This window comes from uncultured Tenacibaculum sp. (assembly GCF_947495995.1).
GTDB lineage: Bacteria > Bacteroidota > Bacteroidia > Flavobacteriales > Flavobacteriaceae > Polaribacter.
On the sequence record NZ_CANMAX010000003.1, the window covers coordinates 403,701 to 461,371 of the forward strand.

The window sequence follows — 57,671 nt, forward strand, 5'->3', positions numbered from 1 at the left end:
AACAAGGAATTGGTCTTGCTGAAGGATTAGATCTATTTAATGAAGCGTTAAAAAAGACAAAGTTTGTTGTTGGTCAGAATGTAGGATTCGATGTAAATATTATGGGATGTGAATTCCATCGATTAGGTGTTGAAAATAATTTAACTGAATTACCTGTTTTAGATACCTGTACCGAGTTAACAGCTTCAATGTGTCAAATCCCCGGAGGTAGAGGAGGTAAATTTAAACTACCAACCTTAACAGAGTTACATCAACATTTATTTGGTGTCGGATTTAACGAAGCGCATAATGCAACGGCCGATGTTGAGGCAACAACACGTTGTTTCTTAGAGTTATTACGTTTAAAACATTATCCACTTGAAGTATTAGATGTTCCAAAAGATTACTACGCAAAGTATTCTGAAACAAATCCAATGCCGATTCAGCTTATTGGTTTAAAGCATTTAAACCTAAAGGCAGAAAGTGATAAGATTAGAAAGCGTTTAGCTGCTGAATTTGATCAAGGAAATGCACAGTCAACTTCAGAAGGTTTAGCGCAATTAGAAGGAGTTCAATTTGCACATTTACATAATCACTCTCAATTCTCGGTATTACAATCTACCATTCAAATTAATGGATTAGTTGCTGCGGCTGCAAAAGATAACATGAGTGCAGTTGCTTTAACAGATACAGGAAATATGATGGCGGCATTCCATTTTACGTCTGCAGTTGCCAATCATAATAAATCTGCTGAAACACCTTTAAAACCTATCGTGGGTTGTGAGTTCTTTATTTGTGAAGATCATAAAGACAAAACCAGAAAAGATAATGGTTATCAGGTTGTTTTATTAGCGAAAAATAAACGAGGGTATCATAACTTAGCTAAAATGTCGTCAACGGCTTTCGTAGATGGATTTTATTATGTGCCTAGAATTGATAAAGAGATTGTAAAACAATACAAAGAAGATGTTATTGTTTTGACAGGAAACTTATATGGTGAAGTTCCTAATAAGATTTTAAATGTTGGTGAAAAGCAAGCTGAAGAAGCTTTGTTATGGTGGAAAGAAGAGTTTGGAGATGATCTCTACATAGAGTTAATGCGACACGGACAAGAAGATGAAGATGCCGTGAACAGAACATTATTGGAGTTTGCTAAAAAACACGAGGTTAAACTTGTAGCGACCAATAACACCTATTATTTAGGAAAAGAAGAAGCGAATGCACACGATATTTTATTGTGTGTAAAAGACGGAGAGAAACAAGCAACTCCAAAAGGTAGAGGTAGAGGTTATCGTTATGGTTTACCTAACGATGAGTACTATTTCAAATCTACTGAAGAAATGAAAAAACTTTTTGCTGATATTCCTGAAGCAATTAGTAACATTCAAGAAATTGTAGACAAAGTAGAAGCGTTCACCTTAGCACGTGATGTATTATTACCAGCCTTCGAAATTGGTGAAGAATTTCAAGATGCACAAGATGAAGTCGATGGTGGTAAACGAGGAGAGAATAATTATCTACGTCATTTAACTTATGAAGGAGCTAAAATCCGTTATGGTGAACTTACAGAAAAGATTACAGAGCGATTAGATTTTGAGTTAGATGTAATTGCAAAAACAGGATATCCGGGATATTTCTTAATTGTAGAAGATTTTATTCGCGCAGCACGTGAAATGGGTGTTTCCGTAGGACCAGGTCGTGGATCGGCTGCAGGTTCCGTAGTGGCATATTGTTTATGGATTACCAATATCGATCCGATTAAGTACGATTTACTTTTTGAGCGTTTCTTAAATCCTGAACGTGTATCCATGCCCGATATCGATATTGACTTTGATGATGAAGGTCGTGGTCGTGTAATGGATTATGTAATCGAAAAATATGGAGCCAATCAGGTAGCACAAATTATTACTTATGGTACCATGGCAGCGAAATCTTCGTTACGTGATACAGCCAGAGTATTAGATTTACCATTATTTGAAGCGGATAGAATTGCAAAACTTGTTCCTGGAATTAAGCTGAAAAACATTTTCGGTGAAGATGAAAAGAGTAAAGGAAAAGTAGCTGGTTTACGTGCAGAAGAAAAAGATAATGTAAATGAATTAAGATCTATAGCACAAGGATCAGGATTAGAAGCCAATACAATTAATCAAGCCGTTGTATTAGAAGGTTCGGTCCGTAATACAGGTATTCACGCCTGTGGGGTAATTATTACTCCAGATGATATTACGAAATTCGTTCCGGTATCTTTAGCTAAAGATTCTGATATGTACGTAACACAGTTCGATAACTCGGTTGTGGAAAGTGCAGGATTACTAAAAATGGATTTCTTAGGGTTAAAAACATTAACCCTAATTAAAGATACAGTTAAGATTGTAAAAGCACGTCATGGAGTAGAACTCGATCCCGAGAATTTCCCTATTGATGACGAAGAAACATATGCATTATTCCAAAGAGGAGAAACCGTTGGTATTTTCCAGTACGAATCTCCTGGGATGCAAAAATACATGCGTGAATTAAAACCTACAGTATTTGCCGATCTTATTGCCATGAACGCATTATATCGTCCGGGTCCATTAGAATATATCCCTTCTTTTATCCGAAGAAAACATGGAGACGAAGAAATCGAATATGATCTTCCTGCGATGGAAGAATATTTAGCAGAGACTTACGGAATTACGGTATATCAGGAGCAAGTAATGCTACTGTCTCAAAAACTAGCAGACTTTACCAAAGGTGAGGCCGATGTACTTCGTAAGGCTATGGGTAAAAAGCAGGCGGCAGTTCTAGCAAAAATGAAACCGAAATTTGTAGATCAGGCAAAAGCAAATGGACATGATGAAAAAGCTTTAGAGAAGATTTGGAAAGACTGGGAAGCATTTGCATCGTATGCCTTCAACAAATCGCACTCTACATGTTATGCTTGGATTGCCTATCAAACTGCATACTTAAAAGCACATTATCCGGCAGAATATATGGCAGCGGTACTTTCCAACAACATGAATGATATTAAAACAGTATCGTTCTTTATGGAAGAGTGTAAGCGTATGGGATTAGAAGTATTAGGTCCAGATGTAAATGAATCGTATTCTAAGTTCTCCGTAAATAATCAAGGAGCAGTTCGTTTTGGTATGGCTGCTATTAAAGGAGTAGGAGCTTCTGCGGTAAAAGCAATTATCGATGAACGAAAAGAAAATGGAAATTATAATTCAATCTTCGATGTTGCGAAGCGTGTAGATTTACGTGTAGCGAATAAAAAAGCATTCGAAGGATTGGTGTTAGCTGGTGGGTTTGATTCCTTTACTAATGCACACAGAGCGCAATATTATGTTAGAGATGAAAAGGAACAAACGTTTTTAGAAAAAGCGATTCGTTTTGGAAATAAATATCAAGAAAATCAGAATTCTTCTCAGGTATCTTTATTCGGAGAAGCAAGTGAAGTAGATTTACCAGAGCCAATTATTCCTGAGTGCGATACTTGGGGAACAATGGAATTGCTTGCTAAAGAAAAAGAAGTTGTAGGAATGTATATTTCTGCACATCCATTAGATGATTTTAAAAACGAATTAAAGTTCTGTAATGGTAATGTGAGTTATTTTAAAGATTTAGCGAAATATGAAGGTATGGCGATAACCTTTGCAGGAATTCTTACAGATGTTCAACACCGTGTTTCTAAAGCAGGAAAAGGATGGGCTTCATTTATTGTTGAAGATTATAACGATAGTTTTGAGTTTCGAATCTTTGGAGAAGAATATCTACGTTTCAAACACTTTTTAGTGCCAAATTCATTCTTATATGTAAAGACGATGGTAAAGCCAGGTTGGGTGAATAAAGAAGGAGTAAAAGGTGATCCTAGAGTCGGATTTACAGAATTTTTACTCTTACACGATATCATGGAAAAGATGTGCAAGAAATTAACCATAAAGCTCGCACTAAAAGATGTTAAAGAAGATTTTATAAAAGATTTCCAACATCTTTGTGTATTAAATTCTGGTTCACATTCGTTACGTTTTGTGATTTACGATGTAGAAGAAAAATTAGAAATAGATATACCTAGTAGAACTACGAAGATTAATATCACTAGCGAGTTTTTAGCAAAGCTAGATGAAGAGCATATCAATTATAAGTTGAATTAAATGTCTCAAAATTATCAAGATAGTATTACTTTATTAACTGAAGTTGTAGATAATAAGTTATACGAAAAATTGATAAATCAATTAAACAAAGACTTTCAACTTGTTAGTTTAGATGTAGTTTTTCATAAAGAAAGTTCACCTTTAGTATTAAAAACTAAATTACAAGAGGTTGTAAAGTCCTTATTATTGAATGATTCCGATGGGTATTACAATTTGCTATACCGTATCGATGTTTCTGAAATTTCTTTAAAAAATATAAACACATCAGAAATTGATTCTTATTCAGAAGAAGTTACTTTTTTAATTCTAAAAAGAGTTTGGAAAAAAGTTTACTTTAAAAATAAGTTTTTTAACTACAAATAGTAAGACAGCCCGCCAACCTGAATTGATTTCAAGTTCTCATAAAGAATAGCTTGATGAGACTCCGAAACAAGTTCGGAATGACGTTTTTTCGTTTGTTAGCGTCATTGCGATTAAAGCAAAGTGAAAGGAAGCAATCTTTTATTAAAACACAAAGCATTAAATCAATAGTATCATAGAAAATACAAATTATAAATAGTGTTTATCTCTTTTGTTTTACAATAATTTTGCTTCAGTAAAATAAAAACATTGTATTTTTGTTTAATATTTTTAAATATTCATGAAACAAAATAAAAACGGAGTTTGGGTTAGTTGGAATGAAAACTTAAAGTACAACTACAAATCTTTATACACGATTAAAACAGAAGAGGAATTACAAGAGGTTATTGCTAAAAGTGAAAAGATACGTTTTTTTGGAAGTAAGCAATCTTCTGCGGATATCGCAGCAGGAACAGAGACCTTAATTGATATTACTGCCTACAACAAGATATTAGAATTTAATGATGCAGATAAAACTATCACAATACAATCTGGAGTATTATTAAAAGATTTGTTAGAAGCTGTTGAAGCAAAAGGTTGGTGTATTCCTTGTTTACCTGATATTAATACCGTAACTGTTGGTGGAGCTTTAGCTACGGGAACACATGGTACAAGCGGAAAATTATTAAGTGAATATGTTACGCAATGTAGATTAATATTAGCTGATGGTTCTGTAAAAGATATTTACGAAGGAGAAGAATTAATGGATGCTGTTCGTGTTTCATTAGGAGTTTTGGGAGTGTTTTCTACGATAACTTTTTCTTGTGAAGAAATTTACACGCTTCATGTAAAAGAACATCCAGAAAGTGATTCAGAGTGGTTGCCAAAAATTAAAGAACGTTTAAAACAACACGATTTTTTAAGAGTATTATGGTTACCACACACAGATAAAGGTTACGTGATTACTGGAGATAAAATAGGTCCAGATACAGAAGTAAAAGAAGACTTAGGTCCAGAATATTTAAAGCACAGAAGAAAAGCTTCTAAAATTTTATATAAGTACACGCATCTTTTCCCATGGTTTACTGCTGTGGCAAATAAACTGTTGTATAGAGGTTTTTTCAGAGCGACAAAAGAACATAAAGGATCGTTGTATCAAGCAACAGTTACCAAATCTAGAGGTTCTACTTTAGAGTTAGCAGAATGGACAATCAGTTTAGATGTCTTTCCAAAGGTATTCGAAGAATTAAAAAGAGAAATCAATAAATGGTCAAACAAATCGTTTATTCATATTCCTATGGATGTTCGTTTTGTATATAAAGACAAATCTTGGTTGAGTTACGCTTACGGACAAGATACGGTTACTATGGGTTGTGTTTCTAGAAATGCTGCCACTGCAGATTCTTACGAGGCGTTTAGAAGTGTAGAAAGAATTTTCCTAAAATATGGAGGAAGACCACATTGGGGAAAACGTTTTAAAGCAAAAGATACAGAACTTTCTCAAGTATATGAAAGATGGGATGATTTCAAAGCATTACGTAAATCATTCGATCCAACTAATAAATTTTTAAATCCGTATTTAACAGATTTATTTAACGAAAAAGAAGTTGAACATGCCTACGCCTAAAGGAGTTTTATTTGATTTTGATGGAGTAGTGGTAGACAGTTTTGAAAGCCATTATTCAGCTTGGTCATCAGCGTTTAGAGAATTGTTTAATGAAGAAATAGCTCCATATCCGAAGAGTCATGTTGGTAAGTCTCCAAGAAAAATAGCGAGATATTTTTGTGATCAGATTGGCAAAGGAGATCAGTTTGAAGATTTATTTTTTCTGAAGGATAAACATTTAGAATTGTATTTTAAAGTTCCGAATTTATTACCAGGAGTTACTGAGTTCACTGATTATTTATCTACAAACAAAGTACCTTATGGAATCGCAAGTAATGCTACAAAATTATTCTTGAGACAATCGATAAAACACCTGAATTTAAATTTTCCTGTAGTTTTTGGAGTAGAAGATTATAAAAAACCAAAACCAGCACCAGAGGCTTATATAACTTTAGCTAGAGCTTTAGAGTTTACTGAAGAAGAATTTAAAGATTTGTGGGTTTTTGAAGATAGTTTAACAGGAATATCAGCAGCAAAATCTGCAGGAATGCAACCTATTGGAATACTTTCTAAATATTCAGCAGAAGAAATGAAAGCAGCAGGAAGTACTCAAGTTTTTCAAAATTTGAAAGAAGCTTTTGATATATTAATTTTAAAAGAATAAAAAATACAATAGAAAACGTTAGTTTTCTATTGTATTTTTTTAGGTATTTTATCCTTGAGGAACGTACCAAAGTATTAATCTTTTCACTTTATCAGAAGAGTCTCCTCCGTAAACGGTAATTAAAGACTTTCTTTCAATAATAGTTTTATTTTCTTTTTTAAACATTTCAATAGTTTTTTTCATTTTCTAATAATTTTTAAATTACCTACTCTTTTCTGGTTTTTCGGTTTACACCATTTTCTTTAATTTATTTCGTCAATTCTCTAAATAGAGTCTCCAAATTTTTATTTTCTGAATTCATCTCTAAGATTTTTAATCCGTATTCTTGAGCAAAATCAAATAATTTCGGACGCATGTCTTCTTCAGTTTCAAACGTAAGTGTCCAAGAATTATCGTAATTATTTTTAATCGTAGTAATATTTGCTAAACGTTGTAAAAATTGTTCTTCAATCTTATAATCGAATCCGACTTTAATAGTTTGTTTTTTGTCTTCTTTTAAGTCAACTAATTTTTTGTCAATTACAATTTCTCCATTATTAATAATAATAACACGATCGCAAACAGCTTCTACTTCTTGCATAATATGCGTAGAAAGTAATACGGTTTTATCTTTACCTAATTCTTTAATTAAAGCTCTAATTTCAATTAACTGATTCGGATCTAAACCTGTAGTTGGTTCATCTAAAATCAATACAGACGGATTATGTAAAATGGCAGCAGCTAATCCCACACGTTGACGATAGCCTTTAGATAATTGACCTATTTTCTTATGAGATTCTTTATCTAATCCAACTTTTGTAATACAATCAGGAATAGCATCTTTTGAAATGTTATGAATATCAGCATGAAACTGTAAGTATTCTTTTACATACATATCCAAATACAACGGATTATGCTCTGGTAAATAACCTACTTTTTTTTGAGCTTCAATCGGATTTTTAATCACATCAATATCGTCAACCAAAACAGTTCCTTCATCTGGTTGTAAGAAACCAGTTAATACTTTCATAGTAGTAGATTTTCCGGCTCCATTCGGACCTAAAAACCCAACAATTTCTCCTTTTTTAGCTGAAAATGAAATATTGTTTACTGCTTTTTGAGTACCGTATGTTTTCGTTATTGATGAAAGTTGAATTGACATAATTAACGTTTTAATTGAATTTTAATAGCTTTTAATCCTGAAGCGTCTAAAGTAATATCTTCAAAGAAAGTAAAACCTAATTTTTTGTAAAAACCTACTGGAGATTTATAGGTAGTTCCGTCTGCTTTTTTATAGTCATTGTCACAAACTACCCAGCCATTTAAAATAGTGTATTCTTGTTTCGCTTTTTCGATAAGTTGTTTTCCAATTCCTTTACCTTGATGTTTATGATTAAGAATCATTAAAAACCATTGTTCATTATCTCTTGAAAAGCAAGCAAACCATCCTGAAATGTTATTGTTTTCTAACACTAAAGTATGATTAACTTCTGATAAAGAATTTAAATAACGATCAAAATCGTCAATGGTTTTATGTTGAATAATCCTTGGATATTCAGCATTCCATAAATTCTTTAAAGCCTCTTTTTGAGATAAGTTTAGTGAATTGGTTTTAAAAAAATGCATTATCGTCTTTCGTAAGAAACGAAACTATAATCATGTTTATTTTTCTCATCGGCTTTAAAATCCTCACGAGAAACTTCTTTCCAAACTTCTGTATCTATCTTAGGGAAGAAAACATCAGCTTCAAAATTTTCATGAACAAGCGTAATATCTAAACAATCAGCTAAGTTGTTTGCCAATGCTTGTTCGTAAACTTGAGCTCCACCGATAATAAACGCGTCTTTTCCTTCAGTAAGTTCAATCGCTTTTTCTATACTATTAGCAATTAAGCAACCATCTTTAAAATAATCGTTGTTTCTAGTAATAATAACACTAGTTCTATTTGGAAGCGGTTTACCAATACTTTCAAAAGTATTTCGTCCCATAAGAATATGATGACCAGTAGTTACTTTCTTAAAACGTTTTAAATCTGCTGGTAAATGCCAAATAAGATCGTTGTTTTTTCCTAATTCGTTGTTTAGGCCTATAGCCGCAATAATAGTAATCATAAATGTGTTAAAATATTACATGTCTTTAACCCATTCCTTAATATAACCAACTAAATCTCTTTTATCGGTTACATCGCTATCTATAGTATTTGAGTGTATATTCTGTATTATGGTTTTAATAGCTAATAACACATTCTCATCATCTATTTCAGCAACTATATCATAGATATCTTCTTTTATGGTATCAATTTCTGCTATCATTTTATTAAAACTTAAGTAGGTTTAGGTTACTAATTTAATCAGATTTTGGAAATCTGAAAGTGTTAAAATAAATAAAAGAACGTTAAAAATAAAACTATACAGCCACGGTACCTTTGATATGTGGATGTGGGTTATAATTTAACAGTTCAAAATCTTCAAATGTGAAATCTTCGATATTCGTAATTGAAGGGTTTAATTTCATTGTAGGTAGTGGTCTAGGATCTCTACTTAACTGTAATTCTAATTGTTCTTTATGATTGTTGTAAATGTGAGCATCACCAAAAGTGTGAATAAATTCACCAGCTTCGTAACCACAAACTTGAGCAATCATCATTGTAAATAAAGCATAACTAGCAATATTGAAAGGAACGCCTAAGAAAATGTCGGCACTTCTTTGATATAACTGACACGAAAGCTTTCCATCAGCTACATAAAATTGGAAAAATGCATGACAAGGAGGTAAAGCAGCTTTACCATTCGCAACATTTTCTGAAAAAGAAACTGAAGTATCTGGCATTACACTCGGATTCCAAGCAGAAACTAACATTCGTCTACTATTAGGATTCTTCTTTAATGTTTCAATAACTTCTTTTAACTGATCTATTTCTTCACTGTTCCAGTTACGCCATTGATGTCCATAAACAGGACCTAAGTCTCCATTTTCATCAGCCCATTCATTCCAAATTCGAACACCATTTTCTTGTAAGTATTTTACATTAGTGTCTCCTTTAATAAACCACAGTAATTCATAAATAATAGATTTAAGGTGTAACTTTTTAGTAGTTACCATAGGAAAACCTTCACTTAAATCGAAACGCATCTGATATCCAAAAACACTCTTAGTTCCTGTTCCTGTTCTATCTCCCTTTTCATTTCCGTTTTCTAAAACGTGCTTAACTAAATCTAAATATTGTTGCATTTATTTATCAAATTATGATTGCAAAAATAAAAAAGCCTAGATTAATTGAATTAAAAGCTTTAGAATTGTTATCATGAAGTTATTAACTAAAAAAAGCATCAACAAATGTTGATGCCTTTCTACTTTTTTTATTTTTTTGGTTTCTTATGCCCAAATGCATCCTCCACGAACACAGTAACCGTAATCGCAGAATTCGAATCCATTTACCATAACACAACATTGTCTGTTTCCTTTACAATAAGGTCGATTGAAGTTAGCTCCATGAATTTCGCTTAATTCTTCTTTAGAAAGTACTTTAAGTCCAGTTAAATTTTTTAGTTTTTTCATAAGATTGATGTTTAAAGAAATCTATAACCTTATAGTTATAAGGCTATAGATTTGAAGGTTAAAAAATTATTTAGTGATTGAAAAAGATTAGAATTCTAGATTAATAAAAAACGCATCCATAAATAGAGCAACGACCTGGTTCACAGTATTCCATTCCGTTAATTATAAAACAACATCTGTTTCTGCCTTTGCAATAAGTTCTAACAGATCCTTTAACTTGCTTTAATTGTTCTTTGTTTAAAATTTGAACACCTTCTAGTTTGAGTAAGTTTTTCATTATTTAATAGGTTTTGGTTAATATTTACGCTTGGCGTAACCTCAAAAACTAAAACTCATATTTAAAAAGAAATAAGGGAAATTATTGAGAGATTAAAATGATAATAGTGGATTAATAACATTAAGGAAATGTAGGACGTATTAATTTGTAATATCACGAAATCTTGATGTTTACATAAGGATGTAAGTTTTCTTTTTATTATTTGTTTTACTAAGAGGTTGTGTGTAAATATAATAAAAAAACCTATTATTTTTTATTTTTTTAACATCACATGTGTTTTTTTGTTGAAGTAAATTCAAAAACCTGAGCTAAATAAACTTCTAGCTCCTCTCATACCACATTTCTGATATTTATGGTAAGCTTTAGCTGCACTTTCTTTTATTTGAAGAGAAGAAGATTGGTTTAACCATGTTGTAATTGACGCATCTAAAGTATAGGCTTCAGGAGCCATTAAATTTGTTGTCCATAACAAAGGATTAGCATTTGCTTGTTTAATTTCTTTAGAAAAATAATGTTTACTAAAACAAGCAAGTATAATTACATCTTTCTTTTTCTCTTTACACTTTTGATAATCTATGTTTACATCGAATTCCATTAATCCATCATGACCAACATAAGCTATTAGATTTGAAGCTCCACCGAATTTAAGTTTGATTGAATCAGTAATTATATTTTCTTCGTTTTGATGATTCGAAGCTTTTAAAAAGTCTTCAGTGCAAGTCTTGATTTTTTTACCATTATAAGCATCTGCTAATAAATAAACATCTCTAGTTTTATGTTTAAAGAGTACACGTTCTAAAATATCTGAAGAGTTAGTTTTTAGAGTAGAAATCATTTTCCAATCTTTTGCTTTGTATTTAAAGAAAGATTTTACACCATACAAAGCTCCCCAATACAAATTGTTTTTTGGATCTTGACCGTTTCCTAATTTTTTAGGAACAGGAACAATATCTTGATTTTTATTATCACATAAGGCTACAAATACATGTATTGTTTTTGTTTGTGAAAACGATTTTACAGCAATAAATGAGATAAGGAATAATACTATTGTCTTTTTCATATAGCATTTAACGAGTTAAGACCGAAAATAGTATTGAATTTAAGAGAAGAAATATAAAGCTATTGCTCCAATGATAACTGCTAAAAAGCCCATGTATAAAATTAATGAAGGGGTGATCTTCAAATCTTCTAAATCTTCTTTTTTGATGTTTGCATTTAATTTTTTGGCGATTAATAAACCTATCGTGGTATCAAAAACGCCAATCATAAAAGCTGAAACTAACCCCAAGTAAAGGTTAGTAGCTTTAGTAATAAATATTGTGAAAATACCGTAGATAATAAAAGAGCCAAAAGCAAACCATACATACTCAACGTTTAAACGTTTAGAAAGTATAGAACATAAAGCGTCGTATATAGCAACAGCGGTAAATCCAATCAAAATTATGATTAGTGATTCCAAAATAAATTTTAATATTGAGGTTTTATCCTATTATCATTCCAGCAATTGTGGCAGACATCAAAGAAGCAATTGTTCCTCCGATTAAAGCTTTTATACCAAATTCAGAAAGTGTTTTTCTCTGACCTGGAGCTAAAGAACCAATTCCTCCAATTTGTATACCAATTGAGGCAAAATTCGCAAATCCACATAACATGTAAGTAGCCATTATTACAGACTTATTATATGTTAAGTGAGTTGCATTAGCAACATTTTTTAATTCAGCTAATTGAATGTATCCAACAAATTCACTAGCCGCTAATTTTATACCTAATAACTGTCCCATTAATGCAGTGTCTTCACTAGCAACACCAATTAACCACATTAAAGGAGCAAAAATATATCCTAAAACAGCTTCTATAGATAAACTTGAATATGCTGTGTTAGCAGCCATCCAAGTATTTAGATTTGTTACATCTCCAACCCAACCTAAAATACCATTAATCATAGCGATAAAAGCAACAAAAACTAAAAGCATAGCACCTACATTCATGGCTAATTGTAATCCTTCAGTAGTACCATTCGCAATTGCATCTAATACATTAGAACCTATCTTTTCTGAAGATACCTGTACATCTGTATTGATGTCTTCAGTTTGAGGATATAAAATTTTAGAAATCACTATAGCACCAGGAGCTGCCATAACAGATGCTGCAAGTAAATGCTTAGCAAATTGTAATCTTAAAGCAGGATCATCGCCACCTAAGAAACCAATATATGCAGCTAAAACTGCACCAGCTACAGTAGCCATTCCACCAATCATTACTAATAGAATTTCAGATCGGTTCATTTTTTCTAAATAAGCTTTTATTAATAAAGGAGCTTCTGTTTGACCTAAAAATATATTACCAGCGACAGATAAACTTTCAGCACCAGATATTTTTAGAATCTTAGATAAAGTCCATGCCATTATTTTAACTACTTTTTGAATAACGCCTAGATAAAATAGGAGAGAAGTAAGAGCAGAGAAAAATATAATGGTAGGTAATACTTGGAAAGCAAATATGAAACCAAAAGTATCCATATCTACAACTAATCCTTCAAATAAAAACTTACTACCAGCTCTTGTAAAATCTAACACGCTTACAAAAAGTTGACCAATAGCATCAAACATTTTTTGAATTAAAGGGATTTTTAAAACACCTACAGCAATAAAAAGTTGGAATATTAATCCAAGTCCTACTGTTTTCCAGTCAATCGCTTTTTTGTTATTACTAAATAAAAAAGCAATTAATAACAATACAAACATTCCAAGAATACCTCTCCATAAGCTATTTACAGAAAAACCTTGGCTAGCTATAATTCCTGTGTTGTCTTCTTTAGTAAGAGTTTTTACGTTAGAGGCTACAGCTTCTTGTTTGGTCGGTTTTGTAGAAAATTTATAAAGAACATCTTTTTCAGAAATGGTAAGTATAGAATCATTAAGAGTTACAATATTGTAATATCTAACTGTATCTTTTGGTTCTTTATAATTGAATATTAATAAATTATTCTGGTGTATATAACTTCCTTTTGCAGTTAAACTATCTTTTGCAACTAAAGAATAAGAGAATTCACCATTTTTTAAGCTAAATATATCATTAGCATCAATCTCTATTAAAGATTCACCAGAGTTATTTTCAATGGTATTAAATTTCCATGTTTTATCTATGTTTTGCGAGAATACCGCAAAAGAGAAAACACACATTAAAAGTGTGATAAATTTTTTCATTCAAAAAAGTATTTTACGAACGTTTGCTAATTTCGTCTCTAATTTTAGCTGCCAACTCATAGTCTTCGTTGTTAACTGCTTCAGCTAATTGTTCTTCTAATTCATTTAAAGAAAGGTCAGAAAAATCGGTTACACTAGTAAATTCAATTTCTGATTCTATTTCCAACTCTGTACTTTCATGTTCTTCAGGAACCCCAAGTTCGTCTTCAGTTTTTAAGTAAATACCAGCTTTGTCGAGTATGTTTTCGTAAGTAAAAATTGGGGCTTGAAAACGTACTGCTAATGCAATAGCATCTGAAGTTCTTGTGTCTATTATTTCTTCAGTTCCATCTTTTTCACAAATTAGGCTAGAGAAAAACACTCCATCTACTAATTTATGAATTATGATTTGCTTTACAGAAATAGTAAAACGCTCTGCAAAAGATTTAAATAAATCATGTGTGAGAGGTCTTGGTGGTCGAATTTCTTTCTCTAACGCTATAGCGATAGACTGAGCTTCAAAAGCTCCGATAATAATTGGTAAAGTTCTAGTTCCTTCCATTTCGCTAAGCACTAAAGCATATGCTCCGCTTTGTGTTTGGCTATATGAAATTCCTTTAATAGTTAGTCTTACTAGGCTCATGTATCTATCTTCATACAAAAAAAGCGGTCTTTTATTAGACAGCCTTTAGGGTGCCACAATTTAATAAAAAATATGACTACGAAAAGATTTATTTTAAAAAATAAAAACTCTAGAAAATCATTTGATTTCTAGAGTTTTTACAACTATTGTTTATGTTCTTTATGCTTGTTTAAAAGCTTTTAATTTTTCAATTAATTGCGGAACAACTTCAAAAGCATCACCTACGATACCATAATCAGCAGCTTTAAAGAAAGGAGCTTCAGGATCGTTATTAATAACAACTTTTACTTTAGAAGCATTAACTCCAGCTAAATGCTGAATTGCTCCAGAGATACCAATAGCGATATATAAATTAGAAGCAACAGGCTTTCCTGTTTGTCCTACGTGCTCACTATGTGGTCTCCAACCTAAATCAGAAACTGGTTTAGAACAAGCAGTTGCAGCACCTAAAACATCAGCTAAATCTTCTACCATTCCCCAGTTTTCAGGTCCTTTTAATCCACGTCCAGCAGAAACAACAACATCAGCATCAGCAATTGTTACTTTACCAGTTGCTTTATCAATAGAAACTGAAGAAACGCCTAATTCTGGTAATGAAGCATCAAAAGCCTCAGCAGTACCAGAAGCAGCATTTTCGTGAGCACCATAAGAATTCTTAGCTACTCCGATTACTTTCTTAGCTGTTAAGATTTCAGTATTGTTAAATCCTTTGTTAGAAAAAGCTTTACGCTTTACAACAAAAGAACCTGAAGTATCTGGTAAAGCTACAGCATTAGAAGCATAACCAGCTTCTAAACCTACAGCGACTAATGGGGCTAATGTTAATCCATCTACACTAGAATCGATAACAACTACATCAGATCCTTGAACTTCTGCTACTTGTTTTACAATTGCAGCATATCCTTTAGCATTAAAAGAACTCAAGTCGTTTTTTACTTCAACAACTTTTTCTGCACCGTATGTATATAATTCACTTGCATCTCCACCGTTAATAGTAAGAGTTACAAGATTTGTTCCTAATTGCTCAGCTACTTTTTTTCCGTATGATACAACTTCAAAAGCTGTTTTTTTAAATTTTCCTTCCGTAGAATCGGCAAAAACTAATACAGACATAATTTTTAATTTTTTGAGTTTTTAATGGGTGTATGTTACTACACCCACTAAAAAGATTTGATTTTAAATTTAAATTGCTTTAGCCTCGTTGTGTAAAAGATTAATTAAATCATCTACATTATCAACTAATTTAACCTCTCCTTTTGGAGCAGGCTTCTCGAAATTCTTAGTGCTTGTAGAGGCAGTGTTTCCTGTTGGTTCAACAACACTTAAAGGCTTTTTACGAGCCATCATAATACCTCTCATATTTGGTATTCTTAAGTCTTTTTCCTCAACAATACCTTTTTGTCCAGCTACAACTAGAGGTAAACTAGTAGTAACTTTCTCTTCTCCACCATCGATCTCTCTATCTAAAGTAGCATTGCTACCCTCTACTTCTAAACCAACACATCCGTTAACGAAGTTAAAATCTAATAAAGATGCTAACATTCCAGGAACCATTTGTCCATTATAATCAGCAGATTCTTTTCCTGCTAAAACTAAATCATAACCTCCAGATTTTACAACTTCAGCTAATTCTTTTGCAACTAATAAACCGTCAGTTGGTTCTACATTAACGCGAATAGCGTCATCTGCTCCAATAGCTAAAGCCTTACGTAAAGTAGGCTCAGTAGCAGCTCCTCCAACATTTACTACAGTAACAGATGCACCTTGCTTTTCTTTAAACCACATAGCACGAGTTAAACTAAACTCATCGTACGGATTTATAACAAATTGAACTCCATTAGTGTCAAACTTAGTATCGTTATCAGTAAAGTTAATTTTTGAAGTGGTATCAGGTACGTGACTGATACAAACTAATATTTTCATATAGGGTTGTTTTTGTACGCTTAATTTGTGCTACGAATTTACATATTTTTTTTGATTTATTATGCGTGCATAATAAATTTGTTAGTAAAAAGTGTACATTTTAACATTGTATTAATTTCTTTAGTGAAGAATTTCATACTTTTGCAAATCAATAAACAACAACTACTTAATAAGACATATGAAAACAGTTCAATTTAGAGAAGCTATCTGTGAAGCAATGAGTGAAGAGATGCGTCGTGATGAGAGCATTTATTTAATGGGGGAGGAAGTTGCAGAATACAATGGTGCTTACAAGGCAAGTAAAGGAATGTTAGATGAATTCGGAGCAAAGAGAGTTATTGATACTCCTATTGCTGAATTAGGTTTTGGAGGTATTGCAGTAGGATCTGCAATGAACGGAAATAGACCTATTGTTGAATATATGACATTCAATTTCTCTTTAGTTGGAATTGATCAGATTATTAATAATGCTGCGAAAATTCGTCAAATGAGTGGAGGTCAATTTAATTGTCCAATCGTATTTAGAGGACCAACAGCTTCTGCTGGTCAATTAGCTGCGACGCACTCACAAGCTTTTGAAAGCTGGTATGCAAATTGTCCAGGTTTAAAAGTTATAGTTCCATCTAATCCTTATGATGCTAAAGGATTATTAAAAGCTGCTATTAGAGATGACGATCCAGTTATTTTTATGGAGTCAGAGCAGATGTATGGAGATAAAATGGAAATTCCAGAAGGAGAATACGTATTACCTATTGGAGTTGCAGAAATAAAAAGAGAGGGAACAGATGTAACTGTGGTTTCATTTGGTAAGATTATAAAGGAAGCTTATAAAGCAGCCGATCAATTAGCAGAAGAAGGAATTTCTGTTGAGGTTATAGATTTAAGAACTGTTCGTCCTATGGATCATAAAACAATTCTTGAGTCTGTTAAAAAGACAAATAGATTAGTGATTTTAGAAGAAGCATGGCCATTTGGTAGTGTATCTTCAGAGATTACTTTCAGAGTACAAGATGAAGCATTTGATTATTTAGATGCTCCAATTAAGAGAATTACAACAGCAGATACACCTGCACCGTATTCTCCAGTATTATTAGAAAAATGGTTGCCTAACTCGGGGGACGTTATACAGGCAGTCAAAGAAGTTATGTATATAAAATAATAATAAACTAGATTACAGTTATTTAAATCCTTTCAGCAGACAACGTTGAAAGGATTTTGATGTGTAAAAGAGCCTATGAGATTAAAATTTTTGATGCTATCGGTGCTGTTCGGGATGGTCGCAAATGCACAGCTGATAGTGAAAGGGAAAGTGGTGGATGAATTTGACAATCCAATGCCATTCGTGAATGTGTACATTCAGGGAACAACTAATGGTACCACAACAGATGATGATGGACGATTTGCTTTTCAAATGAAAAAGAGAAGAGGGGTTTTGGAAGTTTCTTTTGTTGGTTTCCAAACTCAAACAATCACAATAACTCCAAAAACAAAATTTCTGAATATTGTTCTTAAAGAAGGAACTGATGTTTTAGAAGAAGTAATTGTTGTTACTAAACCTAAAAAAAGATTAAAGAAAAAAGAAAATCCAGCGTACAAGATTTTAAAAGAAGTCTGGAAACGTAAAAGAAAAAATGGAATTGATTTAGTTGATCATTACCAATATAAAAAACACACTGCTATCGAAATTGGGTTGAATAATCTGGATACTGCTTTTATCAAGCAGATGTTCAAGAAAGATTATAATAATACCATTAATGAAATCGAATACGATAGTGATGGAATAAATTATTACATACCTATATATATTAATGAGCAAATTGCTAAAGTATATGGTAATAATAAGATTAATGAAGAAAGAGAAGATATTGAAGCTGAAAAATCTGAAGGTTTAGGAGCGCAAGGTTTTGTTTTTGACCGTATGTCAAGAACTTTTCAGAATATAGATGTCTTTAGAAATAATATCACTTTACTAAGAAAATCATTTGTAAGTCCTTTGTCAACAGATGGTTTTGCAACCTACGATTATGTTTTATACGATAGTGTTGTTAAAAACAATACTAAATTATATAACATTTATTTCTTCCCGATTAGAGATCAAGATTTAGCATTTAAAGGAAACTTCTGGATTGCAGATAAAGCATATACCTTAAAGAAGTTACGAATGGAAGTTGTTAAAGGAGCAAACTTGAACTTTGTTAGAGGCTTAACTTTTGAAAAAGAATTTGATGTTAGAAATGATAGTATCTACATTCCAACTAAGAATGCTTACGAAGGAGATTTTACTTTTTTAGATAAAAATGAAGCGAATAAAGGTCTAACTATAAAAAAGACAATCAATTATAGTGATTACGTTTTAGAGAAACCTTTATCTGATGATTTTTATAAAGGTCAAATTCAAAAGATAAGACCAGATCAGTATTTCAGATCAGAAGAATATTGGTCTAAACAAGATATAGAAGATAATCAAGATAAATATAAATTAATCAGTTCTGTAAAGGAGAAGAAACAGATAAAACGATTAACTGGTTTTATTAACACAATTTCTAGTGGATTTGTTAATCTACCATTCTTCAATATGCAATTAGGTCCGTTTTGGACTGCCTTTGCAAGTAATGAAGTGGAAGGTTTTAGAACTCGATTAGGTTTTAGAACATTTAAAACAAAAGACGATCGATTTAGATTGTCAGGACATTTAGCTTACGGTTTTCAGGATAAAGAATTAAAATACGGATTAGAAGCTCAGTATTTACTGTCTTACGAACCAAGAATTTCTACAAGTGTAGCATATCAGAATGATATTGAGCAATTAGGAAGTGCCTTATTAAACACAACACAATTATTAGGAAGAACATTCGGTTCTACAGCTCTTTTCTCTAGAGGAAACAACTTCTTCTTATCTAAAGTAGAAAAGTATGCTACGAATTTTGATTATGCTGTACATAATAATTTTCATATCGGATTCAACTTTTCACACTCTAGAATAGAATCAGCAAGTCCAGAAAATTTTTCAGGTACATATTTAGATGGATTAGGAAATCCACAATCTACCGTAACAGATGTAGCTTCAGATGTATACTTAACATTTACTCCGGGTAGATTTGTATACGGATTAGGAGTAGAGCAACGTTTTGGTAGAAATGTTTTCCCATCTATCGTTGTTAACTATCGTCACGGATATAAAGATTTCCTTAACGGAACTCACGAATACGATAAAATTCAAATCAAGTATAATCAACCTATTTTATTAGGTAAGTTTGGTTTATTAGATACAACTATTGAAGGAGGTAAAATCTTTGGAACGTTACCATCTTCATTATTAAGTTCTGTTCCAGCCAATCAATCTTTCTCTTTAGTGCCGAATACATTCTCGTTATTAAATTATTACGATTTTGTAACAGATGAGTATGTTTCTACGCATTTTGAACATCATTTTAATGGTTTCATTTTGAATAGAATTCCATTAGTAAGAGAACTTAAATTGAGAAGTTTATTAACCTTTAGAGCAGCTTACGGAACTATTTCTGATGAAAATAGAGCTATAAACGACGGAGTTGTTAACAGTCTTAATACAGAAAACATATTATACAATGCACCAAATAGAGTGTATTATGAGTATGGTTTTGGTATAGAGAATATTGGGTATGGAAACTTACGTTTTCTTAGAGTTGATGCTATTTGGAGAAGTAATTATACACCTCCATCAAATAGTATTGCAGTACCAACTCCAAAGTTTGCAATTCGTATAGGAATTAGACCAGATTTATAAAACATTAATTAACTTAAAAATAACTTCAAAAATCCGTGTGCAAACTGCATTTTATATGTAGTTTTGCTTTCCGATTTTTAGAAACGAAATAAAAAATATGACAGCCAAAGAAAAACAAACTGTTGATGTATTAATTGAAATACCAAAAGGAAGTAGAAATAAATATGAATACGATTTCGATTTAAAGAAAATCCGTTTCGATAGAATGTTATTCTCTTCAATGATGTATCCAGGTGATTACGGTTTTATTCCTGAAACATTAGCTTTAGATGGAGATCCATTAGATGTTTTAGTTTTAGGAGCTGAGCCATGTTTTCCAATGTGTATGATGGAAGTTAGACCAATTGGTGTTTTCCATATGGCAGATGAAAAAGGTCCAGATGAAAAAATCGTATGTGTGCCAATTTCTGATCCAATTTGGAATAAGTACAAAGATATTTCTGATTTAAATCCACATAGAAAAGAAGAAATCACTCATTTCTTCCAAGTATACAAAGATTTAGAGAGGAAAAAAGTTGATGTTGGTGGATGGGGAGATGCTGATGAAGCATATTCAATTTTAGATAAGTGTATCGAACGTTACGAAAACAGCGAACACAAAGCAAACGGAGATTTTAAAGTATAATCTCTGTATTGAAAATATTTCAAAGCTTGTTACTTAGTAGCAAGCTTTTTTTTGTTTAGAGTTTGATTTTGTTATATTTAAAGCAATAAACTAATCAATTAATTAAATATTATGGAATCAAACACAGTGTTTTTACCAGTCATCTTGGCTGTGGTAGGCTTGGTTTTTATGTTCATTAAAATGTCTTGGGTAAAAAAGCAAGAGGCAGGTGATGAAAAAATGAAATCAATATCAAAAAGTATAAAAGAAGGAGCTTTAGCATTTTTAAATGCAGAATATAAGCTCCTTTTAATTTTTTCGATAATAGCCTCAATAGCACTTTTTATCATATCTCAACTTGTTGATACAACACATTGGATTATAGTTGTAGCATTTATTATCGGAGCCATTTTCTCAGCTTTAGCAGGTAATATCGGAATGCGTATTGCAACAGATGCAAATGCAAGAACAACAGAAGCAGCCAAAACAAGTTTACCAAAAGCGTTACAAGTCTCTTTTGGTGGAGGAACTGTAATGGGGTTAGGAGTTGCAGGTTTGGCAGTTTTAGGGTTAAGTCTTTTCTTTTTCTTATTTGTAACTATGTTTGTTACAGGTGAAGGAAGTTTCTACAAAGAAATGACAGTTGCTTTAGAAGCCTTAGCTGGTTTTTCTTTAGGAGCTGAAAGTATTGCTTTATTTGCAAGAGTTGGCGGAGGTATCTACACTAAAGCAGCAGATGTTGGAGCCGATTTAGTAGGTAAGGTAGAAGCAGGTATTCCTGAAGATGATCCGAGAAATCCAGCAACAATTGCTGATAATGTAGGAGATAATGTTGGTGATGTTGCAGGAATGGGGGCAGATTTATTCGGAAGTTATGTGGCTACGGTTTTAGCGGCTATGGTTCTTGGAAACTATGTTGTTCGTGATATGTCTACAACGACACAATTTACAGATGCTTTTAATGGAATGGGGCCAATTTTATTACCATTAGTAATAGCTGGTGTTGGTATTATAGCTTCAATTATCGGGACTTTCTTAGTCAAAATTAAAGATAATTCAGCAAAAGAAGCTGAAGTTCAAAAAGCTTTAGATTTAGGAAACTGGGCATCTATACTTATTACTTTAATTGCAAGTTGGTTCTTAATTCAATGGATGTTACCAGAAACATTAAAAATGAGTTTTTTCGGAGAAGGAATAAAAGAAGTACCTTCTCGTCATGTGTTTTATTCAGGAATGATTGGTTTAGCAGTAGGAGCTTTAATTTCTACAGTAACGGCATATTACACAAGTTTAGGTAAAAAGCCAGTCTTAGATATTGTTCAGAATAGTTCTACTGGAGCTGCAACTAATATTATTGCAGGATTAGCTGTAGGTATGAAGTCTACATTTTTATCAGTAATCTTATTTGCCGCTGCTATTTATGGTTCTTATGCCTTAGCAGGTTTCTATGGAGTTGCTTTAGCTGCTTCAGCAATGATGGCAACAACAGCAATGCAATTAGCTATTGATGCTTTCGGGCCAATTGCTGATAATGCAGGAGGTGTTGCAGAAATGAGTGAATTAGAAGATCACGTGCGTGAACGTACAGATATTTTAGATTCAGTAGGAAATACAACTGCAGCAGTAGGTAAAGGTTTTGCGATTGCTTCTGCGGCGTTGACTGCTTTAGCTTTATTTGCAGCTTACGTAACATTCACAGGAATAGATGGAATTAATATTTTTAAAGCTGATGTTTTAGCAATGTTATTTGTTGGAGGAATGATTCCAGTAATCTTTTCTGCTTTAGCTATGGAGTCTGTAGGGAAAGCAGCTATGGAAATGGTGCAAGAAGTTCGTCGTCAGTTTAAAGAAATTCCAGGAATTATGGAAGGAACTGGAACTCCAGATTATGCGAAGTGTGTTGATATTTCTACTAAAGCTGCTTTAAAAGAAATGATTTTACCGGGGTTAATTACGATAATTACACCAATAATTATTGGAATTTTGTTTAAAGCTGAAGCATTAGGTGGTTATATGGCTGGAGTTTGTGTTAGTGGTGTAATGTGGGCTATTTTCCAAAATAATGCTGGAGGAGCTTGGGATAATGCTAAAAAGTCTTTTGAGGCTGGTGTAGAAATCAATGGAGAAATGACTTTTAAAGGTTCTGATGCACATAAAGCAGCTGTGACAGGAGATACTGTTGGAGATCCGTTTAAAGATACTTCTGGACCGTCAATGAATATCTTAATTAAACTTACTTGTTTAGTTGGTTTAGTTATTGCACCAATTTTAGGAGGTCATTCAGCTGAATCACATGCTTCAAATACACAATTAATAAAAGAAGTTCAGATTGAATCTGAATTAAAAGATAATGGGCAATCTGTAGCAACAATTACTACTACAGTTGTTAAAGATGGAAAGAAAGAATCTAAAGAGATAAAAGTTGAAGGAACGAAAGAAGAAGTCGCTCAAGCAATAAAGAAAGCACAAGAATAAATTATCCTCTTATATCCAATTTAAATAGTTTAATAAAAGCCATTGCACATGCAGTGGCTTTTTATATTGAGATTTTTGTTGAGTTTTTAATAGCTCCAATTGTAAAAGAACTTTGTGTACTACCAATATATTTTATTGAAGTAAGTTTATTTACCATAAACTCACGATATTCTTCCATGTCTTTTACGTAGATTTTCAAAATGTAATCGTAATCACCACTGATATGAAAACATTCTGCAACTTCGTCTAATTTTAATATTTCGCTTTCAAAAATTGATAAGTATTCTCTAGAATGTTGAATCAGTTTTACTTGACAAAAAACTAAAAAAGATTTATCTATTTTTTTAGGATCAATTCTAGCGACATAGTTTGTTATAATTTGTTCCTTTTCTAGTTTTTTTATTCTTTCATAAACAGCAGTTACAGATAAGTTAAGCAACAAAGAAAGTTGTTTATTTGTACGTTTACTATCTTCTTGTAAAAGGTTAATTAGTTTATTGTCAATATGATCTAACTTCATTTTGAAAAAATTTCAGTAAAGTTAATTGATTTAGTTTAGATTTAGTTTTTTTTACATTTAAAATTGATTTTATTAGTTTTTAAAACTATATTTTATCTAAAGTGTTGAATAATATTTAGTTTTTGTGTTGTTTTGGGGAAACAAATACTAGTTCTAATGAAATTCAAACCAGCTAATAAAATTCAAGATTTACAGTACTTCGGAGAATTTGGAGGTGTAAATCCATCTATTTCAGATTCATCAACGTATACATTCCTTTCAGCAAAAACAATGTTCGATACATTCGAAGGAAATGCAGACGGATGTTACTTATACTCAAGACATACATCACCTTCAAATTTATATTTAGGTGAAGCATTAGCAGAAATGGAAGGAACAGAAACTGCTACAGTAACAGCTTCAGGAATGGGAGCAATTACACCAGTTTTATTACAGTTATGTAGTGCTGGAGATCATGTTGTTTCAAGTAGAACTATTTATGGTGGTACTTATGCATTCTTAAAGAATTTTACACCAAAATTAAATATTCAAACAACATTTGTAGATATTACTAAATTAGATATTGTTGAGGCAGCGATTACAGAAAATACTAAAGTTTTATACTGTGAAACAGTAAGTAATCCGTTATTAGAAGTTGCAGATATCGAAGGTTTAGCTGCTTTAGCAAAAAAATACAACTTAAAGTTAGTAGTAGATAATACATTCTCACCATTATCAGTATCTCCTGCTCAGTTAGGTGCAGATGTCGTAATTCATAGTTTAACTAAATTCATTAATGGGTCTTCAGATACTGTTGGAGGAGTAATTTGTGGAACACAAGAATTTATCGATAACTTAAGAAATGTAAATGATGGAGCTTGTATGTTATTAGGTTCTACTATGGATAGTTTAAGAGCTTCTTCAGTATTAAAGAATTTAAGAACATTACATATCCGTATTCAACAACATAGCAAAAACGCAATGTATTTAGCGAAGAAATTTGAAGCAGATGGATTAAAAACTGTATATCCAGGATTAGCTTCTCATCCTTCTCATGAATTATTCTCATCAATGTTAAATGAAGAATATGGTTTCGGAGGAATGTTAACTATTGATGTTGGTTCTTTAGATAAAGCAAATGAGTTAATGGAATTAATGCAACATAAAAACTTAGGATACTTAGCTGTTAGTTTAGGTTTTTATAAAACATTATTCTCTGCTCCTGGAACATCAACGTCTTCAGAAATTCCAGAAGACGAACAAGCGGAAATGGGCTTAACAGACGGATTAATTCGTTTTTCTATTGGTTTAGATAACGATATTGAAAGAACTTATCAAATGATGACTGAGTGTATGAGAGAAGTTGGAATTTTAGAATTAGTTTCCTAAAACTCTATTCCAAAACTTTTGTAAATCTTCCTTAGTCGGAGTTTTATCATATAATGGCATTGCTTCCCAGCGATTGCCATTTTTTTTGATCTCAAAACTAAATACAGATGAATTTTTATCTTCAGGATTTAATAACGGATAACGTAAATCATTATATCGAATTCGGTTGCTGTCAATTTGTTGAAGATTATAAAAATTATTACTAAACCAAGACAATTTCTTTAAATCAGCATTTTGTTTCATTGGTAAAAGTTCATGATTTTTAGGTAAGCTGATAAAGTTATTTTTTGGTTTTTGCGTATCAAAATGAGAATAAAAACTCACTTTATAATCTTCTTTGGTTTCTACTATAGCATACCAAAGTATATTGTTGAAAATTGTTGGTTGAGCCGAATATCTTTGATAATCAATTTTAGATTCAGAAAGAGCATTTTTAAAAACGCGATCGATGTATATTTTATTTCCGATAGTAAACAGCAGATAAGCAGAACTTATATACACGCCAAACTTTAACCAAAAATTACGTTTACTACTCGTTCTCTTAAAGAACATTAAAATGATTAAAGAGATTAAAAAAGGAATAGTGTATATCGGGTCAACAACAGCAATTGTATTAAAAGCCACACGGTAATCTGAAAAAGGTAAGAATAGTTGTGTGCCATAAGGCGTAAAACTATCTAAAAGAGGATGAGTAAAAATCGATAAGAAAAATAACCAAATCCAGTCTTTAGGAGTAGTAGTACCAATTCTCTTTTGGGTATTGTATAATTTGTAAGTACCGTGACCAAATACATAAGCACCCAAAAATGCAAAGACAATAGAATGCATAAATCCTCTGTGAAAAATGAGTTCGTCAATTGAATTTGAATAGAATAAACTTCCTATAAAAACATCCAAATCAGGAATTGTACCTCCAATAGCTCCAAACAATAAAGCTTTATTTCCAATCTTTTTACCAAGTGCAATTTCACCACATGCGGCACCTAAAACTATTTGCGTTAACGAATCCATATAAAAGCAAAAGTAGCAAACGGTTTTCACTTGCGTAAGTCTTAACAAAATCGTAACATTACACAACCAAAAAAATCGATCAATGCAAGAAAACCAGAACAATTCTGAAATTAAAATTGAAGATCAAAAAATCCAAAAAAATCCTAATTTATCTATTTGGGAGGCTTTAATTCCTGTTTTAGCACTTATTGGAATGTTAGCTTATAACGTTTATGTATTCGGAGATGATGCATTAAGTGGGAGTAATCAATTTATTCTTCTTTTAGGTGGAGCTGTAGCAGCTCTAGTTGGGTTTAAAAACAAGGTTAGTTTTCAATTGATGATGGATGAAGTTGCAGAGAATTTAAAATCAACTTCTAGTGCAATTTTAATTTTATTGATGGTTGGTTCTTTAGCTGGGACATGGTTGGTTAGTGGAATTATTCCATCAATGATTTATTATGGATTACAAATTTTAAACCCTACAATATTTTTAGTAGCCTGTTTAATAATATGTGCGGTAATATCTGTAGCGACAGGTAGTTCTTGGACTACAGCAGCGACTGTAGGTATAGCATTGATTGGAATAGGAGAAGCATTAGGTATTTCTTTAGGAATGACAGCAGGAGCGGTATTATCTGGTGCATATTTTGGAGATAAAATGTCACCAATGTCAGATACTACAAATTTAGCCCCAGCAATGGCTGGAACAGATTTATTTACGCATATTAAATATATGATGTATACTACGATCCCAACATTTATTGTGACATTTATATTTTTCTTAATACTTGGATTTACACAATCTGCTACAGGTGATGCTAGTACTACACAAATGTTGTTAGATATAAAGAAAGCATTTAATGTATCGCCAGTATTGTTTATAGTTCCAGTATTAGTAGTGATTTTGATAATTAAAAAAACACCTCCATTAATAGCGTTGTTAGCAGGAACTTTGTTAGGTGCCATCTTTGCTTTAATTTTTCAACCGGAGGCAGTTGCTGAAATAGCTGGAGTTAAAAAAGAAAATTTAGGTTTTAATTCTGCATATAAGGGAATTATGAAAGCTATGACTGTAGATACTTCTATAGCTACAGATAACGAAGTCTTAAAAGACTTATTTACAGCTGGAGGAATGAAGAAAATGATGGGAACTATTTGGTTAGTTATTTGCGCCATGGTTTTTGGAGGTATAATGGATGCGATTGGAGCTTTAGCTAAAATTAGTAGTTTTATGTTAAGTTTATTCGATAGTATTTTTGGATTATTTGCTAGTACTGTATTTACCTGTATTGGTTTAAATTTTACAGCTTCTGATCAATATTTAGCATTAGTTGTTCCTGGTAAAATGTATGCTAAGGCATATAAAGATAAAGGTTTAGCGGCTGAAAACTTAAGTAGAACTTTAGAAGATAGTGGAACTGTAACTTCTGTGTTAATTCCATGGAATACTTGTGGAGCATACCATTCTGGAGTTTTAGGTGTACCAGTTGTTGACTATGCTTTTTATGCAATGTTTAATTGGTTAAGTCCTTTTATGACATTAATTTTTGCTGCTTTTAGAATCAAAATCAGACAAATAGTTTCTAAGTAAAATAGTATATAGTTCTTTCTCATAATTTGTATATTTAAATCAATAACCTATTAAATATCAAATCATGAAAAAACAAATTTTAAGTTTAGGAACTAAATTAGAAAAAGATCAACTAAAGAACGTTAATGGAGGACTTTCTCGTTTAGAATTTTGTAGAGAAGTTTGTTCTCGAAATAGATATTATCCAGATCATTATTATGTAAGATGTGGATGTGCGTAAGCAAAGAAATAAAAAGCGCCTTATTGAAAAATAAGGCGCTTTTTATTATATGTTATTTCTGTTGTTTTATATAAACCAATTCCAAACCAATCCAAAACGTATGGACATGTCTCTATATGGATAATTAGGAGCAGAGAAGTAATTTCTATTTGATAAAAAGCTAGAAGTAATATTATCTATTTTAAAGAAAATACGCGTTCTCTTTACTCTTGCATTAAAGAATACATCTACAGATGGAAATCCGATTTCTGTATCATTTTGAACTGTAAATTCGTTTACAATAGGATTAAAAGCATTTGCTTTGTATTTTGAGAAGTAGTTAAATGTTGTTCCTATTTGCACTAAAATAGGCTTTCCTTTAAACCATTCTCCAGTGTAGTACAATGTATTCCTAGTTACAAATTCAGGAACTCTAAATACTGCGTTTCCACTAGAAACATTTTGGTACATAAGTGTATTATCAAAAGCAAAGTTTTTAAAGAATTTAAACTCTTTACTGGCTTTAACTTTTAAATAAGTTATAGATTCTCCAAATTGCTTCGGAGTGTTGTCAGAATCAAAATAAACGTAGTCTTCTATATTGGTAAAATCTAAACTAGCATTTCCCCATTTAGAGTTAAAAGAAAAGCCAATATTTCGAGTATCAACATTTGTAAAGTTATTATCCCAGTTGTAATCGTTGTATACACTTTGAAATAATTGTGTATTAAATCTAGGTGCTTTAGAGGTTAACAATAAACTTCCTTTAACTGTGAAAACACTGTCTTTTTTATACATTGCTTCACCACTAAAATGATTTCCTGCTAAATAACCACTTCCTGGAGTGATATTAGCACTTGCATTAACTTTAAAGTTCTTAATTCTACCATTCCAATCGGCACCTAAAGAAATAGCATCACCTTTTAATCGGCTTCTATTAATTAATACATTTCCGTTATGAATCGTATCGTAACCATAGTTTACAGTAGTGTAATTTGCTTTCACTTTAAATTTTCCAAGAATATATTTTGAGTTGAATTCTAAGTATCCTTGGTTATTAAACAAAGTATAATCTACTCTTTCATCAATTCCTCCAGAAGCTTTACTTGCATCTCCAAGAAAATCTGTGTCAAGACTAGATTGTCCAAATCGATATTCTTTACCCTCATAATGCAAAATATGTCCAACTTTTAAGTTGGTAAAATTCTTGGTGTTTGTTGAATCTTTTTTACTAGAGAATAATTTGAAATTATGATCGGCATATATTCTAATACCTTCAAAATTACTTTCGGCATTATCTAAGTTAACATCTAAACGACCTCTATTGGTAAAGTTAGGATCGTTGGTTAAAAAGTTTTCTAAAGCTTGTGTGGTTAATCCACCGTTTTCTTGGTTTACAAAATCTTGAGAAGTAACCTGTGCTCGAATTCTATATTGATCTTTTGGTGTGCTGTAGGTTAATGTGGATCTAAAATTACCGGAACTAGATAATGATCGACGATATTGACCTAAAGAACGTAAGCCTCGGTAGGCAAAACTTAAATTTAAACGTTTAGATAAGTTAAAAGTAAATAAAGCATCTAAAACCTGACCTTGCTCTTGCCCTGTTCGATACATAATTACAGTAGTAGGTGTAGGAACACGATAATAATCGATATCCTCTATTTGCATGTAATTAAATTGTTTTGCAGTAAAACCGATATCAGGAAATTGAGAAATATTTCTAAAGTTATACCCTAAGTTATTGAATGTTTGTCCTTGATTATGAAAAGCAAGTAATTCAAAATTATCTTTTCTTCTGAAGTTAAATAAATATTCTTTTTGAATAGTTAATGTCGTATCTACAATGCTAGTGTCTTTTTTAAAACTGATGATTTTGTAATCGGTATACTTAGTTTTTCCACTAAGTTTTACATTAATTTCGTCATTAGAAATGGTGTCTAATCTATTTACTCCTTGGTTAAATCCACCTAATCCACTTCCTAATGATCGTATCTGAGCATTTGTAACAAAAGAACTAATAACGAAAAGAATACCAATGATATATTTCATAGCGACAAATGTAAAATAATAAAACGAAAATTTATGTGAATAATATCTATGAAAACTGTTAATTTGTTTTATGTTACAATTGAATTTTAGCGGTTTTAGTTTAGAAGCAGGAACAGATGAAGCAGGTAGAGGATGTTTATCGGGACCAGTAGTTGCAGCAGCGGTTATTTTACCTGAAGATTTTCATCATGAATTTCTAAACGATTCTAAACAAATCTCGGAAAAGAAACGCAATATTTTACGTCCTTTTATAGAAGAACATGCCACTGCTTTTGCTGTTAGTTTTATAGATAATGAAGAAGTAGATAAACTAAACGTTTTACAATCTTCAATTACAGGAATGCATAGATCTTTAGATGGGTTGAAAGTAACGCCTGAATATGTTATTGTTGATGGAAATAAGTTTAAACCTTATAATGATATTCCATACGAAACTATAGTAAAAGGAGACGCAAAGTTTATGAGTATTGCAGCGGCATCTGTATTAGCTAAAACTTATCGAGACGATTTTATGGAGAAAATTCATAAAGAATATCCACAGTACAATTGGAAAAAAAATAAAGGATATCCAACCAAAGAACATCGAGCGGCAATTAGAGAATTCGGAGCAACGAAATATCACAGAAAGTCGTTTCGCTTATTGCCAGAACAATTAGAAATTGATTTTTTAAAGTAACTTTTTGTTAACCTTAATAATCAATAGAACTTATATTACTTGTATAGTTTTGCTGTAATAATAGTTTACAAGTAATTCCCCATTAATTTAAAAAGTGCGACAAATTAAATCTGCCGATTCAGTCGCACTTTTTTATTTTCAATTTATTTTGATTTTACACCAACAAAATTGTCAGACTTTAGTTTAAATAACACATTAAAGGTTGTTAAACTACCGTAAATACGTGTAATATATTGTTGTAAGTCAATCTTATCTTGATCTTCAAGTGTTTTGCTAGAATTAATTTTTTGTTCCATTACTCTAATACGATCTCTCACCATTACAATTTTATGGAAAAACGTATCAATCGGAATTTCTTTAGAAGCTAAATTAGTATCAGCAGGTTCAATAATTAATTTTCCGCCTTTAAATTTATCTGAAATAGGAACAACTTCAGAAACATCGCTCCACTTCTTTAAAATATTACGTAATGTATTTTCAACTTCAGAAAAACTTATGGTATCTACTTCATCTTCTACAGCTTCGATAACTTCAAATTCAGCATCCAAACCAATTGTTTCCAATCCGTTTTCTTGAAAAGTTACCCAATAATACCTACTATCAACGTTAGTAACAACGCCAAAACCATATTCAGAATGATTAATTCTAGAACCAATTCCTAATAATTTCATATTTCAACTATTTTAAACGATACTAAAATACGTATTTTTGTGACCTAATTTTTTGAAAAATGATTAAAAGAACTCGAGCAGAACTAACAAAATGTATCATTCATAAAGTTGCGAATAAGTACAATAGTGGTAAAAATTCATTATCAGAAAGTTTAGTTCGTTTTGATGAAGAAAGCTACGAACTATTAATGCCTTTTTTATTAAAACCTTTTGGTACAGTAACACAGAGTTACCGTTTTAATCATCATGCAGATGTTCGATTAAATGAAATTAATAATTACGCTTCTAAGATTTTTGAAGATGAAGAAACTTTTATCGAGCATTCTAAGAATATTGTGAATCATTTATACGAGCAGTCAAATTCTGCACAAATTAAAACAGGAGATGTTTTAGTTGTGTTGTTTGAAGGTTTAGAATATAAAGATGTATTAACGGAAGCTGTTGGAGTTTTTAAAATTGAGAATAAGGTTGATTTCTTTCAAACTTATTTAGATGATGATAGTTTTGATGTTGTTGTTCAGAAAGGAATTTCTACTAAAAAATTAGATAAAGGTTGTTTAATCTTAAATTCTTCAGATACAGAGGGAACTGTAGTGTTGTCTGTAGATAATAATAATTACGATGCGCAATATTGGATCAAGAATTTCTTGAATGTGAAATATGCAGATGATAGAAATTTACATACGCAGCATTATTTAGAATTATGTAGAGATTTTTCTGAAGAAATTATTAAACCTGAATACGGTAAGCACGAACAAGGGAACTTTTTAGCTAATACAGTTGATTATTTTAAAGAGCATGAAAGTGTAGATTATCATACATTTAAAGATGAAATCTTTGAAGATGAAAAGCATAAAGACATGTTTGAAGATTATAAGAAACATTTCGAGAAGCTAAATGATGTATTAGTAAGGAACAATTTCGAAGTTTCTGATATCGTATTAAAGAAAGAAAAAGGGAAGCTTAAAACAGAAATTAAGTTAGATACAAATATTCAGATAAAGATTGATATTGATGCACCTGATGCTGCTTCTGAATACTTAGAAAGAGGTTATGATGAGGATAAAAAAATGAAGTTTTACAAAGTGTATTATAACGCAGAGAAATAAATAAAAAGCAGCCATTAAAGCTGCTTTTTTTATGAGTTATATTCTTTTATTTCATTTTCTAATTCTGCTTTTAAAGCATTCAACTTGCGTAGTTTTTTATTGTTTTGATATTTTGAGTTGAAATGAAATAACAAACAAAAAACTGAATATATTAAAGCAGACATTATCACTAAAGTGATGTAATTGTAATCTCCTTTTTCTACTAGAGAATCTCTTCTGTGTAAAGCATCACTTCCTCCATATGTTGGAGCCCAGAAAGAAAATACAATTCCAAAAACAATTACTTTCCATAAATGTTTTAAAATAAAGTTTTGTTCTCTTTTTACATTTTCAATTTTATAAATAGTGGCTTGTAGGTGTTTTTCTTTTTGCTGTTTAGACATTTTATAGCTTTTTTACATATTTAGTGACGATTACAATATTTTGTCCGTCTACTTTTCCTTCAATATATTCTGCATTTTCAGCATCAAGAGAAATTCTTCGTACAGCAGTTCCTTGTTTACAAACCATACTAGAACCTTTTACTTTTAAATCCTTAATCAATACCACAGAATCTCCAGCTTGTAAAATAGCTCCATTACTATCTCTATGAATTACTTTTTCACTTTCATCTAAGTGTTCACCAGTAGCTTCAGCAAAACGAAGTTCATCAGCTTCTAAATACATCATATCTAATAAATCTTGAGGCCAACCTTCCTTTTTTAAACGATTCAACATTCTCCAAGCAACAACTTTAACAGGAGTAAATTCACTCCACATACTATCGTTTAAACAACGCCAATGATTTACATCTGTTGTTTCAGGATTTTCAATTTGTTCTTTACAAATATTACATATAAGAATATTACCATCTACACCACCAGTTGAAATCGGCGGAACTTCGTAAATAGATAAGTTATCTTTCGCTGCGCATAACTCACATTGTTTATGACTTCTATCTTGTAATTCTTGTAGTAAACTCATTGCTTTAATTTATATCTGCGAAAGTAATGTTTAATTTGAAAAACTTAACAGGAAGTATCTGCAATAATCTTCCATTCTCCTTTTATTTTTTTGAAAATCACCATAAATATTCCGTCTAATTTTTCTGTTTCACGAGTTATGTGATATTCTCCCATAACATAATAACTTTTGCTCTCAATCTTGGAAATGGTTCTAATTTTGAATTTCAATTCTCCTGAATCTTCTTGATACGGATAACTCTTTTTGTACTTCTCTAATGTTTTTTGCCAACCATAAGTAATTCCTTTTTTACCTTGAAACTTTAAAGAATCAGATTTCCAATACCCCAGCATAAAACAATCTAAATCATGTCTAGACCAATCAGAAGCTTGGTGTTTCATTAGTGCTCTAATTTCTTTTTTATCTTGTTCTTCATTAGAACTTGCACAAGAACATAAGATTACGGTAAGGAGTAAGATTAGTTTTTTCATGATAAAAATATTTGTACTATAAGATATAACCTTTTTTTAAAATCGTATTATTGATATAAAATTAGAGTTATGCGATTAGAAAGTGAACGATTAATTATTAAAGACGCAGAAGTTAGTGAGGCTCCTTTTTATTTTGAATTATTCAATGATCCTGATTGGATTAAATATATTCATGACAAAGGATTAAAATCTGTAGAAGCAACAGAAGCGTACTTAAATGATATTTTAGCAAAGAATGCAAAACTAAATGGTTTAGGTTTCTTCTCAGTGTTATTAAAAGAAACGAATGAATTTATTGGAATGACTTCTGCTATTCAGCGTGAAAAATTAGACTTTGTTGATGTAGGTTACGGATTTTTACCTAAAGGAAGAGGGAAAGGATACGCAAGTGAAGCAACTTTATTAATGATAGACTATATTAAAGAGAAGTTTAAACAAGAAAAAGTATTAGCCTTTACAGTACCTGGGAATGAAAAATCACAACAATTATTAGAGAGATTAGGTTTTAAATATGTTGGATTAGAAACTATTTTTGAAGGAGAAGAGGATTGTGTTTACGAATTTAAATTTTGATTATGAAAATCGAAGGATTGCATCATATAGCTATTATTTGTTCCGACTATGAAGTATCTAAAAACTTCTATACGGAAATATTAGGATTTACTATTCAGCAAGAAATATATCGAGAAGAGCGAAAATCGTATAAGTTAGATTTAGCTTTAAATAATACTTATTTGATAGAGTTATTTTCTTTTCCTCATCCTCCGAATAGACCTTCTTTTCCTGAAGCAACTGGATTACGACATATCGCATTTGCGGTAAAAGATTTAGAAAATTGGAAGTTGTATTTAGAAAACAAAAACATACATGTACAAGATATACGATTAGATGAGTTTACCGGAAAACGTTTCTTCTTTTTTAATGATCCTGATAATTTACCTATCGAATTGTATGAAATTTAAATAAAAAAGAACTATGAAAATAAGTGGGAATTTTATTCTTGGAGCAATAACGTCATGTGTTTTATTATACTTAATTTTTTGGATGGTACAAATACAAACAAAACAAGAAAGAGAAGATATAACTGATGCAGTGATTTCAGAAAGAGTATTGAAAAGATCTATCTCTAGAGGAAAAGAATTGTTTATTAAGGAAGATTGTTACAGTTGTCATAAACCTGATAAGTTACAGACACCGTCGTCTATGAAGCTGATTAATATCTCATATATTAGAGATAAAAAATGGTTATTTCGATTCATTAGAGATGAAAAATCTTTATTAGAAGTTAAAGATTCAGAAGTTTTAGAGTTAAAAAAAATATATAAATGGGCAAACGGTAAACATGATAAAAAACATTTAACTGATGATCAGTTACATGATATTTTAAATTACCTAGATAGTTTTAAAGTGAATTAATTCATAAAGTTGTGAAATATGAAGTTGTCTGGGAATATAATTTTAGGTAGTATACTATCAGTTATCTTAGTATTAATGATCGCTTGGGTAGTACAAATTGAAACAGCGATTGATGATAGTGATGTAGATAATTTTACATCTAAAAAAGAAAAAATAGTTAGACTTTCTAATTCTTTAAAACAATCAAAGGAAAAAGGGAAGAAACTATGGAGAGAAAATAATTGTATTAATTGTCATAAAATCCATATTCGTGATGGTCATCCTTTGCCAGGGGTAAAAGATAGATATCCAAAAGAATGGTTAATTAAATATGTGAAAAATGAGCAAGTGTTAATTGAACAAAAAGACCCGGATGTTTTAGCTCTAAATGCTGAATGGAATTCTAACAAATCAGAACATAAAAATCCTCATCTCACTGAACAAGATGTACTAGATATTTTAAATTATATAAATAGAAAATAAATGGTGAACTAAACTGAATTAATAGTTGTTATTCAGTTAAATACAAGTCAATAAGTCCTTCTGGAGTTTCTACTGCTATAGTTTTATTTTCGCGATCTACCTTAATAATAAAATCATCAATCATTGGAATAAATATTTCTATTCCATCTCTATCAATTTCAAATAAAGGTTGTGCAGCTGAATCATTAATGTTTGTAATTGTACCAACATCACCGAAATTTTTATCAGTAATAGTAAAACCAATTACTTCATGATAATAAAACTTATTCCCTGTAAGTTTTGGAAGTAAAGTTAAAGGTAAATAAATCCCAGCTTTCATAATCGCTTCAGCATCAGCTTCAGAATCAACGTCTTCAAATTTTACACGAAACATTGTGCTTTTACTTAAAGATGATTTTTCTATAAAAAAAGGAACCAGATTATTGCCTAATTCGACAAAAACTGATTCCAAATTTTTGTAAAGATGAGGTTCATCAGTATCTAACTTAATAATTACCTCGCCTTTAAAACTGTGTTTTTTAACGATTCTACCAAGATAAAAACAATCTTTAGTTTGCATTATCGTTATACTTTTTTACTCTTCGCTATCTCCACCTTCTTCAGTAGCAGCATCTTCACTATCTACTACAGGAGCTTTTGCAGCAATACGAGCTTCGTTAACAGCTTTTTCAGCTTCTAAAGCTTTTGCTTTAGCATCTTCTTTAGCTTTTGCTAAACCATCTACTTTACCAGCAACTTTACCAGTTTTTTCTTCTAACCAAGCGTTAAACTTAGCTTCAGCTTGCTCTTCTGTTAAAGCACCTTTTCTAACACCTCCAGCTAAGTGGTTCTTTAATAAAGCACCTTTGTAAGATAAAAGAGCTTTAGCAGTGTCAGTTGGTTGAGCACCATTTTGTAACCACTTTACAGCAGCATCAACATCTAAGTTAATTGTTGCTGGGTTAGTGTTTGGGTTGTAAGTTCCGATCTTTTCTAAGAAACGACCGTCTCTTTTTGACCTAGAATCGGCAGCAACTACCCAATAAAATGGTTTTCCTTTTTTACCATGTCTTTGTAAACGAATTTTTACAGGCATACTTGTTAAATTTTAAGGTACACGACCTTGATTATTAATCTATTAATTTAAAATTCGATGTGTTTCGAATTTTGAGTGTGCAAATTTATAAAACTTATTTTAATAAACTGCTTGGTTTAAAGTTTTTATTTAACCAAAAAGCATCTGAAAAACAGATGCTTTTAAAAAATTAAATGTTGTTATATATTAAATTACTCTAACACTTACAGCGTTTAATCCTTTTTTTCCTTCTTTAAGTTCGAACTCTACTTCATCACCTTGTCTTACTTCATCAATTAGTCCTGAGATATGTACGAAATACTCTGTACCTGAGTTTGACTCTGTAATAAACCCAAATCCTTTAGATTCATTAAAGAACTTTACCGTTCCTTGTTTCATTATAAAAATGTATTAAATATTAAAGCCGCAATTTACTATTTAATTCTCAGTAAATCAGTATTTTTTAAAAAATATTTCTTAACTATCTTACAATAAGCGTTTTTGATTTTCAAAAAAAGAATCTCCTTGTAATTTCATTAAATTTTGAGCCATTTTTTGTTTATAATTATACAGTTCTTCTTCTGTTTTTAAATCATTATACACTTCAGCATTAATATGTTTATCTGTATCTACGATTTTTTCTCTTTGATTGTTTTGCTGAACAATCCAAGATTTAATTTCAGACTCACTATTTTCTAATTTATAATCGTACTCACTTTTACTACTAATTAGTTTGGTGAAAATAGGAGAAGTTTCAATAGCTAAAAAAAGTAGAAATATAAATAGTGAAGGTAATGCAGGAAGTTTATTTAAAGCATTTATACGAGCCATTAAACCATCGTAATTTGCAATAATTGGTTGTGCGTTGGTTTCACTATTTTTTTGTTGTTGTAATAATGTTGCGATTTCAGTTTCTTTTGAAGCGATTTTTTCATTGTTCGCTTTTTTTAATTCTGATAATTGAGCAAGTGAAGCGTCGTGTTTTTCTCTCTTTTCTTTGTAAACTGGCCCTTTGCCTTTAAGTTTTGTTCCTTTTCGTCCTTCCGCTTCAGCAATATAAGTTTCATAAAGTTGATTTGTTTCTTGTTCTTTCTGATCAATTTCTGCTTTTAAATTAGAAATTTCGGTTTCTAATTTTTTAATTTGAGGTGTAAATTGTTGTGCAATCTGATTTTTATTATCAAGTGTCATTTGATTTTGTTCAGTCAATAAAACTTGATTGATTTCCTTTTCAAAAATCTTTAACTCTAAAGGCTTAGAAATTACAACGGCAATAATAATGGCTAATAATAATCGAGGAAATGCTTGAAGAAATTCTTTGCCAAAACTATTCTTTTTGCGAAGTGTAGAAACGATATATCGATCTAAATTGAAAATAAGTAAACCCCATACTAATCCAAAAAAGATTGATGTGTAAATATTTTCAAAAACAGTATATAAGGCATAACTACTAGCTATAGTTGCCATTAAAGCTGTAAAGAAAACTGTGGCTCCTATACCAGCATATTTATTTTGTTCACCATTAGAGCAATTTTGTATCAGGTCTAAATCTACACCCGAACATAAAAGAAAGAAACGTTTCATATATTAAATAACGATCTAGGTAAGTGTTTGTTACAAGAAAAGCCTCTTTTTAAGAGGCTTTTAACAAGAGTTATTTTTTGTTGCTTACAGCATACAAGCTTTTATTTCCATCTTTATCTCTTATGATATTTACAGTAGCAATTTTTGAATAATCAATTTTTTCAAATTTTTCTTTGCTGATTGATTTATTATCTAAGTAATAATTAGAGATTACATTCTTATTACTCAAAGGAGAGTTCTTAGAACTGAATAATTTGTTAAATTTATTACCAGTTGAATTCCTTTTAGCTATTACTTTTCTTTTAGCAGTAAAATTTCCTTCTTTAGGTTTAGGAGGTGGCGGAATATTACTTTTTTCACCTTTCTTAACTTTAGGATACGTTCTTTTCGGTGGAGGTGGAATATTACTTTTCTCTCCTTTTTTTACTTTTGGATACCTTCTTTTCGGCGGAGGCGGAATATTAGTTTCATCTCCTTTTCTTACTACTGCTCCATATTTTGATGAACTTTCTTCTGGAGTAATTAATTTTCCTGATTTAGTAACTTCTTGTCCGAAGCGATTATAATATTGTATACCTTTTTTGTTTTTTACATAAAATAGTTTTTCGCCATTCGCATCGTAAATTTCCTTTTTATGTTTCTTCATACGAGGCGGAGGAGGTGGCAGCATTTTTCTTTCTTCAGGAGTTAGTTCAGAAGTTTTCTTTGTTATTGTTTTGCCATCTTTATTGGTGTACGTAAAAGTGCCTTTCCTACGGTTTACAATCTTAGGATTCGAACGTTTAGGAATAGAATCTTTACTTATTTTTTCAATAGGCTGACTTTTTCCCTTTTTAGCTGCTAACCATTTTTTGAAAGCTTTTTGTTGTTTTTCTTTTCTCTTTTTTCTGAATTTTGGAGTTTCTAGTGAATACTGATATTCTTGAGGAAAACGTTTGCTCCTAGCATTTTTATGAACAAAACTTCCAGAGTAATCTTCGAAATCGGTATTCTTGTATGAATTTAGTTCTTTGTTGTCAGCAACTTTCCCGTCGATCCAAATAGCGTATTTTTCTTTGTTTTTTAATTGCTCAATAAGCGCTTTCGATGGTTTTTTAGGAGCTGAGTTTCCAGAGAAAAGTTTAATTTGTTTCTTTTCTTCTTCTGTTAATTCGCTATACTTTTTTGTTACTGTATTACCATTTTTATCCTTAACAGTTACGATAGCATTTCTGTAAGCAAAATCTTTGTAAGTGTATTCTGAAGAATCTTTAGGTTCTTGTTTGTTTATACCATCATCAGAAGATGTTAAAGCACTGCTGTCGTCAATAAATGTAAAAGGCTTTTTTTCAGAAGCCTCAACCCGTTCAGCAAGTATAAATAATAGTCCACATAATAATGGGATAACACTCATCTTTTTCAGCAAAATTGCTTTGCCAGATTTTTGTTTAGTCATCATAAGTAATCTTTTTTTAGTTAAAATAAAATTCAAATTACTGGCCAAGTAATATTCTTTTCTACCAGAACTTCTTTTCAGTAAAAGCTCTTGATATGTAATTGTATTGTCGTGTATGTCTATAACTGAAGCATCTGCAATAAATTCATGATTTAAACGAATTGCTTTTTTTAAGTAAATAAAAACAGGATTAAACCAAAGAATAGCGTGCAATATTTCAATTAAAATAATATCGAAAGTGTGATTTTGAGTTACATGTGTTAGCTCATGCGTAAAGAGTTCTTTTTCTATACTATCATTATTATATTCATCTTTGTTTATAAAAATGTAATTCCAAAATGTATGTGGAGCAATTTTATCGTTAACCAATACAAGTTTAGCATTATGAAAATCTACAACTTCATGTTGGCGTATTCTTTTGATAATATTGAATAAATTCTTGAAAAACCTGAATAAAAATAGTCCTGCAATAACTGTATATATGACTTTAAAGAATAGTAAAAAATCAAAATAGTTAGTTGCTTTTCCTGTTTCGCCAGGATTTAGTGCTATTGTTTCATCTAAAATATATGGGATTATAGATTCAGGATGAATTCCAGAACTTACATATATTGTGTACTGAGGAATTAAAAAAGAGAATACTAAACTTCCTATTAAAAAGAATCGATTAAAGTTATGCATCTTTTCTTTTTGCAATACAAAATGATAGAAAGTCAGCAAAACAGTTAAACAAATTGTAAATTTTAGAATATAACTAATCATTATTTTGCTCTTTAATTTGATTGTCTATAATCTTTCGTAATTCTTTTAATTCATCTACAGATAAATCTGTTTCTTTAGTGAAAAATGAAGCAAACTGACTCGCAGAATCGTTAAAAAAGTTTTTAATTAAACCATTTACATGTTTAGAAAAGTAATCTGTTTTTCTAACCAAAGGGAAATATTCTCTTGATTTTCCAAACAACTTGTAGTCAATAAAACCTTTATCTCTCATACGTTTTAATAACGTAGCCAGTGTAGTTGTTGCAGGTTTAGGATCTGGAAACTCTTGTAATAAGTCTTTCATAAAAGCCTTATCTAATTTCCATAAATATTGCATTACTTGTTCTTCTGCTTTAGATAATTTCATTTCTACAAGATTAGAATTTACTCTACAAATGTAGAGATAAAATTTAATTCTACAAGTGTAGAGTAAAACTTTTTTAATTTTGAGTGTGTATTTTTGTGATATGAGATTACTTTTTTTGTTGAGTTTTTTTATGGTTTTTAAGTTAAGCTCACAGTTTAAATACGAGAGAGAATATAGGGTTTCAGAAGAAAAAGTTCCGAAATCAGCTATTACATTTTTAGAACAGTTTCAGTTGTCAAAAAAAATTAAATGGTACGGAGAAGAAAGTCAGGATGGAAAAACTTTTGAAGCTAAATTTTACTATAAATCTCAAAAATATAGTTTCGAATTTGATGAAAAAGGTAAAATAATTGACGTTGAAGTAAAGCGTAAATTGAAAAATATAGAAAAAGAAGATCGCCTAAATATTGAAGCGAAATTAAAGACTCTTTTTAGAAAATACAGACTTAAAAAATTACAGATTCAGTTTTCTGGAACTTCTCAAAATATTGTTGAACAACTTACCAAGTATTTAGAAAGCGATAATTACGATAGCGCGTTGTTTGAACTTGTAGTTTCTGGTGTAAAAAAGAAACATCGTGATTTATACGAGTTGCTTCTAAACTCTAAAGGAGAAGTTTTAAAGGAGTTGAAATTTAAAGAGTTGAATTCAGATAATTTAGAGTTTTAATGCGACGAGTTTTAGTGTTGTTTTCAGTATTATGGATAGGAAAAGTCTTTGCTCAGTCTACTTTTTCTGCAGGTTTGTTGCCTAAAGTTGTTACTTCTTTTAAAGTTTCACCGAATATAAAATGGGCGAATGGAATAGAATCGAGAACTTTTATTTATGATGAAGAGTTTAAGTTTTCTCATAGTTTAGTTGATGTATCTTCAATTTTTTCATTGAAAACAAGAATGAATAATAAATTAAATTTTGGATTTATTTTTCGTTTTAAAGAAGGTAAAGTAGAATACAGATCGCTACAGCATTATAATATTATTCAAAGATTAGAACATTTACAGTTAGGTCATCGTTTTGCTTTTGAACAATTTTACGATGATATTATAAATTTAAGAGGAAGATATAGAGTTACATTACAAAAAGCTTTGAATGGAGATAAAATAGATGTTTACGAATGGTATATGAAGTTTAGTAATGAGTATTTGTGGCAGTTTAATGATGAAACTTTAGAAATTAGATTATCACCTAATTTAGGTTATAGGTTAAGTAAAAAGAACAAAATAGAAATAGGAGTGGAGTATCGCGCTTCTGATTTTACAAGAACGATTGATAAAAATCAATTATGGACACGATGTACAATGTATATCAGTTTATAAAAAAAATCCGCTTTTATGAAGCGGATTTTTTATTGTCTATTTTTTCTTGAATTCAATATAGCTACTTTGCATATTAATTACTTCGTTGTAAAACTTCTTTATATAATGATATTCAATTTCGTTGTAAACAGCTTTACTAAAAAAAAGCTTATTGTAAATTTTAATTTGATCGCCTGTAGTTTTTACGTTCAAAATTGCTCTTCCTCCTTTATTTGGTAATGAAATTGCTTTAGTTTTTGGTAGTTGAGAAACCTCATAGCCTTCAGGAATTTTGATCGTAATATTAAAAGCTTTAGACCAAGCATGACCAAAATCAACAGGGAATTTTCTTTCTTTTAATTTAAAAGGATTCACACTATTTCGATCAATAATAAAAGGATTAATTCGAATCACATTTTCTAACTCTAAATCTGGTATGGAAACACTGTAAAATGTTTTAAAAGAATCTTTACCATTTTTAGAAGGAATGGCATTAAATTCATCTACTTCTATGAGTGGATATCTAGTTTCAAAATCTTCTAAATATTTATCTTCAGATTTTGAACCGAAAGCTTTACGCTCACCAATAGCATAATATCCTTTTTTAGCTGTAATTATTTTTCCAACAAAGACATCGTCTTTAAATTCTAGATTAATACTATGATTTTTATATGATTTGAATTTAGGTTTAATTAATTCCCAATAACTTCCCTTTTTAAAGTCTAAAACACGTCCTTCACCATTTAAACATCTGTATGGAATTTCCCCAAACATTAACTGTTTGTCTGTAGCATCTAAGAAATACGTTTCTCCATCAATTACTGTTTTAATAATAACATAATTAAATTCTGATATAGAAGGATAAAGTTTAGTAACAACTCCGTTTTGACGAGTTGATAAAACAACTAAATAGGTTTCTATATTAGCAGCAGTTAAAGCATTATATAGTGTTAAGTTAATTGCATCTACAGCACCTACTTTATCATCATAAATATTTTTAACTTTTATCTTTTTTCTACTCCAATATTTATCATTCCAATTTAAGCGTTCTTGAATGTGTTTGTATACAGCGTCTGCTCGTTCAAAATCATTTTTTATGGTTAATAAATTAGATGGTAAGTTTCTTTTAAAGTAATTTTTCTTTGAAGTTTGTCCGTCGAAAAAATTGTTTTTTAACGTCTTATCTGCATCTTTCCAGGTACTGGTGTAGTTTGTAACTTTACCATCCATTGCTGTATAAGAAATTGACTCAAAAATAATTTTAGATTTAAAATTATCTTCAGCAAGCATAAAGTTTTCTCCTTTAAAAGCAGGAATATTATCTAATCCGTATTCAATAACCCAACAATCACCATCACCAACACCGTCTATGTGAACACAATTATTTTTGATGTAGCTATTACTTCTGTCTAAAGGTCTACTAGATCTAAGTCGAACATTGTGTTTCCAGTTTCCTAAAATAGAAGCTGTAAAATCACTTTTCATCTTTGGAATATCAGACTGAAAATTCCAATCGTTCAATTGAGAATACGGAGAAATTATACTGTAGGTGTATTCAATTACACATCCTACTTTTAAGTCAGGTAACGTAAAACTAGTTTGTTTCCATGTTTCAGAAAGTTGTTTTCTGAAAATGTTTTTATCTGATACATATGTTCTTCTAATAAAATCTCCTTGTAAACTATAAGTAACAGCTTTAATGTTTTTAACATCTTCAGATTTGTAGGTGTTTATTGCAATTGTTGCTCTATCAAACTCTTCTTTACTGAAAATTTTTACTCTTTTGTATACATCTCTTCTGAATCTATAATTATTTTCACGATCTACATATTGATATCCTCTTTCTTCTAAAACCACAGCTTTAGCAGTGCTATCTTTGTCATAAAGTTTCATAGCTAGCTCGTCTTTAGAGATGTAGCCTAGTTTTTGAAAATCTTCCATTTGTGCAGAAAGACAAACTGTAAAAACTAAAAAGTAAAGTTTAATAAGTTTCATAGTGGTTGTTTATAAAAGGTTATTTTTTACTTAAAACAATTTTTTCCATTTGTTTAGCTACGATTTGTTTGTAAAACTCTTTGGTAGCTTGATAATATACTGGCGAAATCATTGCTTGATTTAATTGTAAGATCGAACTAATTTGAACTCCTTTTTCAGTAGCTGTTGCTTTGAATTTGAAAAGTCCTAAACTTTCTGGTAAACCTATGGCTAATTGTTCTGGTACAAATTCTACTTGATAACCTTCAGGAATTTGAATAGATATATTGTTCTTAATTTTTCTAGGTGTAGCAAATTCAATAGGGAATTTACGATCTTCACTTTTAAAAGGATTTTCTTTCTGTGTTAGGAATAAAAGCGGATTTATATATAGCTTACTGTTAACTTCTTCAATTAAATTATCAGAAGAAAACTTAATCATTCGACTTAATTTTTTTCCAAGGTTTTTCTCGTTTCTACTTTTAAATTCTTCAATTTCAATATCGTAAAGTTCTTCGAATTTAGAGATTAAATCTTCTTTTTGAATATGATTGAATCTTTTTCTGTCAAGTAAAGCGTCAAATCTTGTAGAATTTTGCATTATATATCCACTTAATTCACTTTCATCTTCAATTTTTACTTTGATGTTATTCTCTCTTGTTGAGTGTGTAGAAGAAGTTAATTTAACCCAAGAAGAAGCTCCTGCTCGTGTTACTTTTCTACCGTTCCAGTTTAATGCTCGAATTGGAAGTAAATTCGGAATAGAATATGGTTCTGTAGCATCTAATAAAACATATTTTCCATCTGAAAATTCAATCATAGAAATTACATAGTTAAATCCGTCTATTGTTGGGAAAACTGGAACTCCATTTGATCGAGAGCTAACTAAAACCGGATTAGCATTTAATCCAGCAGATCTTAGCATAGATGTTAGCATTAAATTAATATCAGCAACATTTCCAACACCTTCTTTGTATGCTTTTTTAACTCCAAATTCAGCTGTAGTTCTGTAATTTCCATTCCATTTTACTTTAGCTTTTACAAGCTGAAAAATTGCACCAGCTTTTTCATAATCATTAGTAGCAGCGCTTAATACAGTAGCTAAATCTTTTTTGTAATATCCGCTCTTTTCAAGCTCGCCTCCAAAACTTTTGTATTTGTAAATACGTTTACTAACGTCTTCCCATGTAGTTGCGTAAAATCGAGGAGAACCATTAGGGTATTTTACGTAGGATAATTCATATTTAATTCCTCCTCTATAGTTTGCGATATTGGCAACAAAAGGTTCATCGTCTTTTAAAGCAGGAATGTTACTTGCATTAAATTTATCGATATTAAATTTTAAATCTTGATCGTAACTGCTCCCTCTTTTTGTTAGGCCAAATTCATCTTTATACTCTTGAACAAGATGTATCGTTCCATTTCTCGTTGATTTTGTAACAGGTACACTGTAGTATCCTTTAGAAGCTTTTTTAAAGTTGAAATATTCAGGAGCTTCAATTGTTACTTCTAGTTTATTTACTGGAATATCATATTGAAATTGAACAGGATCAATATTGCTGATGTAAGGAGAAGTTGTTGTATATTTTAAATCAATAATACTTCCTTCTTTTACTTCAGGAAAAGCAATTTTTACAGCAGTTAAATTATCTGTGATTTCTTCATTAAAACGATGTTCCTTTTTTAATTTAACTTTTGTTACTTTATCGTCTAAATAGTTAAAAGTATATCCTTTAATAGATTTGATCTTTTCTCTATTTCCACTTGCGCTAAATAGCATAATTCTAAAGTTCGCCTTATCTAAAGCTTCTTTATTATAAATTTTTATTCTTTTGTGTATTTCGTTAATTAAATAGAAACCTTCACTATTACTATACCTGTAGTGTGTTCTTCTTTTGTTGAATAAAAACGCAGCGTTTGCTGTTGAATCTTTTTCGTGGGATTTTTGTAAAACTTCTTCTTTTGAAACTTTACCAAATTTAATTTCTTGAGTAAAGCCATGCTTAGCTACAGCTACTAAGCATAGTAGCATCATTAGTTTATTTCTCATAGTTTTAGGGTGATTATTGTTTTTTATAAATAGCAATTCTAATGTTCTCTAATTTTGCAATTTTCTTTCTGAATTTTCTATACAATTTGTAATCTTCTTTAGGATATGTTCCAGCTTTAATTAAAATGGACTTTTTATACTCAAGAGTATTACCATCTACTTTTTTAATAGACATTTTATAGCTTCCAAACTTCGTTTCAATTACTTTTTCCTCAGGAAGCATTTTTACGACGTATTCTTCAGGAATAGAAATTTTGTAAGTGTCAGTATCCTTAAAACCTCTATCGATTTGTAATGGCATTTTTCTATTTCTATATCGCTTTGGAATATATCTGTTTCTATTAAAAACATTTACACGAAACAAAAAATCATTTTCATTAATTGTCGCATAATCGTCTATAGAAACATCTAATTTTTCAGTAAATACAACATTAGTTTTGTCATTTTTTAAAGCAATGTTATTAATAGATGTATTGTTGTTGTAACTCCAAACGTTAGAGATGTAATATTTTTCTAATTCTTTCTGAGACTTATTTTCGATCTGGAATTTACCATCGTATTGTATTCCTTTTGAAGTGATTTCAACATTAGCTTTTAAACTCCCTTTTGCATCGAAAGTAATATCCGCAGTGATGTTTTGAGAGTTAAATTCATTTTTATAAGAAGGAGTTCTTTTAATTACACCTCCTTCAGGAGTAATAACAAGTACATCACGATCGTCTGTGAAATCACCTAAAAAACCAAAAGGCATGGTCTGACTGGTACATTCTAACCAAACATCTTCTCCGTTCTCATTAGGAATGTTTAAAATCACATGATTTCCTTGCATTGAAGTGAAATCTTTATCAATATCTCTTCTGTTTTGAGCATATACAACAGAATAATTAGCAGGAACGCCAACAGCATTCAACAAAGCTTTAGTGTAGTTGGTTAAACCTTTACAATCTCCATAACCAAGTTTGTCTACTTCTTTAGCAGGAATAGGTTCCCAACCGCCAATGCCTACTTGAACACTAATGTATCTAGTTTTGTTCTGCATGAATTCATACAAAACCTTTGCTTTTTCAATATTGTTGTCTAAACCTTTAACTAACTGTTCAGCTTTAGCTATTGTTATTGGACTAAGTGTAATTTTGTCTTTTAATAATTTGGTTTCCATCCATTTTCCGAATTCATTCCAATTACTACCGCTACCAGAAACTCTTTTCAAAGTAAACTGATTTAATGCAGCCATTAATCTAGGGAAATAATCTTGTGGAGAAACCGAACTACGTTCAAATTCAATAGCAGTTTGATTTTCGATGCGATAATGAATTTGATCTTCTGAAACACGTTTGATAGGGAAATTTGTGAAATTCTTTTCCTTGGTACGGATTTCTAAATTTAAAGGATTTAGGATTTTATATTCAGATTTTTGAATAGCCGTGTAATATGCTTCTATCGGATTCCAAGAAGGAATAAAACCTGTAGATGAAGTTTCGTGTTCTGATTCAAAAACAACAGTGTAAGGATATTCAGTAGGCGTGTAGTCTAAAATTTTTATTCTATTATCTGAATACAAAGTTCCACCATCTACAGCACTTACATCATTAAATTTACTTTTGGTAAATTTCTTTAATTCTTTTCCAAAGCTATTATAGATTTTGGCAGAAAGCTTCTTGATTTTTGTATCATCGTCATAATGCGCATAAGCATCAATATTTTTGTCTCCTGCCTTATTTAATATCGTGATAATTCTTTTCTGATATACCACCATATTGTTTACTTTTTCAAGCTGAATTTCAATGTAATTATCTCGAATTACAGCATTTGCATTTTCTTTTAATTCTAATGGTATTGTTAATATAGATAAATCTGTAGTCTGAGCTTTCATTTGTAAGGATAAACAACAGAAAGCTAATAGTATAAGTTTTTTCATAGTGTCTTTTGAGCGCGAATTTAACAAAAAAAAGAAAACCCCAAAAAGGGGTTTTTATCTTATTTGTATAATTCACTAAAATATTTGTAGAAGTAAGGTATGGTTTCAATTCCTTTTAGATAATTCCATATTCCAAAATGTTCATTTGGAGAGTGAATTGCATCAGAATTTAAACCGAATCCCATAAGAATTGTTTTACTTTTTAATTCCTTTTCGAATAAAGCAACAATAGGAATACTTCCTCCGCTACGTTGAGGAATCGGAACAACGCCAAATGTTTCTTGGTAAGCCTTACTCGCAGCTTGATATCCAATATTATCTATAGGAGTAACATAACCTTGTCCGCCATGATGTGGAGTAACTTTTACCTTAACACTTTTCGGAGCAATATTTTCAAAATGGTTTTTGAATAAAGTTGTAATTTCTTCCCAGTTTTGATTAGGAACTAAACGCATCGATATTTTTGCATACGCTTTAGAAGCAATAACGGTTTTAGCACCTTCACCAGTATATCCTCCCCAAATTCCATTTACATCTAAAGTAGGTCTAATCGAATTTCTTTCGTTTGTAGAATATCCGTGTTCACCATAAACATCATCAATGTCTAATGCATTTTTATACGCTTCTAGAGAAAACGGAGCTTTAGCCATTTCATCTCTTTCAGCTTGAGATAATTCTTCTACTTTATCGTAAAATCCAGGAATTGTAATGTGATTGTTTTCATCGTGTAACGAAGCAATCATTTTACTTAAAATATTAATTGGGTTAGCCACAGCTCCACCATATAATCCAGAGTGTAAATCTCTGTTTGGTCCAGTAACTTCTACTTCAACATAACTTAAGCCTCTTAATCCTGTAGTAATTGAAGGAATGTCATTAGCTATCATTCCAGTATCTGAAATCAAAATAACATCATTAGCTAATTTTTCAACATTTCTAGGAACAAACCAAGCTAAACTTTCAGAACCAACTTCTTCTTCACCTTCAATCATAAATTTAACATTACATGGTAGTTTTCCTTCAGAAGTCATGTATTCTAAAGCTTTAACGTGCATGTACATTTGTCCTTTATCATCACAAGCTCCTCTAGCAAAAATTGCACCTTCAGGATGAATATCTGTTTTCTTAATTACAGGCTCAAAAGGAGGAGAATCCCATAAATCAATTGGGTCAGCAGGTTGAACATCATAATGTCCGTATACTAAAACTGTAGGTAAATCCGAGTTAATTATTTTTTCACCATAAATAATAGGATAACCAGGTGTTTCACATAATTCAACTTTATCACATCCTGCCTCTTTTAATGATTTCATAATACTATCAGCAGTATTTAAAACATCTTGAGAGAAAGCAGTATCTGCACTAATTGAAGGTATTTTTAAAAGTTCAATAAGTTCATCAATAAAACGTTTTTTATTTTTATCTATATATTCTTTAACGGTATGCATTATTACTTTGATTATTTATGCTAAGTTACTTTTTTTTACTAAAAAACAGTAATGTTAAATGTTGCTAATGAAGCAGGTTTGTGTTTTTTGTTAAGATTTTTTTAGAATTAATTGTATTTAAGTTTGAGAATTAAATTCTTTATGTATATTTGCACACCAAATTTTAGTATTAGCGGGTGTGGTGGAATTGGTAGACACGCTAGACTTAGGATCTAGTGCCGCAAGGCGTGGGGGTTCGACTCCCTTCACCCGTACAAGTTAAAGAACGCAAAACAAGGCTACAACATAATGTCTTAGTTTGCGTTTTTTTTGTTTATTTTAGTTAGTATCTTTTAAGTCAAAATAGTAGAACGTGGGGGGAATCAAGAAAATACTATTTTTCATACTGTTAATAGTGCTACTATACGGATGTCATAATTCGGATAGTAAAAAAGAATATGTAATTGGCTATTCACAATTTTCTTCAAGTGAAGATTGGAAAGAAGCTATTATGAAATCGATGAATATAGAAATCGGATTTCATGATAATATCGAACTTTTAGTTTCAGAATCTAGTGGAGATGTAGATAAACAGATTTATGATATAGAGAAGTTTATCGATCTTGGTGTAGATGCTATTGTGGTATCACCGATTGCGCCAAGACCTTTAAAAGCTATAATGAAAAAGGCGATCGAACAAGAAATTCCAGTAATAGTTTTAGATCGAGAAATAAGTACTTACAATTCATTTATTGGTGTAAATAATTACGAAATCGGATTAAATGCTACGAAATATTTACAGTCTTTAAAAAGAAAATTAAATATTGTAGAAATTAAAGGTTGGGCAGGAACCACACCAACTAGGCATATTAGTTTAGGTTTTCATAAGTTTATAAAGGAAGATGAAAATTTAACTGTTTTAGGTAAGGTTCAAGATAGTTATGATGGTTCAGGAATAGAAGATAAACTTCGAAATCTTCTTTCAAAGCACGATAATGTCGATTACATTTTTGCTCATACAGATGCATTAGCAGAAAAAGCGCATAAGATTATAAAGACTTTAAACTATAAAGATGTTAAGTTCATAGGAGTTGGAGGTTTAAATTCTGAAAATGGAGGAGTAACATTAGTGAAAAAAGGAATTTTAGAAGCAACTGTACTTTGTCCAACTGGAGGGAAAGAAGCTATAAAAACTGCATTAGAGATTATTAATAATGGAAAGGCGAAAAAAGAAAAATTATTGCCTTCTGTTGTAGTTGATTCAACAAATGTTGATTTATTAAGTAGACAATTATCTTTAATAGATACGCATGAGTCTGACATTAAAAAGCAACATCAACTTATAGAAGAGCAAATAAAGTTATATAAATCACAAAGAGATTTTTTAATAGCAACACTAATCTTTTTAGGGATTATTATTACGTTGTTGATTATCACTTTACGAGCTAAAAGAAAGCTTGTCCAACAAAAAAGATTATTAGTCAAGCTTATTGATCAAATTGATAGTCAGAAAAAAGAAATAGAAAAAATAGCAGACGATTTAAAAGTTACAAACGAGATAACCAATAACTTCTTTACTGGAGTTTCTCATGATTTTAAAACACCAATATCTTTAATCTTATCTTCTACAGAAACCTTAATTGGTTCTAAAATTGAACAGAAACCTAAGGAATTTAATCTGATTTATAATAACTCTAAGCGATTGCTTCGAATGATAAATCAGTTGTTAGATTTTAGAAGAGTTGAAAGTAGAAGTTTTAAGTTAAGAGCATCTAAAACGCATATTGAATCTTTTATTACATCAATATTTTTAGATTTTAACAACGAAGCAGAAAAAAGACAAATAGATTTTTCTTTACAAGTAAAAGTTAAAGATCCTGAAGTGTATTTAGATCGTGATTTATTCGATAATTTGTTATTTAACTTATTGTCTAATGCATTTAAATTTACACCTGATGGAGGGAAAATTTCAGTAATTCTTGAAGAGAGTAAAAACAATATTTTTATTGCTATTAAAGATTCAGGGATAGGGATTTTAGAGCAAGAGAAAGACAAAGTGTTCAATCAGTTTTATCAAGGTTCTAACAACAAGAAAGCAAGTTCAGGAATAGGATTATACCTAACGAAAGAATACGTGAAACTCCATAATGGAGAGATACGTGTTATTTCTGAAAAAGACAAAGGAGCAGAGTTTGTTATTTCACTTCCTAAAGGAAAAGCTCATTTAAAAGAAGAAGAAATTATCCAGAATCAAGATATAAAAGCGAATGGATATCTTAATCAGGATGTATTTGAAAAAATAGGACAAAGAAATACTTTAGATAATAAAGAAAAAGAAACTTTATTAATTATAGAGGATAATAACGATTTACGATTGTATTTAAAAGATAAGCTTTCAGATTATTATGAGGTTTATGATTGTAACGGAATTAAAGTAAAAGAAAAGATATTAGATATTATTCCAGATGTTATCGTAAGTGATGTTAATTTACCTGAAGTAAGTGGTTTTGAAATTTGTGAAATGGTAAAGAAAGATGAAAGAACTTCTCATATTCCTGTATTAATATTAACAGCATTAACTTCTGATGAAGCACATCTTAAAGGATTGAGATCTGGAGTAGACATGTTTTTAACCAAGCCATTTAACTTATCTGTTTTATTTCAATCGATTGAGAGCTTATTGTATAACCGAAAGAGAATACAAAATCACTTTAAAGAAGCGGTAAGTTCTAATAATGAAAAAGAGAAGAAACCGAAAAGTAAAGAGCAAAATTTTCTTGATAAAATAGATGAATTGATAGCTAATAATATTGATGATTCATCTTTTACGGTAGAGGTTTTAGCTGAGTATTTAAGTATTTCTAGAGTGCAACTATATCGTAAAATAAAAGCACTTTTAGGTATAACGATTAGTGATTACATTCAAAATATAAGATTAGAAAAAGGTAAAGAGTTATTACTTTCAGATGAAGAATTAAGTATCGCTGATATTGCCTATTCTGTAGGTTTTTCTTCTCCTAATTACTTTTCAACAGCATTTAAAAATAAATATCAAGTAACGCCAAATAAATACAGAAAAGAAAATAATTAATAGTAACATTTCTAAACTTAAGCTTTTTGTAAGTTATTGTTTTATAGCAGTTTTTCGTTTTTTATTAGGGTGTAACATATTTAAAGTATTAAGAAGTGGAATAACTGTAACTTTGTTGCAATAATCAATTATTTGTGATTTCTTTCGAGAAAGAACTGGTAAAAGAATTGGGGGATTATTTTACACTTCATCCAAATAAAGATTATAAACTTTAAGCGCGATTTTTAATCGCGCTTTTTTTGTTGGGAACTAGAAATCATATGGTTTTAAAATAAAAAACTTACTTTTACCGTAATTGTTAAAGAAAAAGAAATGCTAGTTAAAGTTTTTGGATCTGCTCTGTTCGGAGTGGATGCTACCACAGTTACAGTAGAGGTTAATATAGATAAAGGTATAGGCTATCATTTAGTCGGTTTACCTGATAATGCTATTAAAGAAAGTAATTACAGAATTGCTGCTGCGCTACAAAATATTGGTTATCGAATTCCAGGAAAAAAGATCACAATAAATATGGCTCCCGCAGATTTGAGAAAAGAAGGATCCGCTTACGATTTAACTCTGGCCATTGGTATATTGGCCGCATCAAAACAAATTCAAGCAAAAAATCTTGATGATTATCTCATTATGGGAGAGTTATCATTAGACGGAACTTTGCAACCCATAAAAGGTGCTTTACCTATTGCAATTCATGCCAAAGAATCAGGTTTTAAAGGTTTTATTTTACCAAAGCAAAATGCTAGAGAAGCTGCTGTTGTTGATGGATTACAAGTTTTTGGAATAGATAATATCAAGGAAGTAATCGGCTTTTTTGATGTAGGAAAAGATTTACAACAAACAGAAATCGATTTGGCAAAAGAATATGGAGAAAAACTTAACAATCCTGAATATGATTTCGCAGACGTAAAAGGTCAAGAAAGTATTAAAAGATGTATGGAAATTGCCGCTGCTGGTGGACATAATATTATTTTAATTGGTCCTCCAGGTTCTGGTAAAACAATGTTAAGTAAAAGGTTGTCTTCAATTCTACCACCAATGACACTTGAAGAAGCTTTAGAAACAACGAAAATTCATTCTGTTGTTGGTAAAGTAGCAAGTTCTGGATTAATGATAGACAGACCTTTTAGAAATCCACATCATACCATATCAGATGTAGCTTTAGTTGGTGGAGGTTCTTATCCACAACCAGGTGAAATTTCATTGTCTCATAATGGTGTGTTGTTTCTAGATGAATTACCAGAGTTTAAACGAAGTGTTTTAGAAGTAATGCGTCAACCATTAGAAGATAGAGAAGTAACAATTTCTAGAGCAAGATTCACGGTAACGTATCCTTCATCATTTATGTTAGTAGCAAGTATGAATCCTAGTCCGGGTGGTTATTTTAACGATCCTGAAAACGCAATGAATTCTTCACCTGCTGAAATGCAACGATATTTAAGCAAAATTTCAGGTCCGTTATTAGATCGAATCGATTTACACATTGAAGTGAATCCCGTTCCTTTCGAAAAACTTTCAGAAGCTAAAAAAGGAGAATCTTCTGTTTCAATAAGATCAAGAGTTACAGAAGCGAGAGCTATTCAAACTCAACGTTTTTTAAGTATAGAAAAAGTGCATTATAATGCACAAATGAACACAAGGCAAATTAGAAAATTTTGTCAATTAGATAAAGTTTCTATGGATTTGTTAAAGTCAGCAATGGAAAGATTAAATCTTTCTGCAAGAGCTTATGATCGTATTTTGAAAGTAGCTAGAACTATTGCTGATTTAGAACAATCTGAAAATGTAGAATCTAGTCATATCGCCGAAGCTATTCAATATAGAAGCTTAGATAGAGAAGGTTGGTTGGGATAAAAATTTAACTGTTTTGTAATTCTCATTTAGTATTTTTGCCGAATGCTTTCGAGGACAAGTAATACATTTTTTCTGGAGAATCCTGCCGATTTTAAAAAGCGATTATTAAAATGGGGTTCGATTCATGAGACTGCTGTTTTTTTAGATAGTAATCAATATGAACAAAACTATTCTAGTTTTGATTGTGTATTGGCTGTAGAAGAATTTACATCTATAAAAACAGATTATTTTAATGCATTCGAAAAGTTAAAAGAATATCAGTCATACACTAAAGATTATTTGTTTGGCTATTTATCTTACGATGTTAAAAATGATGTTGAGCAATTATCATCAAATAACTACGACGGATTAAAATTTCCTGATGTTTACTTTTTTCAACCTCAGAAGATTATACAGATAAAAGATAATACAGCTGAATTTTTATATTTAAGAGCTTTTGATGATGAAATTGAAGAAGATTTCGAAGCCATTTTAGAAGAAAATTTAAATGCAGAATCTGTTGAAAAACAAAAAGAAGCAATTAAAATTAAATTAAGAATTCACAAAGAAGAATATTTTGATAAGCTAAATACAGTTTTAGAGCATATTCAAAGAGGAGATATTTACGAAGCAAATTTTTGCCAAGAATTTTATGCAGAAAATGTTACGTTAAATCCATATGAGATTTATACAAACTTAAATGCAATATCAGAACCACCTTTTGCTACATTTTTTAAGCATGAAGAATTGTATTTACTCTCTGCTTCACCAGAAAGATATTTAAGAAAAGACGGAAGTAAAATTATTTCACAACCTATAAAAGGTACTGCGAAAAGATTAGTGAACTCTATAGATGATGGAAAAATCGCTTTTGATTTAGCTAGAGATGAAAAAGAGAGATCAGAAAATATAATGATCGTAGATTTAGTTCGAAATGATTTATCAAGATTAGCTAAAAAAGGATCAGTAAAAGTCGAAGAATTGTGCAAGGTGTATTCTTTCAAACAAGTCCATCAATTAATATCTACAGTAGTTTCCGAATTAGATGAAGGCGTGCATCCTGTAGATATTATTCGAGAAACTTTTCCAATGGGAAGTATGACTGGTGCACCAAAAATTTCAGCTATGAAAATCATTGAAAAAGTGGAAGAAACAAAAAGAGGATTATACTCAGGAGCTTTTGGTTATTTCACACCAGAAGGAGATTTTGATTTTAATGTAGTGATTCGAAGTATTCTATATAATTCTGAAGAAAAATATGTATCTTATTCGGTAGGCGGAGCCATAACACATAAATCTATACCAGAAAAAGAGTATGAAGAATGTTTGTTAAAGGCAAAAGCCATGAAATACGTATTAACCAAACAGAGTAATTAAAAGCTTATGCATAGTACATTAAAATTCAAGCACAACAACACCAATTTTTTTGGGCAATATTGGAAACCTCAAGAATATAAAGCTATTGTTATTATTCTACATGGTTTAGGAGAGCATTCTGGTAGATTTTCTCATGTTGCTGAAGAGCTTGTAAAGCATGATTATGCAGTAATTGCTTTTGATCATTATGGACATGGAAAAACTGAAGGGAAACGAGGACATAATCCTGGCTATGAATATGTAATGGATAGTATTACAGCTTTCGCACAACAAACTGAAAAAGTTTTAGGAGAGTTTCCAACGTATCTTTACGGGCATTCTATGGGAGGAAATGCAGTATTGAATTTTATGCTGTCTAGAGATAATACTATTAAAGGAGTAATCGCTACAAGTGCTTTTCTAAAGTTAGCATTTGAACCACCAAAATGGAAAATTAAACTAGGTAAAATGTTGCAAAAAATAGCACCATCATTAACATTAGATAATGAAGTAGATGCAAGTTTTATTTCTAGAGATGAAAATGAAGTAAAACGTTACATTAACGATCCATTAGTACATTCCAGAGTAAGTCCTAATTTTTCTTTAGCCTTTATAGATAAAGGAAACTATGCGATAGAAAATGCTTCAAAACTTAAAGTTCCAGGTTTGTTACTTCATGGAACAGATGATAAGTTAATTAGTTATTTAGGAAGTGAGCAATTTGCAAACAAAAATGATATTGTTCAGTTAAAATTGTATAAAGATGCATATCATGAATTACATAATGATTTATGTAAAGAAGAAACAATAAATGACATCATTACTTGGTTAAACGCTCAACAATAATTTGAATTAATTTTTGTGCTTCATCATTTTAAATCACATATAAAAACTAATTTCTCGTTTTTAGAAGAGGAACCATTCTTAATAGCAGTATCTGGAGGAATAGATAGTGTTGTTTTAGTACATTTATTTCACAGTTTAGGGTTTAGTTTTAGTATAGCGCATTGTAATTTTAAATTACGAAGTACAGCGAGTGATTTAGATGAAAAGTTTGTGAAAACGCTTGGAGAGCAACTAAAGATAAAAGTGTTTGTAAAGGAGTTTGATACATCTCAATATGCAACTTCAAATAATTTGTCTATACAGTTAGCTGCTAGAGAGCTACGTTATAACTGGTTTCATTCTCTGTTAGAGATAGAACAATTGAATTATATTTTAACTGCTCATCATGCAGATGATAACTTAGAAACTTTTTTAATCAATTTAACTCGAAGCTCTGGATTAGATGGTTTAATAGGAATTCCAAAAAAGCAAGGAAACTTAGTTAGACCTTTACTTCCATTTTCTAGAGAAGAAATTGAAAATTATGCAAAAGAACAAGGCATAAATTGGCGAGAAGATGAAAGTAATGCAGAGTTAAAATATTTAAGAAACAGAATTCGTCATAAAATAATTCCAGAGCTAAAAGACATAGCTCCTAATATTTTAAAAAGTTTTGAAAAAGTTTCACAAAATCTATCCGAAAGTAAAGTGATAATTGACGACAGGATAGAAGAAATTTCTGAAAAACTATTTGAAAAAGATGAAGATTTAATAAAAATCAACGTCGAAAAAGTGTTAAAATTATCAAATCCTAAAGCTTACTTGTTTCAGTTATTAAAAGATTACAATTTTTCAGAATGGGATAATGTTAACGACCTGTTAAATTCACAATCAGGGAAACTTGTGAGTTCTAAAACCCATGAAATTCTAAGAGATAGAGACTATTTGTTGATTTCAGAAAAGAATAAGGATAAGGTTGAAGAAATAAGGATTAAAGTAGGTTTAGGAACCACTAAAATTGATGAAAATACAGAGATCAAAATAGAAAAATACAACAAAAATCAACTACTAGACAAAAAATCTA

The 57,671-nt window shown here is 30.8% G+C and carries 55 protein-coding genes and 1 tRNA gene (2 of these 56 cut by a window edge); 25 read left to right on the forward strand and 31 right to left on the reverse strand.

Annotated elements, in window-relative coordinates:
• The 4 genes from dnaE to Q1A15_RS11025 form a co-directional block, all read left to right on the forward strand.
• A protein-coding gene (dnaE, locus tag Q1A15_RS11010; protein ID WP_299623294.1) for a DNA polymerase III subunit alpha crosses the window boundary here: on the forward strand, nucleotides 1–4,112 show its 3' portion. The gene continues 223 nt to the left of window position 1, outside the view; 4,112 of the gene's 4,335 nt are visible here — the last part of the coding sequence; its start codon lies beyond the left edge, outside the window; its stop codon occupies nucleotides 4,110–4,112.
• Complete coding sequence (locus Q1A15_RS11015) at nucleotides 4,113–4,475, forward strand: hypothetical protein (RefSeq protein ID WP_299623297.1); 363 nt, start codon at nucleotides 4,113–4,115, stop codon at nucleotides 4,473–4,475.
• 277 nt (nucleotides 4,476–4,752) lie between these two features.
• Nucleotides 4,753–6,078 (forward strand): D-arabinono-1,4-lactone oxidase, encoded by a 1,326-nt coding sequence (locus Q1A15_RS11020; RefSeq protein WP_299623300.1) that lies wholly within the window; start codon nucleotides 4,753–4,755, stop codon nucleotides 6,076–6,078.
• Nucleotides 6,065–6,721: an HAD family phosphatase gene (locus Q1A15_RS11025; protein ID WP_299623304.1), complete on the forward strand. Its 657-nt coding sequence runs from the start codon at nucleotides 6,065–6,067 to the stop codon at nucleotides 6,719–6,721. The genes Q1A15_RS11020 and Q1A15_RS11025 overlap by 14 nt, the downstream gene beginning before the upstream one ends.
• Nucleotides 6,722–6,769: 48 nt before the next feature.
• On the opposite strand, the gene Q1A15_RS11030 is transcribed toward Q1A15_RS11025, so the two are convergent.
• From Q1A15_RS11030 to Q1A15_RS11095, 14 genes are all read right to left on the reverse strand, one after another.
• Complete coding sequence (locus Q1A15_RS11030) at nucleotides 6,770–6,904, reverse strand: hypothetical protein (RefSeq protein WP_299623306.1); 135 nt, start codon at nucleotides 6,902–6,904, stop codon at nucleotides 6,770–6,772.
• A 64-nt stretch (nucleotides 6,905–6,968) separates the two neighbouring features.
• Nucleotides 6,969–7,862 carry a gliding motility-associated ABC transporter ATP-binding subunit GldA gene (gldA, locus tag Q1A15_RS11035; protein WP_299623309.1) on the reverse strand — a complete coding sequence of 298 codons (894 nt, stop codon included), beginning with the start codon at nucleotides 7,860–7,862 and terminating at the stop codon, nucleotides 6,969–6,971.
• Between the two features lie 2 nt (nucleotides 7,863–7,864).
• Entirely contained in the window at nucleotides 7,865–8,326 is a 462-nt protein-coding gene (locus tag Q1A15_RS11040; protein WP_299623312.1) for a GNAT family N-acetyltransferase, read from the reverse strand.
• Nucleotides 8,326–8,811 carry a dihydrofolate reductase gene (locus Q1A15_RS11045; protein WP_299623314.1) on the reverse strand — a complete coding sequence of 162 codons (486 nt, stop codon included), beginning with the start codon at nucleotides 8,809–8,811 and terminating at the stop codon, nucleotides 8,326–8,328. Before Q1A15_RS11045 ends, Q1A15_RS11040 begins: the two co-directional genes overlap by 1 nt.
• A 15-nt stretch (nucleotides 8,812–8,826) precedes the next feature.
• Nucleotides 8,827–9,012 carry a hypothetical protein gene (locus tag Q1A15_RS11050; protein WP_299623317.1) on the reverse strand — a complete coding sequence of 62 codons (186 nt, stop codon included), beginning with the start codon at nucleotides 9,010–9,012 and terminating at the stop codon, nucleotides 8,827–8,829.
• 94 nt (nucleotides 9,013–9,106) lie between these two features.
• On the reverse strand, nucleotides 9,107–9,931 hold the full coding sequence (locus Q1A15_RS11055; RefSeq protein WP_299623320.1) for a thymidylate synthase: 825 nt from the start codon (nucleotides 9,929–9,931) through the stop codon (nucleotides 9,107–9,109).
• Between the two features lie 144 nt (nucleotides 9,932–10,075).
• Entirely contained in the window at nucleotides 10,076–10,258 is a 183-nt protein-coding gene (locus Q1A15_RS11060; protein WP_299623322.1) for a hypothetical protein, read from the reverse strand.
• 100 nt (nucleotides 10,259–10,358) lie between these two features.
• The gene (locus Q1A15_RS11065) at nucleotides 10,359–10,535 is read right to left on the reverse strand and encodes a hypothetical protein (protein ID WP_299623325.1); all 177 of its coding nucleotides are present in this window, start codon (nucleotides 10,533–10,535) and stop codon (nucleotides 10,359–10,361) included.
• Nucleotides 10,536–10,830: 295 nt separating this feature from the next.
• Entirely contained in the window at nucleotides 10,831–11,595 is a 765-nt protein-coding gene (locus Q1A15_RS11070) for a hypothetical protein (protein WP_299623328.1), read from the reverse strand.
• Between the two features lie 39 nt (nucleotides 11,596–11,634).
• The gene (locus Q1A15_RS11075; RefSeq protein ID WP_299623332.1) at nucleotides 11,635–11,994 is read right to left on the reverse strand and encodes a hypothetical protein; all 360 of its coding nucleotides are present in this window, start codon (nucleotides 11,992–11,994) and stop codon (nucleotides 11,635–11,637) included.
• Between the two features lie 22 nt (nucleotides 11,995–12,016).
• The gene (locus Q1A15_RS11080; protein ID WP_299623335.1) at nucleotides 12,017–13,741 is read right to left on the reverse strand and encodes a nucleoside transporter C-terminal domain-containing protein; all 1,725 of its coding nucleotides are present in this window, start codon (nucleotides 13,739–13,741) and stop codon (nucleotides 12,017–12,019) included.
• Between the two features lie 13 nt (nucleotides 13,742–13,754).
• The gene (locus tag Q1A15_RS11085; protein WP_299623337.1) at nucleotides 13,755–14,363 is read right to left on the reverse strand and encodes a bifunctional nuclease family protein; all 609 of its coding nucleotides are present in this window, start codon (nucleotides 14,361–14,363) and stop codon (nucleotides 13,755–13,757) included.
• Nucleotides 14,364–14,522: 159 nt separating this feature from the next.
• Nucleotides 14,523–15,476 (reverse strand): electron transfer flavoprotein subunit alpha/FixB family protein, encoded by a 954-nt coding sequence (locus tag Q1A15_RS11090; protein WP_299623340.1) that lies wholly within the window; start codon nucleotides 15,474–15,476, stop codon nucleotides 14,523–14,525.
• A 69-nt stretch (nucleotides 15,477–15,545) separates the two neighbouring features.
• Complete coding sequence (locus tag Q1A15_RS11095; protein ID WP_299623343.1) at nucleotides 15,546–16,286, reverse strand: electron transfer flavoprotein subunit beta/FixA family protein; 741 nt, start codon at nucleotides 16,284–16,286, stop codon at nucleotides 15,546–15,548.
• A gap of 178 nt (nucleotides 16,287–16,464) precedes the next feature.
• Here Q1A15_RS11095 and Q1A15_RS11100 point away from each other — a divergent pair, with 178 nt between their 5' ends.
• The 4 genes from Q1A15_RS11100 to Q1A15_RS11115 all read left to right on the forward strand — a co-directional run bounded on the left by Q1A15_RS11100 (nucleotide 16,465) and on the right by Q1A15_RS11115 (nucleotide 23,131).
• A complete protein-coding gene (locus Q1A15_RS11100) occupies nucleotides 16,465–17,445 on the forward strand; it encodes a pyruvate dehydrogenase complex E1 component subunit beta (protein WP_299623345.1) in 981 nt (326 codons plus the stop codon).
• A 75-nt stretch (nucleotides 17,446–17,520) separates the two neighbouring features.
• Complete coding sequence (locus Q1A15_RS11105) at nucleotides 17,521–20,052, forward strand: DUF5686 family protein (RefSeq protein ID WP_299623348.1); 2,532 nt, start codon at nucleotides 17,521–17,523, stop codon at nucleotides 20,050–20,052.
• A 97-nt stretch (nucleotides 20,053–20,149) separates the two neighbouring features.
• A complete protein-coding gene (locus tag Q1A15_RS11110; RefSeq protein WP_095069719.1) occupies nucleotides 20,150–20,677 on the forward strand; it encodes an inorganic diphosphatase in 528 nt (175 codons plus the stop codon).
• Nucleotides 20,678–20,788: 111 nt separating this feature from the next.
• Nucleotides 20,789–23,131 (forward strand): sodium-translocating pyrophosphatase, encoded by a 2,343-nt coding sequence (locus Q1A15_RS11115; protein WP_299623354.1) that lies wholly within the window; start codon nucleotides 20,789–20,791, stop codon nucleotides 23,129–23,131.
• Between the two features lie 61 nt (nucleotides 23,132–23,192).
• Here Q1A15_RS11115 and Q1A15_RS11120 read toward each other — a convergent pair whose 3' ends face one another.
• Nucleotides 23,193–23,651: an Lrp/AsnC family transcriptional regulator gene (locus Q1A15_RS11120; RefSeq protein WP_299623357.1), complete on the reverse strand. Its 459-nt coding sequence runs from the start codon at nucleotides 23,649–23,651 to the stop codon at nucleotides 23,193–23,195.
• Between the two features lie 156 nt (nucleotides 23,652–23,807).
• Between Q1A15_RS11120 and Q1A15_RS11125 the strand changes: the two genes are divergently transcribed.
• Entirely contained in the window at nucleotides 23,808–25,019 is a 1,212-nt protein-coding gene (locus tag Q1A15_RS11125) for an aminotransferase class I/II-fold pyridoxal phosphate-dependent enzyme (RefSeq protein WP_299623360.1), read from the forward strand.
• Here the strand turns inward: Q1A15_RS11125 and Q1A15_RS11130 are convergent.
• Nucleotides 25,008–26,030: a metal-dependent hydrolase gene (locus Q1A15_RS11130; RefSeq protein ID WP_299623363.1), complete on the reverse strand. Its 1,023-nt coding sequence runs from the start codon at nucleotides 26,028–26,030 to the stop codon at nucleotides 25,008–25,010. The genes Q1A15_RS11125 and Q1A15_RS11130 overlap by 12 nt on opposite strands.
• A gap of 82 nt (nucleotides 26,031–26,112) precedes the next feature.
• Between Q1A15_RS11130 and nhaC the strand changes: the two genes are divergently transcribed.
• Together nhaC and Q1A15_RS11140 are read left to right on the forward strand one after the other, a co-directional pair.
• A complete protein-coding gene (nhaC, locus tag Q1A15_RS11135; RefSeq protein WP_299623367.1) occupies nucleotides 26,113–27,603 on the forward strand; it encodes a Na+/H+ antiporter NhaC in 1,491 nt (496 codons plus the stop codon).
• Nucleotides 27,604–27,667: 64 nt separating this feature from the next.
• Nucleotides 27,668–27,823: a hypothetical protein gene (locus tag Q1A15_RS11140; protein WP_299623370.1), complete on the forward strand. Its 156-nt coding sequence runs from the start codon at nucleotides 27,668–27,670 to the stop codon at nucleotides 27,821–27,823.
• A 66-nt stretch (nucleotides 27,824–27,889) separates the two neighbouring features.
• Here the strand turns inward: Q1A15_RS11140 and Q1A15_RS11145 are convergent, their stop codons facing one another.
• Nucleotides 27,890–29,854: a putative porin gene (locus Q1A15_RS11145; RefSeq protein WP_299623373.1), complete on the reverse strand. Its 1,965-nt coding sequence runs from the start codon at nucleotides 29,852–29,854 to the stop codon at nucleotides 27,890–27,892.
• 70 nt (nucleotides 29,855–29,924) lie between these two features.
• Between Q1A15_RS11145 and Q1A15_RS11150 the strand changes: the two genes are divergently transcribed.
• Nucleotides 29,925–30,530: a ribonuclease HII gene (locus Q1A15_RS11150; RefSeq protein WP_299623376.1), complete on the forward strand. Its 606-nt coding sequence runs from the start codon at nucleotides 29,925–29,927 to the stop codon at nucleotides 30,528–30,530.
• 143 nt (nucleotides 30,531–30,673) lie between these two features.
• On the opposite strand, the gene Q1A15_RS11155 is transcribed toward Q1A15_RS11150, so the two are convergent.
• Complete coding sequence (locus Q1A15_RS11155; RefSeq protein ID WP_299623379.1) at nucleotides 30,674–31,201, reverse strand: hypothetical protein; 528 nt, start codon at nucleotides 31,199–31,201, stop codon at nucleotides 30,674–30,676.
• 59 nt (nucleotides 31,202–31,260) lie between these two features.
• Here Q1A15_RS11155 and Q1A15_RS11160 point away from each other — a divergent pair, with 59 nt between their 5' ends.
• Entirely contained in the window at nucleotides 31,261–32,310 is a 1,050-nt protein-coding gene (locus Q1A15_RS11160) for a nucleoid-associated protein (RefSeq protein WP_299623382.1), read from the forward strand.
• A 29-nt stretch (nucleotides 32,311–32,339) separates the two neighbouring features.
• On the opposite strand, the gene Q1A15_RS11165 is transcribed toward Q1A15_RS11160, so the two are convergent.
• The 3 genes from Q1A15_RS11165 to Q1A15_RS11175 are packed head-to-tail and all read right to left on the reverse strand — an operon-like array spanning nucleotide 32,340 to nucleotide 33,743.
• Nucleotides 32,340–32,693: a hypothetical protein gene (locus Q1A15_RS11165; RefSeq protein ID WP_299623385.1), complete on the reverse strand. Its 354-nt coding sequence runs from the start codon at nucleotides 32,691–32,693 to the stop codon at nucleotides 32,340–32,342.
• A 1-nt stretch (nucleotide 32,694) separates the two neighbouring features.
• Nucleotides 32,695–33,273 carry an alkylphosphonate utilization protein gene (locus Q1A15_RS11170; protein ID WP_299623389.1) on the reverse strand — a complete coding sequence of 193 codons (579 nt, stop codon included), beginning with the start codon at nucleotides 33,271–33,273 and terminating at the stop codon, nucleotides 32,695–32,697.
• A gap of 44 nt (nucleotides 33,274–33,317) precedes the next feature.
• Nucleotides 33,318–33,743, reverse strand: coding sequence for a DUF4440 domain-containing protein (locus Q1A15_RS11175; RefSeq protein ID WP_299623392.1), 426 nt, complete (start codon nucleotides 33,741–33,743; stop codon nucleotides 33,318–33,320).
• Between the two features lie 69 nt (nucleotides 33,744–33,812).
• Between Q1A15_RS11175 and Q1A15_RS11180 the strand changes: the two genes are divergently transcribed.
• The 4 genes from Q1A15_RS11180 to Q1A15_RS11195 are packed head-to-tail and all read left to right on the forward strand — an operon-like array spanning nucleotide 33,813 to nucleotide 35,621.
• Entirely contained in the window at nucleotides 33,813–34,316 is a 504-nt protein-coding gene (locus tag Q1A15_RS11180) for a GNAT family N-acetyltransferase (RefSeq protein ID WP_299623394.1), read from the forward strand.
• 2 nt (nucleotides 34,317–34,318) lie between these two features.
• Complete coding sequence (locus tag Q1A15_RS11185; protein WP_299623396.1) at nucleotides 34,319–34,705, forward strand: VOC family protein; 387 nt, start codon at nucleotides 34,319–34,321, stop codon at nucleotides 34,703–34,705.
• A gap of 13 nt (nucleotides 34,706–34,718) precedes the next feature.
• Entirely contained in the window at nucleotides 34,719–35,159 is a 441-nt protein-coding gene (locus Q1A15_RS11190; protein WP_299623398.1) for a cytochrome c, read from the forward strand.
• 18 nt (nucleotides 35,160–35,177) lie between these two features.
• A complete protein-coding gene (locus Q1A15_RS11195) occupies nucleotides 35,178–35,621 on the forward strand; it encodes a cytochrome c (protein ID WP_299623401.1) in 444 nt (147 codons plus the stop codon).
• Between the two features lie 28 nt (nucleotides 35,622–35,649).
• Here Q1A15_RS11195 and rimM read toward each other — a convergent pair whose 3' ends face one another.
• From rimM to Q1A15_RS11225, 6 genes are all read right to left on the reverse strand, one after another.
• The gene (gene rimM / locus Q1A15_RS11200; protein WP_299623403.1) at nucleotides 35,650–36,180 is read right to left on the reverse strand and encodes a ribosome maturation factor RimM; all 531 of its coding nucleotides are present in this window, start codon (nucleotides 36,178–36,180) and stop codon (nucleotides 35,650–35,652) included.
• Between the two features lie 15 nt (nucleotides 36,181–36,195).
• Entirely contained in the window at nucleotides 36,196–36,696 is a 501-nt protein-coding gene (locus Q1A15_RS11205) for a 30S ribosomal protein S16 (RefSeq protein ID WP_299623406.1), read from the reverse strand.
• Nucleotides 36,697–36,882: 186 nt separating this feature from the next.
• A complete protein-coding gene (locus tag Q1A15_RS11210) occupies nucleotides 36,883–37,074 on the reverse strand; it encodes a cold shock domain-containing protein (protein ID WP_075341206.1) in 192 nt (63 codons plus the stop codon).
• Between the two features lie 87 nt (nucleotides 37,075–37,161).
• Nucleotides 37,162–38,259, reverse strand: coding sequence for a DUF4407 domain-containing protein (locus Q1A15_RS11215; RefSeq protein ID WP_299623411.1), 1,098 nt, complete (start codon nucleotides 38,257–38,259; stop codon nucleotides 37,162–37,164).
• 70 nt (nucleotides 38,260–38,329) lie between these two features.
• Nucleotides 38,330–40,375 (reverse strand): M56 family metallopeptidase, encoded by a 2,046-nt coding sequence (locus tag Q1A15_RS11220; protein ID WP_299623413.1) that lies wholly within the window; start codon nucleotides 40,373–40,375, stop codon nucleotides 38,330–38,332.
• A 73-nt stretch (nucleotides 40,376–40,448) separates the two neighbouring features.
• Nucleotides 40,449–40,823: a BlaI/MecI/CopY family transcriptional regulator gene (locus tag Q1A15_RS11225; RefSeq protein ID WP_299623416.1), complete on the reverse strand. Its 375-nt coding sequence runs from the start codon at nucleotides 40,821–40,823 to the stop codon at nucleotides 40,449–40,451.
• A gap of 100 nt (nucleotides 40,824–40,923) precedes the next feature.
• On the opposite strand from Q1A15_RS11225, the gene Q1A15_RS11230 reads away from it, so the two are divergent.
• Nucleotides 40,924–41,493 carry a hypothetical protein gene (locus tag Q1A15_RS11230; RefSeq protein ID WP_299623419.1) on the forward strand — a complete coding sequence of 190 codons (570 nt, stop codon included), beginning with the start codon at nucleotides 40,924–40,926 and terminating at the stop codon, nucleotides 41,491–41,493.
• Nucleotides 41,493–42,140, forward strand: coding sequence for a DUF2490 domain-containing protein (locus Q1A15_RS11235; protein ID WP_299623422.1), 648 nt, complete (start codon nucleotides 41,493–41,495; stop codon nucleotides 42,138–42,140). Before Q1A15_RS11230 ends, Q1A15_RS11235 begins: the two co-directional genes overlap by 1 nt.
• A 36-nt stretch (nucleotides 42,141–42,176) precedes the next feature.
• Here the strand turns inward: Q1A15_RS11235 and Q1A15_RS11240 are convergent, their stop codons facing one another.
• The 4 genes from Q1A15_RS11240 to Q1A15_RS11255 are packed head-to-tail and all read right to left on the reverse strand — an operon-like array spanning nucleotide 42,177 to nucleotide 49,509.
• The gene (locus Q1A15_RS11240) at nucleotides 42,177–44,114 is read right to left on the reverse strand and encodes a DUF3857 domain-containing protein (protein ID WP_299623425.1); all 1,938 of its coding nucleotides are present in this window, start codon (nucleotides 44,112–44,114) and stop codon (nucleotides 42,177–42,179) included.
• 19 nt (nucleotides 44,115–44,133) lie between these two features.
• Nucleotides 44,134–46,143, reverse strand: a complete 2,010-nt coding sequence (locus Q1A15_RS11245) for a DUF3857 domain-containing protein (RefSeq protein WP_299623427.1) — start codon at nucleotides 46,141–46,143, stop codon at nucleotides 44,134–44,136.
• Nucleotides 46,144–46,156: 13 nt separating this feature from the next.
• Nucleotides 46,157–48,061 carry a DUF3857 domain-containing protein gene (locus tag Q1A15_RS11250; RefSeq protein ID WP_299623430.1) on the reverse strand — a complete coding sequence of 635 codons (1,905 nt, stop codon included), beginning with the start codon at nucleotides 48,059–48,061 and terminating at the stop codon, nucleotides 46,157–46,159.
• Between the two features lie 59 nt (nucleotides 48,062–48,120).
• Nucleotides 48,121–49,509: a dipeptidase gene (locus Q1A15_RS11255; protein WP_299623433.1), complete on the reverse strand. Its 1,389-nt coding sequence runs from the start codon at nucleotides 49,507–49,509 to the stop codon at nucleotides 48,121–48,123.
• Nucleotides 49,510–49,681: 172 nt separating this feature from the next.
• On the opposite strand from Q1A15_RS11255, the gene Q1A15_RS11260 reads away from it, so the two are divergent.
• The 6 genes from Q1A15_RS11260 to tilS form a co-directional block, all read left to right on the forward strand.
• Nucleotides 49,682–49,763: transfer RNA gene (locus Q1A15_RS11260), tRNA-Leu, on the forward strand.
• A gap of 140 nt (nucleotides 49,764–49,903) precedes the next feature.
• Nucleotides 49,904–52,579 carry a substrate-binding domain-containing protein gene (locus tag Q1A15_RS11265; RefSeq protein WP_299623436.1) on the forward strand — a complete coding sequence of 892 codons (2,676 nt, stop codon included), beginning with the start codon at nucleotides 49,904–49,906 and terminating at the stop codon, nucleotides 52,577–52,579.
• Nucleotides 52,580–52,891: 312 nt separating this feature from the next.
• Nucleotides 52,892–54,427: a YifB family Mg chelatase-like AAA ATPase gene (locus tag Q1A15_RS11270; protein ID WP_299623439.1), complete on the forward strand. Its 1,536-nt coding sequence runs from the start codon at nucleotides 52,892–52,894 to the stop codon at nucleotides 54,425–54,427.
• Nucleotides 54,428–54,469: 42 nt separating this feature from the next.
• Nucleotides 54,470–55,783, forward strand: coding sequence for an aminodeoxychorismate synthase component I (pabB, locus tag Q1A15_RS11275; protein WP_299623441.1), 1,314 nt, complete (start codon nucleotides 54,470–54,472; stop codon nucleotides 55,781–55,783).
• A 6-nt stretch (nucleotides 55,784–55,789) separates the two neighbouring features.
• Nucleotides 55,790–56,608 (forward strand): alpha/beta hydrolase, encoded by an 819-nt coding sequence (locus tag Q1A15_RS11280; protein WP_299623444.1) that lies wholly within the window; start codon nucleotides 55,790–55,792, stop codon nucleotides 56,606–56,608.
• A gap of 15 nt (nucleotides 56,609–56,623) precedes the next feature.
• Nucleotides 56,624–57,671 carry the 5' portion of a tRNA lysidine(34) synthetase TilS gene (gene tilS, locus Q1A15_RS11285; protein WP_299623447.1) on the forward strand. Its footprint extends 263 nt past the window's final position, so the window shows 1,048 of its 1,311 coding nt (coding positions 1–1,048); it begins with the start codon at nucleotides 56,624–56,626; the stop codon falls past the right edge of the window.

Excerpts from the sequence above, each read along its gene's own strand:
- Q1A15_RS11125 (WP_299623360.1), top strand. The coding sequence starts at position 23,808 with ATGAAATTCAAACCAGCTAATAAAATTCAAGATTTACAGTACTTCGGA.
- Q1A15_RS11225 (WP_299623416.1), bottom strand. The coding sequence starts at position 40,823 with ATGAAATTATCTAAAGCAGAAGAACAAGTAATGCAATATTTATGGAAA.
- Q1A15_RS11025 (WP_299623304.1), top strand. The coding sequence starts at position 6,065 with ATGCCTACGCCTAAAGGAGTTTTATTTGATTTTGATGGAGTAGTGGTA.
- Q1A15_RS11095 (WP_299623343.1), bottom strand. The coding sequence starts at position 16,286 with ATGAAAATATTAGTTTGTATCAGTCACGTACCTGATACCACTTCAAAA.
- Q1A15_RS11120 (WP_299623357.1), bottom strand. The coding sequence starts at position 23,651 with ATGAAGTTAGATCATATTGACAATAAACTAATTAACCTTTTACAAGAA.
- Q1A15_RS11180 (WP_299623394.1), top strand. The coding sequence starts at position 33,813 with ATGCGATTAGAAAGTGAACGATTAATTATTAAAGACGCAGAAGTTAGT.
- Q1A15_RS11055 (WP_299623320.1), bottom strand. The coding sequence starts at position 9,931 with ATGCAACAATATTTAGATTTAGTTAAGCACGTTTTAGAAAACGGAAAT.
- Q1A15_RS11165 (WP_299623385.1), bottom strand. The coding sequence starts at position 32,693 with ATGTCTAAACAGCAAAAAGAAAAACACCTACAAGCCACTATTTATAAA.
- Q1A15_RS11130 (WP_299623363.1), bottom strand. The coding sequence starts at position 26,030 with ATGGATTCGTTAACGCAAATAGTTTTAGGTGCCGCATGTGGTGAAATT.
- nhaC (WP_299623367.1), top strand. The coding sequence starts at position 26,113 with ATGCAAGAAAACCAGAACAATTCTGAAATTAAAATTGAAGATCAAAAA.
- Q1A15_RS11145 (WP_299623373.1), bottom strand. The coding sequence starts at position 29,854 with ATGAAATATATCATTGGTATTCTTTTCGTTATTAGTTCTTTTGTTACA.
- Q1A15_RS11270 (WP_299623439.1), top strand. The coding sequence starts at position 52,892 with ATGCTAGTTAAAGTTTTTGGATCTGCTCTGTTCGGAGTGGATGCTACC.
- Q1A15_RS11110 (WP_095069719.1), top strand. The coding sequence starts at position 20,150 with ATGACAGCCAAAGAAAAACAAACTGTTGATGTATTAATTGAAATACCA.
- Q1A15_RS11065 (WP_299623325.1), bottom strand. The coding sequence starts at position 10,535 with ATGAAAAACTTACTCAAACTAGAAGGTGTTCAAATTTTAAACAAAGAA.
- Q1A15_RS11255 (WP_299623433.1), bottom strand. The coding sequence starts at position 49,509 with ATGCATACCGTTAAAGAATATATAGATAAAAATAAAAAACGTTTTATT.
- rimM (WP_299623403.1), bottom strand. The coding sequence starts at position 36,180 with ATGCAAACTAAAGATTGTTTTTATCTTGGTAGAATCGTTAAAAAACAC.
- Q1A15_RS11235 (WP_299623422.1), top strand. The coding sequence starts at position 41,493 with ATGCGACGAGTTTTAGTGTTGTTTTCAGTATTATGGATAGGAAAAGTC.
- Q1A15_RS11030 (WP_299623306.1), bottom strand. The coding sequence starts at position 6,904 with ATGAAAAAAACTATTGAAATGTTTAAAAAAGAAAATAAAACTATTATT.
- Q1A15_RS11070 (WP_299623328.1), bottom strand. The coding sequence starts at position 11,595 with ATGAAAAAGACAATAGTATTATTCCTTATCTCATTTATTGCTGTAAAA.
- Q1A15_RS11080 (WP_299623335.1), bottom strand. The coding sequence starts at position 13,741 with ATGAAAAAATTTATCACACTTTTAATGTGTGTTTTCTCTTTTGCGGTA.
- Q1A15_RS11020 (WP_299623300.1), top strand. The coding sequence starts at position 4,753 with ATGAAACAAAATAAAAACGGAGTTTGGGTTAGTTGGAATGAAAACTTA.
- Q1A15_RS11215 (WP_299623411.1), bottom strand. The coding sequence starts at position 38,259 with ATGAAACGTTTCTTTCTTTTATGTTCGGGTGTAGATTTAGACCTGATA.
- Q1A15_RS11205 (WP_299623406.1), bottom strand. The coding sequence starts at position 36,696 with ATGCCTGTAAAAATTCGTTTACAAAGACATGGTAAAAAAGGAAAACCA.
- Q1A15_RS11045 (WP_299623314.1), bottom strand. The coding sequence starts at position 8,811 with ATGATTACTATTATTGCGGCTATAGGCCTAAACAACGAATTAGGAAAA.
- Q1A15_RS11160 (WP_299623382.1), top strand. The coding sequence starts at position 31,261 with ATGATTAAAAGAACTCGAGCAGAACTAACAAAATGTATCATTCATAAA.
- Q1A15_RS11190 (WP_299623398.1), top strand. The coding sequence starts at position 34,719 with ATGAAAATAAGTGGGAATTTTATTCTTGGAGCAATAACGTCATGTGTT.
- Q1A15_RS11105 (WP_299623348.1), top strand. The coding sequence starts at position 17,521 with ATGAGATTAAAATTTTTGATGCTATCGGTGCTGTTCGGGATGGTCGCA.
- Q1A15_RS11115 (WP_299623354.1), top strand. The coding sequence starts at position 20,789 with ATGGAATCAAACACAGTGTTTTTACCAGTCATCTTGGCTGTGGTAGGC.
- Q1A15_RS11185 (WP_299623396.1), top strand. The coding sequence starts at position 34,319 with ATGAAAATCGAAGGATTGCATCATATAGCTATTATTTGTTCCGACTAT.
- Q1A15_RS11175 (WP_299623392.1), bottom strand. The coding sequence starts at position 33,743 with ATGAAAAAACTAATCTTACTCCTTACCGTAATCTTATGTTCTTGTGCA.
- Q1A15_RS11280 (WP_299623444.1), top strand. The coding sequence starts at position 55,790 with ATGCATAGTACATTAAAATTCAAGCACAACAACACCAATTTTTTTGGG.
- Q1A15_RS11015 (WP_299623297.1), top strand. The coding sequence starts at position 4,113 with ATGTCTCAAAATTATCAAGATAGTATTACTTTATTAACTGAAGTTGTA.
- Q1A15_RS11195 (WP_299623401.1), top strand. The coding sequence starts at position 35,178 with ATGAAGTTGTCTGGGAATATAATTTTAGGTAGTATACTATCAGTTATC.
- Q1A15_RS11090 (WP_299623340.1), bottom strand. The coding sequence starts at position 15,476 with ATGTCTGTATTAGTTTTTGCCGATTCTACGGAAGGAAAATTTAAAAAA.
- gldA (WP_299623309.1), bottom strand. The coding sequence starts at position 7,862 with ATGTCAATTCAACTTTCATCAATAACGAAAACATACGGTACTCAAAAA.
- Q1A15_RS11150 (WP_299623376.1), top strand. The coding sequence starts at position 29,925 with ATGTTACAATTGAATTTTAGCGGTTTTAGTTTAGAAGCAGGAACAGAT.
- Q1A15_RS11085 (WP_299623337.1), bottom strand. The coding sequence starts at position 14,363 with ATGAGCCTAGTAAGACTAACTATTAAAGGAATTTCATATAGCCAAACA.
- Q1A15_RS11240 (WP_299623425.1), bottom strand. The coding sequence starts at position 44,114 with ATGAAACTTATTAAACTTTACTTTTTAGTTTTTACAGTTTGTCTTTCT.
- Q1A15_RS11140 (WP_299623370.1), top strand. The coding sequence starts at position 27,668 with ATGAAAAAACAAATTTTAAGTTTAGGAACTAAATTAGAAAAAGATCAA.
- Q1A15_RS11250 (WP_299623430.1), bottom strand. The coding sequence starts at position 48,061 with ATGAAAAAACTTATACTATTAGCTTTCTGTTGTTTATCCTTACAAATG.
- Q1A15_RS11155 (WP_299623379.1), bottom strand. The coding sequence starts at position 31,201 with ATGAAATTATTAGGAATTGGTTCTAGAATTAATCATTCTGAATATGGT.
- Q1A15_RS11170 (WP_299623389.1), bottom strand. The coding sequence starts at position 33,273 with ATGAGTTTACTACAAGAATTACAAGATAGAAGTCATAAACAATGTGAG.
- Q1A15_RS11060 (WP_299623322.1), bottom strand. The coding sequence starts at position 10,258 with ATGAAAAAACTAAAAAATTTAACTGGACTTAAAGTACTTTCTAAAGAA.
- Q1A15_RS11210 (WP_075341206.1), bottom strand. The coding sequence starts at position 37,074 with ATGAAACAAGGAACGGTAAAGTTCTTTAATGAATCTAAAGGATTTGGG.
- Q1A15_RS11040 (WP_299623312.1), bottom strand. The coding sequence starts at position 8,326 with ATGCATTTTTTTAAAACCAATTCACTAAACTTATCTCAAAAAGAGGCT.
- Q1A15_RS11245 (WP_299623427.1), bottom strand. The coding sequence starts at position 46,143 with ATGAGAAATAAACTAATGATGCTACTATGCTTAGTAGCTGTAGCTAAG.
- pabB (WP_299623441.1), top strand. The coding sequence starts at position 54,470 with ATGCTTTCGAGGACAAGTAATACATTTTTTCTGGAGAATCCTGCCGAT.
- Q1A15_RS11050 (WP_299623317.1), bottom strand. The coding sequence starts at position 9,012 with ATGATAGCAGAAATTGATACCATAAAAGAAGATATCTATGATATAGTT.
- Q1A15_RS11220 (WP_299623413.1), bottom strand. The coding sequence starts at position 40,375 with ATGCATAACTTTAATCGATTCTTTTTAATAGGAAGTTTAGTATTCTCT.
- Q1A15_RS11230 (WP_299623419.1), top strand. The coding sequence starts at position 40,924 with ATGAGATTACTTTTTTTGTTGAGTTTTTTTATGGTTTTTAAGTTAAGC.
- Q1A15_RS11100 (WP_299623345.1), top strand. The coding sequence starts at position 16,465 with ATGAAAACAGTTCAATTTAGAGAAGCTATCTGTGAAGCAATGAGTGAA.